We start from the raw sequence: 57,671 nt of genomic DNA on the forward strand, positions 1-57,671 counted from the left end.
GGTGGAAGGCGATAAAGCCGTCATACGGTATTCCCGTATAGGCCGACGCATTCCACTGCACTGCAGCGCCGTAGGGAAAGCCCTTATTGCCTTTAAATCGCCGGAGCAGATCCGCTCCATTCTTAAAGGGTACGAATATCAAAAGCACACGGAGAAAACAATCCGGACCGAAGAGGCTTTTTTACAGGAACTGGAGCGTGTAAGAAAGCGGGGATATGCTACGGATGATCAGGAGAACGAGCCTGGGGTTTTCTGTATCGCCGCGGCGGTCAGGGACCATTCGGGGGAAGTGATTGCGGCGATCAGCGTATCGATGCTCAAAGCGAGAGTGACGGATGAGGATAAAGAGGAGTACGTCAAGCTCCTGCTGCAGACCGTCGAAGAGCTTTCCGAGCGGATGGGATACGGCGTCATGCTCAAGTGAACACGCGGGCGGCAAGCTTGTATAAGCTTGACCCGTTTCTTTTTAGTTATATTATAAAACCAAGTTTTATAATATAAAACAATAACCGGGTAAAAGTCCGGTGGCAAAAGGGAGAGAATGACATGAGTGAATTATTGACATCTATCATGGGAACTCAAGGCGAACAATTATACCGGCTTCATACACATGCTCAAGGCCCTCAAGGTACGCTTCCACTGACGCCGGACATGCTGCTCCATGAGCCGAGCGGGAATCTGTTCGGGCTGACGCAAAACGTAGGGATGGGCTGGAAGCCGTCCGAACTGAACGGCAAGCAGGTGCTGCTGCTCAGCACCCAGGGAGGGATTCGTGCGGAGGACGGCCGTCCGATTGCGCTCGGGTACCATACCGGCCATTGGGAAGTAGGGCTGCTGATGCAGGATGCGGCCAATGAAATCCGGAAGATCGGCGGAGTGCCGTTCGCAGGGTATGTCAGCGATCCGTGCGACGGAAGAAGTCAGGGCACCGAGGGGATGTTCGACTCGCTGCCTTATCGCAATGACGCCGCTATGGTCTTCCGCAGATTGATCCGTTCGCTTCCCACACGCAAAGCGGTCATCGGCATTGCTACCTGCGATAAGGGCCTGCCGGCGATGCTGACGGCTCTTGCAGCCATGCGCGAGCTGCCATGTATCATTGTCCCCGGGGGAGTGACACTGCCTCCTTCAAACGGGGAGGATGCCGGTAAAATCCAAACGATCGGGGCGCGATACTCGAATGGAGAACTATCACTGGAGGATGCGGCGGATCTCGGCTGCCGGGCATGTGCGACGCCCGGCGGGGGCTGTCAGTTTCTGGGTACGGCCGCTACGGCACAAGTCGTCGCCGAAGCGCTCGGACTGACAGTTCCGCACGCGGCGCTTGCTCCGTCCGGTCAGCCGATCTGGCATGAGCTCGCCCGCCAGTCGGCCCGCGCCGTCATGACGCTGGAGTCGAAGGGGCTGCGCACACGCGACATCGTCACGGATGCGGCCATTCGCAATGCGATGGTTGTCCACGCGGCCTTCGGCGGCTCCACGAACCTGCTGCTGCATATTCCGGCCATCGCTCATGCGGCCGGCTGCACTATCCCTGCCGTTCAGGATTGGGACCGTGTCAACCGCGATGTGCCGAGGTTGGTCAGCGTTCTGCCGAACGGTCCCGTGTACCATCCGACGGTCAGGGTGTTTCTGGCAGGAGGGGTGCCTGAGGTCATGCTGCATCTGCGCAAGCTCGGCTTGCTCGACGAATCGGTTCTTACCGTAACGGGCGAGACGCTGGGGACTGTGCTCGATTGGTGGGAGACCTCAGAGCGGAGGGCAAAGGTGCGCGAGGCGCTGCAGCAATTGGACGGGATCCGGCCCGATGAGGTCATCATGAGTCCGGAGCAGGCACGGGCCCACGGAATGACGTCCACCGTCACGTTCCCGACCGGAAATATCGCGCCGGAGGGCTCCGTCATTAAATCGACCTCCATCGATCCAACGGTTGTGGGACCCGGCGGCGTTTATCGCCATAAAGGGCGGGCGAAGGTGTTTACTGCTGAACGGGATGCCATCCGGGCCATCAAGACCGGAGGCATTGTGGCCGGCGATATTATGGTGCTGATCGGCCGCGGCCCGATCGGCTCGGGAATGGAAGAGACGTACCAGTTGACTTCCGCGTTGAAGCATCTGCCGTTCGGAAAGCATGTGACGCTGATTACGGATGCGCGATTCTCAGGTGTATCCACCGGCGCCTGTATCGGCCATGTAGGTCCGGAAGCGCTTGCGGGCGGGCCGATCGGCAAGCTGCGGGACGGCGACTGGATTGAAGTCGTGATTGACCGCGAACGGCTGCAGGGCAGCCTGCATTTTGTCGGCGAAGGGGACACCTTCTATACGCCCGAGGAAGGAGCCGAGGTGCTGGCCCGGCGATCGCCTCATCCCGGTCTCGCCCCTGACCCCGGTCTGCCGGACGATACCCGCTTGTGGGCGGCGCTCCAAGGGGCCAGCGGCGGAACGTGGCGCGGCAGCGTGTATGATGTGGACCGCATTATCACGCTGCTCGAAGCCGGCAAGAAAGCGCTTGGATGGTAAAACGTGCGGTGTGCTTGGCCGATGTACAGCGTTAAAGCAAACAGCCGAAGGGTGGCCTGACCCCTCGGCTGTTCAGCTTCAGGGCACAACTCGTGTCCGGTGCGCCTATCGGGAGCAAAGAGGTTTTACAAAAATAGGGTTGGCGTGATAGCATGAGGTCAAAGGTTCGCCTTAAAAGGTTTAAAGCATGGATGCTTTGAAGATGATTCTGATGAAAACAGGGGAGTTGTGATCATGGTTCAAGCCGGTCTTGTCGTTTGTGTAGGAGAGCTTTTAATCGATTTTTTTTGTACAGACATTGATGTCGATTTAAAGAAAGGCGCTAATTTTGTCAAGCAAGCCGGCGGAGCCCCTGCGAATGTGTCGGCGGCCGTCGCCAAGCTGGGGGGAAATGCGGCGTTTGTCGGCAAAGTAGGCAGCGATCCGTTCGGCGGGTTTCTGATCGAGGTGCTCGATCAGGCCGGCGTCGTTACGCGGATGATTTCCAAAGACGATACGGTGAAAACGACCATGGCTTTCGTTTCTTTGCAGGCGAACGGGGAGCGGGACTTTGTCTTTTACCGCGGCGCCGATGAGCGGCTGACCATAGCCGATGTGGATCTGGAGTACATATCCAAAGCGCGTGTGATGCATTTTGGTTCGGCAACAGCCCTGCTTGGCGGCGAATCCCTCGAAACCTATTTTGCACTGATCGATCAGGCCAAAACAGGCGGAATATTCGTCTCTTTCGACCCGAATTTCCGGACCAATCTGTGGCAGGGAAGAGAAGCCGAATTCATCGAGCGTTCGCGCAAAGGGATCGGACAAGCCGATTTCGTTAAGGTGAGCGACGAGGAGCTGCGTCTGATTACCGGGCAAGAAGATAGGCTGGAGGGCGTGCGGGACATGCATCAATGGGGGGCGCGCGTCATTGCCGTCACGCTGGGGAAGGAAGGGACGCTGCTTTCCGCCGCCGGGCAGCACGCCGTGATTCCGAGCGTCGCCATCAAGTCTGTCGATTCCACCGGTGCCGGAGACTCGTTTGTGGGCGCAACCTTGTTTCAACTGGCGTCCGCGAAGGACCCGCATGCTTTGTGCGACAACTTTGAAGCGTGGAAGAGCATCATTGCCTTCTCCAATAAAGTGGGAGCCATGGTTTGTACGAAAGTGGGGGCGATTGCCGCGCTGCCGTCTCTGGAAGAGGTGGAACGGTTCGGTTAAGAGACGGGAGGGCCCTGAGCTTACCGATGATGCGCGGGGATTTGCTTGCGGCAGAGCTTTTTCGATACTTCTTTCACAAATAAAAAACTACTTTTCACATATGAAAAAAAGATTTATAAAAAACATTTATATAAATATCGTTGACACACATTCATTATGTAATTAGACTGTGAAATAATGCATAAATTTAACTATTTTTGATTTCATAGTTTGCATTAGGATTTTCTATATCGAAAGGAGAAATGAAAAATGAGTGGTCAGACAAGCGGAAGTTATACAATTATTTTGCGAATGGAGCTGGAACCCAACGTAGCATTCATTCAAATCGCTAATGCAATTCATGAAAAAGGCGGCGAAATCGTTGCCGTAGATATTGTGAACCGAAGCAAACAAAAAACGATCAGAGATATCACGGTGTCCGTTTCAAACAGAGAAACCGAAGCTGAATTGATTGAAAACGTTCGCAACGTGCCGGGGATTAAAATCGTCAACATATCGGACCGTACCTTCCTGATGCATTTGGGAGGAAAGCTTGAAGTTCGTTCGAAGGTTCCGATTAAAAACAGGGATGATCTGTCCCATGTATATACACCGGGTGTAGCCCGTGTATGCATGGCGCTTCATGAAGATCCTTCCAAAGCTTATTCGTTAACCATCAAGCGGAATACGGTGGCGGTCGTCTCCGATGGTACCGCTGTACTCGGGTTGGGCGATATCGGTCCGATTGCCGCGATGCCGGTGATGGAAGGTAAAGCGATGCTGTTTAAAGAAATGGCGGATATCGATTCCTTTCCGATTTGTTTGGATACGAAGGATACGGAAGAAATCATCAGGATTGTGAAGTCGATCGCACCGGCGTTCGGAGGCATTAACCTGGAGGACATTTCCTCGCCGCGCTGCTTTGAAATTGAAGAAAGATTAAAAAAAGAACTGGATATTCCTGTTTTTCATGATGACCAGCACGGAACCGCCGTGGTGATGCTGGCGGGATTGATCAACGCATTGAAAATTGTGAACAAGCAAATCTCTGACATTAAAGTGGTGTTCAGCGGAGTCGGCGCGGCAGGCGTGGCTTGCACGAAAATGCTGATCGCGGCCGGAGTCAAGCATATCGTCGGTGCGACGAGATCCGTAGGTATTATCAACCGCAACGCTACATACGAAAACCCCATGCTGCAATGGTATGCGGAGAATACGAATCCCGACAATGTGACGGGAACGTTATCCGACGCGATGCAAGGAGCGGATGTATTTATCGGCTTGTCCGGTCCCGGCGTGATTACGGTAGACGATTTGAAAAAAATGGCCAAAGACCCGATTGTCTTTGCGATGGCCAATCCGACTCCGGAGATTTTACCGGAAATTGCGGAGCCATATGTACGCGTCATGGCTACGGGAAGATCCGATTACCCGAACCAGTTGAATAATGTGCTGTGCTTCCCGGGGATTTTCAGAGGTGCATTGGATTGCCAGGCTACCATCATTAACGAGGAAATGAAACTGGCGGCCGCCTATGCGATTGCGTCTATTGTAGAGGACGCCGAACTGAACGAGCAGTATATTATCCCAAGCGTGTTCAATAACCGTGTGGTTGAGGTTGTCAGAAGAAAAGTCATTCAGGCGGCAGTGGATACAGGGGTAGCACGCAAAGTTCCGCATGAATTTGCATAATCCATCGTCATTCCAAAGTTGTAAAACAAGCCGTCTTTGCGGTTGGCCGCAAAGACGGCTTGTTTTTTTGCTTGCCCATCGGTCGATTCGGAGAAAAAACGGTGCGTGCGAATAGCGGCAGGTTCGGATAAGGCATAATAAGACGAACCCCGTGCACTATATTTTAAACGTAAGGATGAGCAGCTTGAGAAAGATAGCGTGCGGCTTCAAACTCTGTTTCATGCTATTCCTGCTGACCTTGTCGGCCTCCCTCTTGGCACAGCCGCTGGCCGCGGCTCCGAAATCGGACAAGACCAAAATCGAAATAACGGATGGATTGGCAGAAGAAGGCGTCTATTTGATCATCAATAAGACCTCGAACCGGTTGACCGTAGTTCTGAACGGACGGGTTGCGTATTCCTTTCCTGTCGCTACCGGCCGGACAAAGCAGCTCACTCCTACAGGGCGCTTTCATATTGTCACCAAGATCGTCAAGCCATGGTACGTGCGCAAGCGAATCCCTGGCGGCGATCCGCGCAATCCGCTCGGCAGCCGGTGGATGGGGATTAATGTGCCGGGAACGGGCGGCTATACCTATGGTATTCATGGAACCAACCGGCCGTATTCGATCGGCAGCAGCGCATCTTCGGGTTGTATTCGGATGCATAACAGAGATGTCGAATGGCTGTTCAGACATATTCCGCTGGGCACCGTGGTGATTATTCGGGAGTAGCAGGCTTAACGGTAAAAGGTCAGGTAGGGCTGCGACGGGCAAATCAGCGGGTCATACCGGGCAACCATTGAAAAGGGACTCCGAAAGGGGTTCTTTTTTTACCTAAAAGGACGGGGTTAAATTTTCTTCAGCCAAAGCGATGGGCGAATGATGTCGCAATTGCTGCCGCAAGGCATACCATAGAGTAACCTCCAAAATTTTTCACGGACGGGGGGCGTCAACTATGGATCAGTCCATGCCCGTGCTGCTGATTATCTTGCTTTTTTTACTGCTGGTGATCACCCTTTTGCTGCTGTATTGACCGGAAAGAGAAGACGCTCTGACGAAGAAACAGCCCGATCCGCTTTAGGGTGGACCGGGCTGTATGATTTTAGAATCCTTTATATTGCGGCTCTTCATTTTCAAGCTGCTGCACGCGTGAGCTGACTTGATCCACAATCGCTTGTGTTTGCTGGGCGCAATTTTCAAACAGCGTCTTGGCTTCCTGATTTTGCGTCTCTAACGCAAAGCTTTCAAGGCTTGCTTGCGCGCTCTTGAGGGATGCCAGCGTCGTCTTTACTTGGGATGCAACGGTCATTGATATCACCTCCACAAAAAATAATATGGCTCAGTCTTGAGGATTTATGAATGTAAAAAAACTCCTATTAATAACAAAAGGGATTTCGGCAAATAATTGAAACGTTACGTTTTAACCACCGGAAAGGGAGAGAATCCATTGCATGATTGGGCGCATATCGCGATCCGTTCGGCAGGAGCCATTACGATTTTATTTTTAATCACCCGTATACTTGGCAAAAAGCAAATTTCTCAGTTAACCTACTTCGAATACATACTCGGTATTGCGCTTGGTGAACTGATCGGATTTATGTCCATTGATCTCGAATCGCCTTTTATGTACGGCGTGATGGGACTTTTAGTCTGGTTTTCCATTCCTTATATCCTCGAAATCCTTGCCTTAAAAAGTAACCTGCTGCGGAAATGGTTCGACGGCACCGGAACCGTGATGATCAAGGATGGAAAAATTATGGAAGACAATTTGAAAAAAGAACGTTATACCGCCGATGAGCTTTTGGAGCAGCTGCGGATCAAAGGTGTCTTTAACGTGGCTGATGCGGAGTTTGCCGTTCTTGAGCCAAGCGGGGATCTCAGCGTTTTGTTAAAGCAGGAACAACAGCCTTTGACTCCGCAGCATTTGGGCATTCGGGTTGCGCCGCAGCGGGAAAGCCAGACGGTCATTATTGACGGGAAAATCAGGGACGAGCCTTTGGCTACGGCAGGGCTCAGCCGGGAATGGCTTCAAACGGAATTGGAGAAAATAGGCGTTACCTTGGAAAATGTGTTTGTCGGACAAGTGGATTCGTATGGTCAGCTGTATGTTGATTTATACGACGATATGCTGAAGGTTCCGCCAATGAATCAAAAGCCGCTGCTGCTGGCTACTTTAAAAAAGTGCGAAGCGGATCTGGCGTTGTTCGGGCTGTCTACGACAAACGAAGAGGCAAAACGAATGTATGAACAAGGTATGGAGAAAATAAAAGACATTATCGGGCAGGTCGAACCGTTATTGAAACGCTGAACAGAAAAGGGGGATGCGAAAATGACCACCAAATCGAAAATGAAGAAATTGACCTGGACGCAGCAGGAATACCAAGAGCTTGCCAAAAAGCGGGAGCCGGCCCGGCCGGTGCTGAAAAATTGCCTGAGGGCCTTTGCGGTCGGAGGCTTTATATGCTTGATCGGCCAAGGAATAATGGAAGTGTTCATCCGGTGGTTCGGGTTCACAGAGAAAACAGCTGGCAACCCGACGGCCGCCGTGCTCATCTTCATTTCGGTTTTGCTGACATGCTTTGGGGTATACGATAAAATCGCCCAATGGGCGGGCGCCGGGTCCGCCGTTCCTGTGACGGGCTTTGCCAACTCGATATGTTCTGCGGCTTTGGAGCATAAAAGCGAAGGCTACGTGCTCGGTGTCGGCGGAAACATGTTCAAGCTGGCCGGCTCTGTTATCGTATTCGGAACCGTGTCGGCCTTCGTCATCGGCCTTATTCACTTGATTCTTGGAATGGAGGGCCGTTAAATGCTAAAGGGATATCAGAGCTGGGAGTTCAAGAAGCGTCCGGTCATCATGGGAACGGCGACCATCGTAGGGCCGGATGAAGGCAACGGACCGCTGGGAAACGAATTCGACATTGTGCATGCCGATACCAAGCTCGGACAAGACAGTTGGGAAAAAGCCGAGAAAAAAATGCTGGAAGAAGCTGCCCAGCTTGCATTGGAGAATGCGGGGGTGACCAAGGAGCATATTCAATTTTATGTCGGCGGCGACTTGTTGAACCAAATCATCAGCAACAGTTTTGCCGTGCGGACGATGCAAATTCCTTATCTCGGTATTTTCGGCGCTTGCTCTACTTCGATGGAGGGATTGGCTTTGGCTTCCATGATCGTGGATTCGGGCTATGGCTATCAAGTGTTAACGGGAACGTGCAGTCACAACAGTACCGCGGAAAAGCAATTTCGTTACCCTACGGAATACGGCTCGCAGAAGCCTCCCACCGCCCAATATACGGTTACGGGAGCGGCTTGTGCGGTTGTGGGGAACCGGGGCAAGGGACCGGTCGTAACAGGAGCTACGATCGGGCGCGTCATTGATATGGGGATCAAGGACCCTTTTAATATGGGTGCGGCGATGGCCCCGGCGGCCGTCGATACGCTGCAGTCACATTTCCGTGATTTCAAACGGGAGCCGGGCTATTATGACTTGATTTTAACAGGCGACCTGGCGAGTGTAGGCTATGAAATTGCATGCGAATTACTGGAAAAGCATAAGGTGCCGATCAAGCAGACCCGTTACTACGACTGCGGTCTGATGATGTACGATTTGGAAAAGCAAAGCGTCCAAGCGGGAGGGAGCGGCTGCGCCTGCTCGGCTACCGTAACCTACGGTCACGTCTTGAAACGGATCCAAAAGGGAGAACTGAAAAGGGTGCTGATCGTTGCGACGGGAGCGCTGCTCTCCCCGCTTTCGTTTCAGCAGGGGGAGAGCATTCCCTGCATTGCACACGCGGTAGCGATTGAAAGCGAGGTGAATTAGCATGAATTGGATGCAGTTTGTCTGGGCTTTTCTCATCGGCGGGGCGATCTGTGTGCTGGGGCAATTGATGATGGATATCATGAAGCTGACGCCGGCGCATACCATGACCACTTTGGTGGTAGCCGGAGCCATCGTGGACGGCATTCAGATCGGCGACAAAAGCTTGTATGAACGCTTTATCGAGTTTGCCGGCGCCGGGGCTACCGTGCCGATTACCAGCTTTGGCAATTCCCTTGTGCACGGAGCGCTGAGCGAATTGAAAACGCATGGCGCAGTCGGAATCATCACGGGCATCTTTGAAGTAACCAGCGCGGGGATTTCTGCGGCCATCATTTTTTCATTCCTGGCCGCCCTCGTATTCAAGCCGCAAGGATAACGGCGGCAGCGGAGACGGAAGCTCCGAGAACCTTGGAAGCGCGCGGCGCCAACGCCCGGCCCTGAGGTTTTCGGGGCTTTTTTGCCATCATTCAAAATCATTTTTATACGTGTACTCCGGTTCCTGATTCCTGTACAATAGGAAGTAAGTCTCTTGTATTTTGTGCACATGTTACAATTGTTACAATAGCATTACAATTTGATTTCATTTGTTAAATCGACACGATTTTGTAGAACCTTAGGCTCTTTATTTGCGTAATAAATTTAATTCATGCTTAGTTAAGACTTATTAAGGAGGCCGGACGATGGAGACGATGATCAGAGAAGATATACTGGCGATTAGGCGGATACAGGCAAATTTGGAATCCTGCATTTTCGGAAAAAGAGAAGAAATTCAGCTGCTTTTAACCGCGATGCTGGCAGGGGGCCACGTGCTGCTTGAGGATGTGCCGGGCACAGGCAAGACCGTGCTGATCAAAGCGCTCGCCAAATCGATCCGCGGCCAATATCGCCGCATCCAATGCAACCCCGACCTCCTTCCTACCGATATTACAGGCGTTTCCATTTATCATCCCAAGGAGGAAGTGTTTTTGTTCCGTCCGGGTCCGATCATGACCAACATCCTGCTTGTCGATGAAATCAACCGGGCAACGACCAAGACGCAGTCCGCCTTGCTGGAAGCGATGGAGGAGAGGCATATTACGGTGGATGGAGAGTCCCATGATCTGCCAAAACCCTTCCTGATGCTGGCAACCCAGAATCCGATCGATTTCGAGGGTACTTATGTTTTGCCGGAGGCCCAGTTGGACCGTTTCATGATGAAATTCAGTCTCGGCTATCCCGATGCGGAAACGGAAACGAAAATGATCGTATCCCAAAGCATATCCCACCCGTTGGATGCTCTGGAGCCTGTTGCGGAAGTGGAGCAGATTTTGGCCATTCAAGAGCAAGTGAAGCAGGTTCATCTGGATGAAGCGGTGGCAAGGTACCTGGTATCCGTTATCCGGCTGACCCGCGAACATCCGTCCATCTATCTGGGAGCGAGCCCGCGTGCGACGCTGGCGCTGGTGCAGGCGGTCAAAGCCTTCGCTTTGCTTCAGCAAAGAGATTACGTCCTTCCGGACGATATTAAATTTTTGGGGCCTTATGTGCTTGGACACCGGATGATCCTGCAGGCGGAAGCACGGATGGAAGGGGTCACCGTATCGTCGGTGCTGCAATCGGTGTTTCAACAGGTGAAAGTGCCGGTACGTTTGGAGAAGTGAATATGCTGAGACCTTCTTTCGCTTTTAAGCTGGCGGGACGCTTGGGGTCCAGCCGCAAGCTCTGGGCCGTGCTCTCGGTTTTGTTGGGCAGCCTGGGATTTTTGCTGTTTCAGGGCGGAAAGCTGGCCTTGATGCTGTTTGTTATCATATTTATACTCAGCGTTTATTTGCTGCTCGGCCAGTGGAGCGGGATCAAGCGCACGAAAGGAATCCGGACGCTGAAGCACAACGAATTCGGAACGACGATCGAAGCCGGCAGCACCCTTGAAGTGACAATCCAGCTGCAAATCCCGGGATTTTGGCCGATGCCTTACTTGTTCGTCAAGGATCGATTAGTTCATAAAAGCGGCCGGGAGCTGACGTTTGAGGCGACGGTTGTGCCCGATTGGAAAAGACGCGCGCAATGGGAGTACAAAACGCCGGCGATGCGCCGCGGGCACTATGTGTTCGGGACCACGGAATGCGTAACCGAGGACGTGTTTGGGTTGTTCAAGCATAAGGGAGAGCTTGAGCTGCCTCAAAGCATCTCTGTTCTTCCGCAAACCGTGCCCATACGGGAATGGCAGCAGTTTCATCAGATGGTTAAAGGAACCAATCACCAATCCTCGACGACACGTGCCGCGCGGGAAACCACACAAATTAATGGTGTCCGCGAATACATTTACGGAGACCGGCTCTCGCGGATTCACTGGAATGCGACCGCCAAGACCGGAACCTGGAAATCGAAGGAGTTTGAGCGGGAATCGCTTCCCAAGACCTATTTGTTTCTGGACCGCAGTCTGCGGTCTTATCAGGATCCCGATCCGTTCGAGCTGGCGGTTTCGGCGGCCGCCTCGATGTTCCAGTACGGCGCTCATCGCGGCCTGGCTCTTGGGCTTATTTCCTGCGGGGCGGACGATAAGTATTTTGAACCGAGACCGGGGCAGGCGCAGTACCATGCCGTAATGCAGCATCTCATTGATGTGGAGGCGGACGGAGTATACGGCGCGCGGCAGGTGCTGATGGAGAAAATCCATATGCTTGCGCCGGGCAGCTTCATTAAGCTGATCAGTCCGGTTTCGGGGGATGGCATGCTTGAGCTGCTTGTCTGGCTCAAGCAGCAGCAAATGAAACCCTGCCATCTGTGGGTCAACCCGGATGCCGCCCGCAGGGAAGCTTGGGTCAAGCAGCTCAAGTCCCGCGGCATCGTTTGTTATGCGGTGCAGCATTTGTCGGAGCTGCCTTTCCAGTTGGGAGGTGGGAGATGATGAACGAAAAACCGCTTGCCTGGTGGAAGCGCTTGTTGTTTCACGATTGGCCGCATCGGGTTACGGTGCTGTTGTGCGGCTTGTTTTTGCTTCAGTTTACGATCTGGTTCTCCAAAGAAGACGGCCTGTGGCTGCAGGAGACGGTTGTTATCGTTCAGCTGACGCTGCTCGTCATTTTTATAATGGAGCATGTTCCGCTTATCCATTGGCTTCTTCGCGGCGCGTTGGAGCTCGGTGCCATTATTGTTATCAATATCCAGGTGCTCGAACGGTACGAGGTGATCGAGCCCATGCCGTTCTCCAGCTTTTTATCTTCCCAGCTGTTTTTGAACCTGTACGATCTTACGCCTTACTTATGGTTCGCCCTTGGCGCCTGGGTCGCTTATTTGACTACGATCTGGTGGGTGGAAGCAAAGTGGCGGATTTATATTCTGCTGGTTCTGACGGTTCTGGCGATGTGCATCCGCGATTCGTTTTCGGCCATTTATTTATGGCCGCAGGTGGCTGTCGTTGTCGCTTGCGGGCTGTTCCTGCTGATTTTATGCCACTTTATGCAGCTTCGGCGCAAGGATTCGTCGGCTTGGCGGAAGCTGGCCGACTACCCGGCATCGATTGCGATTCCGGTCGTTTCACTCGTATCCCTGACCATATTTATCGGGGCGCTGATGCCGGAGGTAGGTCCGACGCTAACGGATCCTTATACGGCATGGCGCAATTTCAAAGGGGAGCCGATGAATTTTACAACCGGCAAGGGAATCCAGGTATCTGCTGTTGTGGACGCGACGGATTCTTCTTCCGGTTACAGCCGCAACGACTCTAATCTCGGCGCAGGGTTCCAATTTGACTACACGCCGGTCATGACCGTAGAAACGACGCACAGGGCCTATTGGCGCGGTGAAACCCGTTCGCTTTATACCGGGAGAGGCTGGGAGGAAAGCGACGGCGAACGCCGGGGAGCCTGGAATAACGTGCGCCCGGACGCTCCCGTTCCTGCCGATCCGAGGTATCCGGCGGGAAATCGGAAAACCGTTGAGGTGACGCAAACGGTGACCATGCTCACAGATGAGCGGTATCCCGTTTTCTTTGGCGCCTATGCCGTGCAAAAAGTAACCGGCATTAACGGAGCGAAGAGCGGATTTGAAGCGCTGCAATGGTCCGCCCGGCAGTCGGAGCTGAGATACGGCGAGCATCAGCCTTATCCGAAGACGTATACGGTGGTGTCCCACATGCCGGTTGTCGACGAGGCGGCTTTGCGCGCACTGCCGATGGAACCGGTACGGCAGGGGATGAATGAGTTTTTGCAGCTGCCGGACCATTTGCCCGAACGTGTGCGCACGCTGGCAGCCGAGATTACCAGAGAGGCTGCGAATCCGTACGATAAAGCCAAGAGAATCGAGCAGTATCTCCAGTTGAATTTTCCTTATACGAACAGACCCGACTTGTCCAAGGGCCGCAGCCGCGACTTCGTCGACCGCTTCTTGTTTGAAATCCGGGAGGGGTATTGCGACTATTATTCCACTGCCATGGTGGTGATGGCCCGTTCTGTGGGCCTGCCGGCCCGTTGGGTGAAGGGCTATGCTTCCGGTGCGGCGGAAATGAACGGGGAATTGTTCGGCATGTTCCCCGACGAGGTTTCGGCCAATACCGATGCCGGCGGAGTGTATACCGTACGGAACTCGGATGCCCACTCCTGGGTGGAGGTCTACTTCAACGGCTATGGCTGGATTCCGTTTGAGCCGACCGCCGGATTCGCTCTGCCAACGGCGACGGCAGAGGCCAATCCTGCAGTCGACGTTTCCGAAGCTCCGGGTCCCATCGTAACCGAGACGGAAGAAAATACGCCCGTCGTCGGGCCGCATCATGTCGCCACAGGAGGCATCCTTGCTGTGGCTGCACTGCTTGCCGCTTTTCTGGTTTGGAAATTTCAGCTCATCGAGCTGTGGAGAGAGCGGGAGCGCAGGCGCAGAGCTTCGCTGATGAAGCAGAAAGTCATTGTGGAGTGTGAGCGGCTGCTCCGTATTTTCCGACGCAACGGCTACGTGCGCGAGGAATACGAAACGCTCCGGGAAGCGATGCAGCGCTGGACGAAGCAAAGCGGATGGATGAAATCGGAGCTGGATGCCGTGCTTTCTGTTTTTGAAAAAGCGAAATACGGGAATGCGGAAATTACCGAAGAGGATTGGCGTCAAACGACGCAAATCGTAGAAAAGCTTCGTTCTCAGATGTAGCTTGAATCAAAGGCTGGACGGCTTCGGGCTGCCGGCCTTTGAGGGTATTCCTTTTTGCAACAAAAAGGAGTATTATGGTATAGTTTGACGTATACAGCCTAATGTCTTTCGAGGTGAACGCTTTGCTGAAAAAGCTGATTCCACGCAAACAAGTGAATTCGATTTATGAAATAAAACTCGACGAATTATGGGAGCAGGGGTATCGGGGCATCATTACGGATTTGGACAATACGCTGGTAGGGGCCAAGGCGCCGCTGGCTACGCCGGAGCTGATCGATTGGCTCAAGGTAGTGGCGCACGTGGGCTTTCAGGTGGTCGTCGTCTCCAACAACCAGCGGACGAGGGTGACCAAGTTCGCGGAGCCGTTATCTCTGCCTTTTATTTACCGGGCCAAAAAGCCCTCGAGCGCATCCTTTCGAAAAGCGCTGCAGATGATGAATTTAAGGGCGGAAGAGGTCGTTGTGATCGGCGATCAAATGCTGACGGATGTGCTGGGGGGCAACCGGATGGGCTTGTATACCATTCTGGTGGTTCCGATTTCGCTGGGCGACGAAGGGTTTTTTACGAAGGTAAACCGCCGAATCGAGAAAGCGGCTTTAACGATCATGAAAAGGTAGGGAATCCATGACGGATCAAAAACAAATGAGAGAAGATGCGTTACACTGTACAGGCTGCGGCGTGGCGCTCCAAACCCAAGACGCCGAGAAGCTCGGCTATGTGCCGGAGCAGGCGCTGACGCGAACGCCGGTCATTTGCCAACGGTGCTTCCGCATAAAGCATTACAACGAAGCTTCCAGTATTACTTTAAATCAGGATGATTTTCTTCGCCTGCTTACGCATGTAGGCTCGACGCAGTCGCTTGTTATCAATATTGTCGATTTGTTCGATTTCGAGGGGAGCATGATTTCGGGACTTCCGCGCTTCGTCGGAAATAACCCGATTGTGCTTGTAGTCAACAAAATCGATTTGTTGCCCAAGGCGACGAACTATAACCGGATCTTAAACTGGGTGCAGCGCCAGGCGAAAGAAGCGGGACTGAAGGTTGCCGAGGTCGTGCTGTGCTCCGCAAAGAAAAACATGGGCTTCGAACGGGTCATTGAAGCGTTGGACAAACACCGCCGCGGCCGTGATATTTATGTGGTCGGCGCAACGAATGTAGGCAAGTCGACGCTGATTAACCGGCTGATCCGGGATTACAGCGACCTGGACGCGGAGCTGACGACTTCGCAATACCCGGGCACGACGCTGGATCTTGTCCGGATTCCGCTTGAGGACGGCGCATCCATCATCGACACGCCCGGCATTGTCTATCAACACCGGCTGACGGAGCTTGTGAGCAAGAAAGATCTGGCGAAGCTGATGCCGGACAAGCCGGTCAAGCCTTTGGTGTTTCAGCTAAACGAGCGGCAGACGATTTTCCTGGGCGGGTTTGCGCGGTTTGATTTTGTACAGGGAGCCCGGCAGTCCTTTACTTTCTATATATCCAATGCGCTTCAGGCTCACCGGACCAAGCTGGAGCGTGCGGATGAGCTGTACGAGGAGCACAAGGGCGGGCTTCTGTCACCGCCTGCCAGGGAGGAGCTGGACAAGCTGCCGAAGTGGGTAAAGCATCCGGTACGCATTCCGAAGGGTTCGAATCTGGATGTATCCATTTCCGGAATCGGTTGGGTAAAAGTGAACGGCGAGGCCGGAGCGGATCTGGTTATTCACGTGCCTAAGGGCGTAAAGGTTGCCGTCAGGGAGCCGCTCATTTAAACTTTTGCTTCAGATTGTTTGCAATGGCAGCCAATGGGAGGAACGGGAAACGATGAGCAAGCACAAGCTGGATAGTCATACGATGTTGTACGGCGTTTTTGGGGATCCGATCCGGCATTCGAAATCTCCGATCATGTTGAACAGGGCATTTGAAGAAACAGGGCTCAATGCGGCTTACGGGGCGTTTCACATTTTGCCGGGAACCTTGAAGGACGCGGTCGCAGGGATTCGGGCGCTTCAGTTCCGGGGGGTCAACGTCACGATTCCGCACAAAGTGGAGGTGATGTCGTATTTGGACGAGATCGATGAAGCAGCCCGCGTCATCGGCGCCGTCAATACGATTGTAAACGAAGGCGGCAAGCTGATCGGATATAATACCGACGGCATCGGTTACATCCGTTCGCTCAAAGAAGAAACGGGCATCGATTTGAAAGGCCGCAAGGTGCTGATGATCGGAGCGGGGGGCGCCGCACGCGGCGTCGGTTACGCATTGGTCAAGGAAGGCGTGGAGCATATCTGGATTGCCAACCGGACGAAGGAGAAAGCGTTGGAGCTTGCGGCTTCCATGAGCGGGTTCGGAAGCGTATCCGGTCACGGACTGGACGAGGCAGGCAAGCTGGCTGGCGAGGCGGCGCTGATTGTGAACAATACGCTGCTCGGCATGCATCCGAATGTGGACGGGGTGCCTATGGACGTAGAGCTGATCAAGCCGGGAACGGTGGTCAGCGATTTGGTGTATAATCCCCTGGTTACCCGTTTTTTAAGAGAAGCCCGGGATCTTCGCGGAGCGACCGTTCACAGCGGCTTGGGCATGTTTATTTATCAAGGCGCCTATGCGTTTGAATACTGGACCGGTCTCCCGGCTCCGGTTGCAGCCATGCGGGAAGCGGTGCTGCAGTCTTTTGAAGAGCGGCAAACTTAAGTCAATCATGGAATTCATCCATAGAATAGAGGTAGAAGGACTGGCATGTTAACAGGTAAACAAAAGAGGTATCTGCGCTCGCTGGCGCACCATTTGAACCCGATATTTCAGGTCGGCAAAGGAGGAGTGAACGATCATTTGATCCGCCATATCAGCGAGGCACTGGAGGTGCGGGAATTGATCAAGGTCTCGGTACTCAACAACTGCCTGGAGGATCCTAAAGAGGTGGGGGCGGAGCTCTCGGACGGCGCGGGTGCAGAGCTTGTGCAGGTCATTGGAAAAACCATTGTGCTGTATAAAGAATCCAAAGAACAAAAAACGATCGAGCTTCCGGTATAAGCTTTAAGCTTCAAACGAAGCCGGGATGGATAATGCAAAGAGGGGGAGCCGGATGAAAATCGGCCTGATGGGAGGAACCTTCGATCCCGTTCATATCGGCCATTTGATCGCAGCCCAGAGCGTTTACGAGGAGCTGGAGCTGGATGAGGTTTGGTTTATGCCAACGTCCATGCCGCCGCATAAGGAACAGGCTCCCGGAGCTTCTCCGGAGCAGCGATGGCAGATGGTGTGCCTTGCCGTAGAAGACCACCCGGCTTTCAAGCCATCGGATGTCGAACTGCGCAAAGGCGGCATATCCTACAGCATCGAGACCGTACTCATGCTCCGTTCCCGGTACCCTGAACATGAGTTCTATTACATCATTGGAGCGGATATGGTGCAGTATTTGCCCAAATGGTACAGAATCGACGAGCTGATCAAGCATGTGACCTTTGTCGGATTGCGCCGCCCGGGGTATGAAACCGGCTGCGATGCACTGCCTGCCCCGATCAGGAAGGCTGTTCGTTTAGCCTCTATGCCGCAAATTGAGCTATCCTCTACGGGGATCAGACAGCGGCGCGCGGAGGGCCGGTCGGTGCGTTATATGGTGCCCGACCGGGTAAATGACTATATCGAGGTGAATCGTCTTTATGAAGCGTGAAGACCTGATGGAATCGGTCCGTTCGCAAATGCCGGAGAAGCGCTGGGTGCATACGCTGGGCGTGATGGAAACGGCTGTCAGGCTGGCGGAGCGGTTCGGAGCGGATCCTGTCAAAGCGGATCTGGCGGCTATTCTCCACGATGTGTGCAAATATTGGCGGGTGGACGAGCAAGCGCGGATTATTCGGGAAAACGGTTTGCCTCTTGATCTTCTGGAATATGACAAGGAGCTTTGGCATGCGCATGCGGGCGCCTGGCTGGCTCGTGAACGGTACGGTGTGGAGGATGAAGAGGTGCTGGATGCGATTCGCTACCATACCTCGGGGCGGGGTCAGATGACCCTGCTGGACAAGGTGGTTTGCCTTGCCGATTACATGGAGCCCGGGCGGGACTTTCCAGGCGTGCATAATATTCGCGAAATCGCCGAATATAGTTTAGAGAAGGCGCTGCTTGCCGGATTTGACGGAACGATAAGGTTTTTGCTGGATAAAGGAAAACGGATATATCCGCTGACGCTGGCCGCTCGCAATGGTTTGATTGAAGAGCTGGAGCAGCAGGACGGCGGAATGGTACAGAAGAGCTGAAACATTTGTATAGTTAAGGGAGGAAACTAGATGACGGTACAACCGGAGGAGCTTATGACGCTTGCGGTCGAGGCGGCCGAAGACAAAAAGGCAATAAACATCGTTACCCTGAATCTGTCCGGAATATCGCTGATTGCGGATTATTTTATCATTTGCCACGGGAATTCCGAGACACAAGTACAGGCGATTGCTGCGGAAATCCGCAAGAAAGCGGAGGAAAAAGGGGTGCGGATTCGCGGATTGGAAGGGATGGATACGGCGCGCTGGGTGCTCATCGATCTTGGCGATGTGGTCGTTCATGTTTTCCATCGCGATGACAGAGAATATTATAACATCGAGCGTCTTTGGTCCGACGCGAAAGTGGTCGAGCGGGTATGAGACTTGAAGCCGGTACGATCCGGCGGTTGGAAGTGGCAAGGGAAGTGCCGCCCAACGGCTATTTTTTGACCGACGGGACGCAGGACGTGCTTCTGCATTACAGCGAAACGGCCGGGGAAGTGAAGCCCGGGGATCAAGTAGACGTGTTCCTGTTTCACGATACGCAGGACCGGCTGGCGGCAACGATGCGAAAGCCTCTGATTCGGCTTGGCGAGGTGGCGCTGCTAGAGGTCGCAGATATTCATCCGCGCTTTGGATGCTTTCTTGAGATGGGGCTGGGGCGGCACTTGCTGCTGCCGTTTAAGGAGCTTCCTGAGCTTAAGGAGCTTCGTCCAAAGGTGGGTGACAAGGTCTTTGTCGTGCTGACGCACGACCGTCAGGGCCGGCTCGTGGCTAAAACAGCGGGGGAAGAGCATTTGAAAAAGCTGTGTTTCGATGCTCCGGCCACTTGGCGAGGCCAATGGGTGGAAGCAAGGGTGTACAAGCCCCTGCAGATGGGTACGTTCGTCGTCTGTGACGGAGGCGTGGTCGGCTTCGGAGTCATCGGCTTCATCCATTCCTCCGAACGGACAAGACTGCTGCGGTTAGGCGAGCAGGTCAAGGTTCGCGTGACATTCGTGCGCGAGGATGGGAACGTGAACTGTACGATGCGCGAACGCAAGGAAGTCGGGCGGGATGAGGACGCGGAAAAGCTGCTGGCGTTTCTTCATGAACGGCCGAACAAGGCCATGCCCTACTCGGACGAAACGCCTGCCGATCTGATCAGTCAGCGTTTTGGCATAAGCAAATCGGCATTCAAACGCGCCATCGGCAAGCTGATGAAAGAAGGCTTGGTTTATCAGGAAGGCAGCTGGACTTACCTGAAGCAGGATCCGACAGAGCCGGTTACCCAGTGAAGAAGCGCTGAGGTGCCGGTTTTTTCTTGCGCCGGGAGGATACTGATGATGCATTAAGACAAGGAGGTTTGCCGTGTGGCTTATGAGCGGTTCTCGTATATTTACGACCGTCTGATGGAGGATATGCCCTATGAGGAATGGATGCGGTTTGCCGGACAATGCTGGGACAAGTATGGTGTTCCCCGGACCGTCGTCGACCTTGGCTGCGGCACGGGAGCCTTGGCGATACCGCTTGCGCAGCAGGGCTTCGAAGTGATCGGCATCGACCTCTCGGAAGATATGCTCGCGGTCGCTCAGCAAAAGGCGGACAGCGTGCATCGGCATTCACCGTTCCCTGCCGGAGGCGGGCTGATGCTGCTGCAGCAGGATTTGCGCGATTGGGAGCTGGACCGTCCTGTGGATGCGGTCATCTCGTTTTGCGACTGCTTCAACTATTTGCTGGAGGAAGAGGATGTCGTGCTGGCGATCCGGCAAGCCTATGCGGGGTTGAAGCCGGGCGGTGTATTTCTGTTTGACATGCACACCCCTTATCAGCTGCAATCGTATGCCGAATCGCAGCCCTTTACTCTGAACGAAGAGGACATTGCGTATATATGGACATGCGATTTTGACCCGGGACGCTGTGAGATCGAGCATGCGCTAACGATTTTCGTCAGAGAAGGAGAAATGCTCGAAACGGGATCCGACGATGCGGTGACAGAACGCTTTCATCGGGTGGAGGAGCTGCATTTGCAGCGTGCTTATTCTCTGGATTGGCTTGGGGAGAAGCTGCGTGAAGCCGGTTTCCGGGAAACGGCCTGCTACGGGGATTTTACGTGGGAGCCACCTACGGAAAATACGCAGAGGGTGTTTTTTGTGGCGGTAAAATAGGCTGACCCTGTTCGAGGCCGGAAACAGGCGGGGGATGACGAGCCGGACTATTTTTCGATCAACCGCAAAATCAGCTGCACAGCGCTCAAAATCATGCCCCAGAGCGGCAGCGACAAGATCAAACCGTTCAGTAATCCTCGCATCGGCGGCAACCTCCAGCACACACTTTTTATACAGTATGTACAAAAAGTCTTTCTGGAATCCCCGGCAAAGAGGACTATCGTGCCGGAAGGGCGATTTCTTTCGATGGCGTCCTGCTTGACACACAGGAACGGTTTTACATATAATGAAATTTAATTGGATCGTTTGCAAGGCTATGACAGAAAGCAGTAGCTGTACGCCGTATTTCAGAGAGCCGATGGTTGGTGGGAATCGGTTGTGGTCGCAGCGAACTCGTTCTGGAGCCAGAAGGTGAAGGGAAGGATCGTCGGAAGAAGGGTCCGAGACCTAGCCGGATCGTATTCCCCGCGTTAAGGGGCTGGAGTGGACAGGGGCAAAGCATGCCGGCTGTCAACTAGGGTGGTACCACGGGAAGCAAAGCTCTCGTCCCTAGCTAAGGCTAGAGGCGAGGGCTTTTTTGTTTTTATTCGAAGGAGGCATAAAGCAACATGGCACAGGAAGTCAAAGAACAGCAAGGATATAACCCGCAGGCGATTGAACCGAAGTGGCAGCGCTATTGGGAAGAGAACAAAACGTTCAAGGTGCTGGACGACGATAGCAAGCCCAAATTTTACGCCCTGGATATGTTTCCGTATCCTTCCGGCGCGGGACTGCACGTAGGCCACCCGGAAGGGTACACGGCCACCGATATTGTGTCCCGGTACAAAAGAATGCGCGGCTACAACGTACTGCATCCGATGGGGTGGGATGCGTTCGGTCTTCCGGCGGAGCAGCATGCACTCGATACAGGGGAGCATCCGCGCGACATTACGATCAAGAATATCAATAATTTCCGCAGACAAATCAAATCGCTCGGCTTCTCGTACGACTGGGACCGCGAATTCAGCACAACCGATCCCGATTACTACAAGTGGACGCAGTGGATTTTTATCCAGCTTTATAAAAAAGGTCTCGCCTATGTCGACGAGGTCCCGGTCAACTGGTGTCCCGCGCTGGGAACGGTCCTCGCCAACGAAGAGGTGATCGACGGCAAAAGCGAACGCGGAGGCCATCCCGTCATTCGCAAGCCGATGCGTCAGTGGGTGCTGAAGATTACCGAGTACGCAGAACGCCTGCTGGAGGATCTGGAGGAACTCGATTGGTCTGAAAGCATCAAGGACATGCAGCGCAACTGGATCGGTAAATCCAAAGGAGCGGAAGTGACGTTCGCTATCGACGGGCATGAGGGTGACAGCCTGAAGGTGTTCACGACTCGTCCGGATACGCTGTTCGGAGCGACATACTGCGTTTTGGCGCCGGAGCACGAGCTGGTGAATCGGATCGTGACGGAGGGACAAGCCTCGGCGGTGAAGGAATATCAAGAGCGTGCCGCCCGCAAGAGCGACCTGGAGCGTACGGATTTGGCCAAGGAGAAAACCGGAGTCTTTACCGGAGCCTATGCCGTCAATCCGGTGAACGGCAGCAAGGTGCCGATCTGGATCGCCGATTATGTACTGGCGGGCTACGGAACGGGAGCCATTATGGCGGTGCCGGGACATGACCAACGGGACTGGGAGTTCGCCAAACAGTATGATCTTCCGATAATTGAAGTGGTGCAGGGCGGGGATCTGTCCAAAGAGGCTTATTCCGGCGACGGTCCGCATGTGAACTCCGGCTTCCTGGACGGGCTCAACAACGAACAGGCCATCGGAGCCATGATTCAGTGGCTTGAGGATAACGGCAAAGGCCAGGGCAAAGTGACCTATCGTCTGCGCGACTGGCTGTTCAGCCGCCAGCGTTATTGGGGCGAGCCTATTCCGATCCTTCATCTGGAAGACGGGACGATGAAAACCGTGCCGGAGGATCAGCTGCCGCTGCTGCTGCCGGAGGTCGACGAAATCAAGCCGTCCGGCACAGGAGAATCGCCGCTGGCGAACGTAACCGAGTGGGTCAATACCATCGATCCGGAGACCGGCATGAAGGCCCGCCGCGAGACGAACACGATGCCGCAATGGGCGGGCAGCTGCTGGTATTACCTGCGTTTTATCGATCCTAAGAACGATAAGGAAATTTGCTCTCCGGAGCTGCAGCGCAAGTGGCTGCCGGTCGATCTGTACATCGGGGGCGCGGAGCATGCTGTGCTCCATCTGCTGTACGCGCGCTTCTGGCACAAGGTGCTGTACGATCTCGGCGTAGTGAATACGAAGGAACCGTTCCACAAGCTGGTCAATCAAGGGATGATCCTCGGCGAGAACAATGAGAAAATGAGCAAGTCCCGCGGGAACGTCATCAATCCCGATGTCATTGTCAATGAATTCGGAGCCGATACCCTGCGCTTGTACGAAATGTTCATGGGTCCGCTTGAGGCGACAAAGCCGTGGAGCGCCAACGGCGTAGAGGGGGCTTACCGCTTCTTAAGCCGGATCTGGAGATTGTTCATCCAAGAGGACGGGCAATTAAGCGCGAAAATTAGCAGTGAGGAAGAGGGCAGCGAGGCGTTCAAACGGGTTTGGCATCGTACCATCAAGAAGGTGACCGAGGATTTTGAGGCGCTGCGCTTTAACACGGCGATCAGCCAGCTGATGATCTTCGTGAATGAGGCCTACAAGACGGATCGTCTTCCGAAAGCGGCTATGGAGCACTTTGTGCAGTTGCTTTCTCCGCTTGCGCCGCATCTGGCCGAAGAATTATGGGAGAAGCTGGGCCATAACGATACCGTAACTTATGAACCATGGCCGACCTATGATGAGGCCTGGACCGTAGATAACGAGGTGGAAATCGTCGTTCAGGTGAACGGTAAAATCATTGAGCGCGCGACGGTTGCGGCCGATGCCGATGAAGCTTCTATGCGGGAGCTGGCTGTGAATCTGGATAAAGTGAAGGATGCCACGGCGGGTAAAACGGTCCGTAAAGTCATCGTGGTCAAAGGCAAGCTGGTCAATATTGTAGCAGGATAAAAAGGATAAAACGGGCAAGCATCAAAAAAACAACCGCCCCCCGGATGGCTACGGGCACGGCGGTTCATAAGGAAAAGACGTGAAAGCATCGCGTTCTTCATCGGCTTTGGTCCCGAAAAAGCGGGCTTCCACCTTTTCCAAATCTTCTTCGTATTTGGCATGAGTTGTGCGGATCAAGTCGTAAAAGACGCTGCACAGCTCTTTTTCCATTATACGGAGTCCTTCCTCTGTAATTCCGCCGGGTACGGCTACACGCTGCTGCAGCGCGGCGGGAGTAAATCCTCCATCTGTCAGCAGCTTGCCCGTCCCCAGCGTCATTTCGCTGGCGAGCCGCGTCGCCTCTTCCTCGGAAATTCCGGTGGCCGAGACGGCTGCCTGGATATACTTTTGAATGAAGAAGGCGAGGAAGGCAGGTCCGCAGCTGGACAGGTCGGAGGAGATTCGGGTGTGTTCCTCGGATATGCGAATCGGAGCGCTTACGCGGGATAACAAGTTTTCGAGCCGTTTCTGATCTTCGGCCTTCATCCGGTCCCCATAAATACAAAGTGTCGCTCCGCTGAGTACATGATTTGTGATGCTCGGAATCACTTTGGCGATTTTGCAGGGCAACAGCGCTTCGAGATGCCGGATCAGCACCGGGCTGGTGATCGAAACGATGATCTGTTCGGGTGTCAACAAAGCCTGAATCTCCTCAATGACATCTTTGAACTCGAGAGGCTTGACACAGATAAACAGCAAATCGGCTTGAGAAGCCGCTTCTTTATTGGAACGGGCAACTTGCAAGCCCGGATAGTTCGCTGCCAAAAGCTCCGCTTTGGCGATGGTCCGGTTGGTCGCCACCACGTTCTCCGGGTTTACAGCGCCGGAGCGGATGAACGTTTCAATAAGCATACTGCCCATGCTGCCTGTTCCGATGAAACCTACTCGCATGACGATCCCTCCTGTTTCTTCATGTATATCAGGGAGGATATGAATTTATGCATCAATTTACCAATAAAAAGAGGTGATGAAGATGGGATCAACGAAAGGGGGAGCGGGATGATGCGAATCGCTTTGATCGCGCTTGCTGTCGGTCTTTCCGCGGCACTGCTGATGATTTATCCTAAATGGGCGGAGCCGCCCGCGTCAAGCTTCATTAGCGCCGATGCGGAAATGCGCAGGCTGCTGCTGGAACAAGCGGAGCAAAAGCCCCCATCGCAGACGGTTCCGGGCGGTCAGCAGGAGGGAAAGCCGCCGGAAACAAAGCCTGTGGAAGATCAAGGGCCTGCGCCGGAGCTCCCCAAATCCACTTTGGAAGGGAAAGGTTCATCCGCCGCAGAGGAGGCGGATCAGGCCGTTGCGAAGTCGGGCAAGCTGAATCTGAACACGGCGACGGCGGAGCAGCTGGATGATCTGCCCGGTGTCGGTCCAAGCAGAGCGCAGGCCATTTTGGAGCTTCGTCAGCGGTTAGGCGGCAAATTCCGCTCCCCCGACCAGCTGCTTGAGGTCAAAGGAATCGGTGCGAAAACCTTGGAGAAGATCAAGCCTCATGTCACCGTAGAGCCATAGCGGAGTATTTTATAGACAACGCTTTCATTTTGGGGGGAAATATGCGAAAATAGGTACGATTATTCATTTTATGCTATGATTAAGGGGGACGTATTTGATGTCTGAAGAACGCAAGCTCGCGCTGGAAACATTAGCTGTCCATGCTGGACAAGAGATTGATCCTGCCACGATGGCTCGTGCAGTGCCTTTGTACCAGACGACTTCCTACGGGTTCCGGGATACGGATCATGCGGCAAATCTGTTTGGATTGAAGGAATTCGGCAATATTTATACCCGCTTGATGAATCCGACGACGGATGTGTTCGAGAAGCGCGTCGCGGCATTGGAGGGCGGACTTGCCGCTCTGGCAACGGCATCCGGACAAGCCGCCATTACGTACTCGATCCTGAATATTGCCGGAGCGGGAGATGAGATTGTGTCGTCGGCCAGCTTATACGGCGGTACATATAATCTGTTCGCGATCACTCTGCCCAAGATCGGCATCAAGGTACATTTCGTCGATCCGAGCGATCCGGAGAACTTCCGTAAAGCGATTACGCCGAACACGAAGGCGGTATTTGCGGAGACGATCGGCAATCCGAGAGGCGATGTGCTGGATATCGAAGCGGTGGCTTCCATCGCCCACGAGAACGGCATTCCGCTCATCCTGGACAATACCTTCCCAAGTCCATACCTGTGCCGCCCGATAGAGCACGGTGCGGATATCGTCGTTCACTCCGCCACTAAATTCATCGGCGGCCACGGTACATCGATCGGCGGCATCATTGTAGACGGCGGGCGCTTCGACTGGAAGGCGAGCGGCAAATTTCCCGGGCTGACCGAACCGGATCCCAGCTACCATGGACTTGTTTATACGGATGCGCTAGGTCCGGTCGCATACATAATTAAAGCACGCGTGCAGCTTCTTCGCGACATGGGGGCGGCCATTTCTCCCTTCAATTCTTTTTTGATGCTGCAGGGTCTGGAGACTCTGCATCTGAGAATGGAACGCCACAGCTCAAACGCACTGAAGGTAGCTGAATTTTTAGAGCGGCACGACGCGGTCGAATGGGTAAGCTATGCCGGATTGCCAAGCCATCCTTCCTATGATCTGGCCCGCAAATATATGCCTAAAGGCCAGGGAGCCATTTTGACGTTCGGCATCAAGGGCGGCGTGGAAGCCGGACGCAAGGTGATCAACGCCGTGAAGCTGTTCTCTCACCTTGCCAATGTGGGCGATTCGAAATCGCTGATCATTCATCCGGCCAGCACAACGCATCAGCAGCTCAATGAAGAGGAGCAATCGGCCGCAGGCGTCAGCCCCGGCATGATTCGGCTGTCGATCGGCACGGAAGCGATTGAAGACATCATCTACGACTTGAATCAAGCGATTCAAACCAGCCAGAAATAAGGGAGCGAGCATGACATGACAGCCCGCAAAGATTGGGACACGTACTTTATGGATATCGCCTATATGGCATCCACCCGTTCAAGGTGCAACCGCAGACATGTGGGCGCGGTGCTGGTTCAAGGGAAAAAGCTCTTGGGCACGGCTTACAATGGGGCCCCCTCGGGCGTCCCCGATTGCTCGGAGGCCGGCTGCATGCTGGTGGAAGAAATTGAACTGGTGCCTGCTGAAGGGAAAGAACAGGTGGTCAAAAAGCAGCGGTGCATCCGGACCATTCATGCGGAACAAAATCTGCTCCTGTTCACCGATCGCGAGGACCGGGAAGGCTCGGTTGTGTATGTAACCGATCAGCCGTGCTGGACCTGCGCCAATATGCTGGCGAACAGCGGCATCTCAGAGATCGTGTATCACCGGGCTTATCCGAAGGATCATGACAAGGTAAGCGCCTTGATGGAGCAAAAAAAACTTACGTTCCGTCAGTTGGAGAAGTACGAGCCGCCGGCAAGCACGATCTCGGAAGTCACAAATTAAATCACTTGGAGGAAGAACCTCTTTTCGGACATGGTTAGCCATGTGTTCGGAAGGAGGTTTTTTTGTTGGCAAACAGAAGGGAGCTGACAGGTATCGGGAGAAGACCTATCGTCATGCTTGCCCTGTGCTGGACGCTGGGGTATGCCGTAGCCTTGGTATACCCGATGGCCTGGATGAATCTGTTTCTTGCTTTCGGCGCCGGGATTTTTTGCTGCCTGGTGCTCATGCTTAAACCGAGGGGCTCGGCCTGGTTCGCAGGTATGCTGATCGCTTTGGCAGCGGCCGGATGGTACGGAGAGTATGATGCCGGCAACAGAAGTCTGATCCGGCTTGAGGCTGAGGAGACGAACGGAGCGGGATTTCGAGGCAGAATCATGACTCCTGTGGAGGTAGACGGTGACCGGGTTTCTTTTCAGGCGAAGGCGGATCGCGTATCGCTCGCGGAGGGTTTTCCGCCGGAGAATGGGGGTCGAGGGGAGCTTGTTCAGTTTTCGATCCGTCTAGTAAAGCAGGAAGAACAGGAAATGGCGAAGCATTGGCAAAGAGGGGATAAGATTGAGCTTGAAGGGACGTTATTGCGGCTGGGGGAGGCCCGTAACTTCGGGGGCTTTGATTACCGGGACTATTTAAGGTTTCAGCACATCCACTGGCAAATGACGGCCAAAGGACTGGATGGAATCAGCGTGACCCCACCCGCCTTCGGGGAGTGGGGAGGCTGGCTGGTTCTTCGCGCAAACGACCGGTTTCGCGAGCAGCTGGCTGCCAAAGTGGAGCAGCTGTTTCCTGAGGAACAGAGCGGCTTTATGAAAGGCATGCTGATCGGTCTGGAGGATGACATCGACCCGGAGCTCTTCGATCAATTCTCGCGGCTCGGACTTACGCACATTATCGCCATTTCCGGCCTTAATGTCGCGATTTTTCTCGCCTGCTTGATTTGGCTCATGCGCCGGTGCGGTTTCACGCGTGAAACGTATTTGCTCACGGCCATTGCGTTGATGCCCGTCTATATCGCCGTGACGGGCGCGGCGCCTTCCATCGTGAGAGCGGGGATCATGGCCATGATCGGCTTATATGCGGCCTATCGGCACCGGTTGAAGGACGGGCTGCATATTGCGCTGATCGCCGGTGTCGGGATGCTGATATGGGAACCGTATTATTTGGTGAACGTCAGCTTCCAGCTGTCGTTTCTGGTGACGCTGGGGATCATCCTGGGCGTCCCGGCGATGAATAAGCTGCTTCCCTTGAAGCGGCCCAGGCTGCGCGATGCCGTTTCCATTACCGTCGTAGCGCAATTCGTTTCGTTTCCGCTTACGATTTATTATTTCAGCCAATTTTCGCTGCTTTCTTTTGCGGCTAATTTTTTGCTTGTTCCGGTATTCAGTATGATCGTTATGCCGGCGGGGACGGCGGCGATGCTGCTGTCTTTCCTTTCTCTTTATATCGCCAAACCGTTTGCTTGGTTCGTCAGTCAGGTCAATACCCTTCTGTTCTGGATTGTGGACGGGTCCAGCCGATCGGAGTGGTTTCAAACCATTTGGCCGAGCCCGGAACCGGTATGGATCCTGATGTACTACGGTTTGCTGGCGCTGCTTGTGGTGCTGATGCTGGGCGAGCGGGATTCGCAGGAAGCAGGGGAAAAGACTGAGCCTATGCTGTATACCATGGCGGAGCATAGAGGCCGGGAGCGCGCGCGGCGGTGGATCCGATATGTACTGCTGCCGGCCGTAATCGTTAGCTTCGCCGCGGTGTTGTGGACCGGTTACGATCCCCGGCGGGAGAAGGCGGAGGGCAGAGTGCATTTTATCGACGTCGGTCAAGGGGACAGCATCTTGATCCAGCCGCCGGGAAACGGCGGCAGCCTGCTGATCGACGGCGGGGGTACCTTATCCTTTCGCAAGCCGGGCGAGGAATGGAAGCAGCGGCGGGATCCGTATGAAGTCGGCCGGAAGCTGCTCGTGCCGCTGCTCAAAAAACGCGGTGTCCAGACCATCGACGAGCTGATTCTAACCCATCAGGATGTCGACCATTTTGGCGGTTTACAGGCGGTTATCGAACAAATCCCGGTGAAACGGCTGATTTTTAACGGGACGCTGAAGCCGGCTGCCGGGGTGGAGAAGCTGTTCCAAACCGCGCTGGACCGCGGTATTCAGCTTGTCGATGCGCGTGCCGGAGACCGGTTGGAGAAGGGACAGGGTACGGTGCTCCATTTTCTGTATCCGTTCCGGGAAGCGGACGGTTCGGGGCTGCGTTTGGAGCAGGACCAGAATCCGAGCTCCATCGTGTTTCTTATGGAGATGTCCGGGACGCGGTGGCTGTTTGCAGGGGACATCGGCGAAGGGGCTGAACGGAAGCTGCTGGAACGGTGGTCGGCATTGGAGCCGGGGACGTCGAAGCTTCTGGAACCCCCTGTTGATGTGCTGAAAGTAGCGCATCATGGAAGCAAATCTTCTACCTCCGAGCTGTGGCTGAGGGCGTGGCGGCCCAGGCATGCCGTGATTTCCGCAGGAGTGAAGAATGTGTACGGGCATCCCCATCCTTCGGTACTGGAGCGGCTGGCCGCGCATCGGGTGAGCGTCCACCGCACCGACCGTCACGGCGAGGTGCAGATGACCGTTCGCGAGGGCAAAATATATATGCGCACAAAAATGAAGGAATGAGACGCGAACTTTCTGGGGCTGACGGCACTTTCCGTACCCGCCGGATTTTCTTCCGAAGGGCTGCCGGTCGGCTTGCAATTCATGGGCAGACCTTTTGGGGAAGGTGAAATTTTATCCGTTGGTCATTGCTACGAACAGTACACCTCTTGGTATAAAGAACTGCCTAAAGAAGAAATATGGGTTGCCTAGCATGGGGAAGCTTCGGCTTCCTTATCTTTTATGCAGGAAAGGGAGATCGGCATGCAGGAAAATACTGTACAGAAATCGGCAAACAAAGGTACGGTCATCGCTTCGGTGACGACGGCCAGCATGTTTGCAGGCATTCTGCTCATTCCGCTGCTGCTGCAGGAGGTGCTGCATTACAGCGCTCTGGCTATGGGACTTATCCTTCTGCCTCAGGCGCTGGCAATGGGGCTGGCAATGGGGCTGGCTATGACAGTCGGCGGACGTATTGTGGATCGGCACGGCGCAGGGTGGATTTTGCCGTTAGGCCTGCTTACGGTCTCATGTATGTCCATCGCTCTTGGATTTACCGCAGGACAAAGCAGCCTTTGGGCTTTGGTTGTGCAGCTTAGTTTTCGCGGTTTAGGGCTGGGGCCCATCCATACCCCGGCCATGACGGTGGGATTGAACGCGTTACCCTTCCGGCAGGTATCCCGGGCGATGTCTATGAACCACGTCGCAGCGCAAATTACCGCCTCTGTGGCGGTTGTCTTATTTTCTTTGTTTTTTGAAGCCAAAAGAAGCGTATATGCGCTGCTTATGCCCGTACAGGAAGCGGGGGTATTGGCGGTGCAGCAATTATTTCTGGCCATGGGCGTCATGGTGTTGTTCGCGGTGCCTGTCTCATTAAGATGGATGCGCAAAAAGCACCGCGGGCAGTTGGATGCCGCTTGCGCCTGTAAACGATAAATATTCCCGTTGGTTGAAAAAAGCGGAATGATGAATGCCGCTTGAATAAACGGCCTGTTTTTGTTATGATCTTCACCTGTGCGGCATGACCGCGGGTGGGTGAGGGATAATACGAAACAGGGGAAATCGGAATGCTTTCGTCCAAGCGATTCAAGGCCAGTATGCTGGTGCTGCTGGGAGCTGCATCATTTGGCATTTTGTCGACCTTCGTCAAGCTGGCTTACAGCTATGGATTTACGCCGGGCGAGGTGACGGGCAGCCAGGTGCTGATCGGGTGGGCCGCGATGTGGCTGATCAGTTTGCCGTACTGGCGCACATTAAAACGGGTGGCGAGGCGGTCGGTATTCAAGCTGATCGGCAGCGGGCTTTTTACCGGGCTTACAGGCGTCTTCTATTATTACTCGCTGCAGTCTTTGGACGCCTCGTTCGCCGTGCTGCTGTTGTTTCAATTTACGTGGATGGGACTTCTGATGGATTGGTTTCTGCACGGCAAATCGCCCGGGCGCTTTCAGGTTGCGGGTGTGGCCGTTATTCTTGCCGGGACGGTGCTCGCCTCCGGCTTATGGATGGGAACGACAAAGCCCGTTAATCTATCCGGAGCGGGACTCGGATTGCTTGCGGCGGCGAGCTACACGCTGTTCATCTATTTCAGCGGCAAGGTAGCCGTCGAGGTGCCTGCATTGCTGAGAAGCTCGTGGATGGTTACCGGGGCGGCTATCGTGGTTTTACTGATTTATCCGCCACAGTTTTTGTGGAACGGCTCGCTTGCCGAGGGGCTGTGGCTGTGGGGAGGCATTCTGGCCTTGTTCGGCATGATCCTGCCCCCGTATGTATTCGCCAAAGGAGCGCCGCACCTGGATACGGGGATGGCAGCCATTCTCGGAGCGGTAGAGCTTCCCGTCGTGATCATCGTCTCCGGGCTGCTGCTTGGAGAGCGGACGGGATGGGTGCAGTGGCTCGGCATCGGTCTGATCCTTGCAGGCATCATCTTGTCTGAACGGAAAAGCGCCATGAAGCGGACAGACCCGCCGGCAGGCAAGCTTTAATGAAGAAAGACCGCTCTTCCTGGTGGAGGGGCGGTCTTGCCGTATGTGCGTTTCGTTTAGCCGGCGCTGCCATTGTAACTGCCACGGGGTCCTGAGGTCCTTTTGCCGTTATCGGACGACGCCGGCATGGATCTGTTCTGTAAATGCTTTGTAGGCCTGCGATACATATGCGTCCCTGCGCCGAATCAGCACGGTCCATACACGGCTGTGCTTATGCGCAATGGGATGGCAGCGGATGGAGCCTTCCTCTGCTTTGCGCTGAACGATAGAGCGGGGAAGCAGGGAAATGCCCAATCCGGCGGCCACGCAGCCGAGAATCGTTTCGAGCGTGCCGAATTCCAGAATTTTTACAGGCATGACGCCTTCCTCATGAAGCCACTGCTCCATTCTGGCACGGTAGGAGCAGCCGGCGCGAAACGCCAGCAGCGTACGTGAGCCCAGCTCTTTGGCGGAGGCCAGCGGAGGGTGTGCGGCATCGGTAACGATCATCAGTTCTTCTTCAATGAACGAATCCTGCAGAAGGTCCGGGTGCTCCACGGGTCCGGCGACAAAAGCGCCGTCGAGCTCATAATCCAGCACGGCCTGAACAAGCTGTTCCGTCGGGCCGGTGACTAACGTCAGGTTCACTTCCGGGTAGGAACGATGATAGGAGGCCAGCAGCTCGGGCAGACGCACCGCAGCCGTCGTTTCCATAGAACCGATGGCCAAGGAGCCTTTTGGAGCAGTTCCGTCGGTCACGGCCCTGCGTGCTTCCTCCATCAGGCGCAGCACTTGGTCCGCGTAGCCCTTAAGCGTTTTCCCCGCAGGGGTCAAGGTAATGCCGCGGTTATGGCGGTAAAAGAGCGGCGTTCCCAAATCGTTTTCCAACTGACGGATTTTGGTCGTGATATTGGATTGTGCGTAGCCGAGCTGCAGGGCAGCTTTGGAAACGGTTCCGGCTGCCGCCGCCGCTTGGAAAGCTCTGAGCATGTCGATATCCAATTTGCGCTCCTCCTTTTTCTGATATCTCAATTTCAGATAGGTCATATCAATATTACGTATTTTACATGATATCAAGAAAGCGTTATGCTAACAATAGCAGGCTGCTAAAAAAAACTACGGCGGCATGAATAACATACATGTTATTTGAGCCATTGGTTTTCTAAATTTTTAAGATAATTTTGTGGATCGCGTTTAAACCGTTTGCGCATAACACTATCGCTCAACCGGTTATTCCATTTTTCTTTCTGTTTCTTGTAGCTTGTGTAGTCGACCATCCTTAAACGGGCGATTAGGTTTTCCTGTTTAAGTCCATCATCAACGAGCACAACCATCTCACCATTCCGTAAGATGTATTCGTTCCAGTTGCGTAGCCCGGTCATCCGACGGTGTCGTGTCTTCGTAGCTCGGAAGAAGCGTTCCAGATCGTTGTTCGTTCTTGGCACATGATAATGATCGTAGCAAGTGAAGAGTCCCTTCCAGAATCCCTTGCTGTAACTAAGGAGATTGTTAACCATTTCCAGATCATTCTCTTCGGTATAGGAAAGCCGAACCCAATCCAACAGCTTTGTCATTTCCCATTCAACTGTCTTGCTTGTCTTATCCATGCTGGGTTCAAGGATTTCTGCAATGTGACGGATTGGCTTCATCCAGCGAGCGACTTTCTCGTATTGTTGCTGAAGGGAATCGACTTTACTAAATATTCTGAAAACGTTTTGAAGTAGGGTGGCCCCCTTTTTTATCCAAGCATTTTTGAAGGGACGCTTGAATGGCTTGGGCCTGTTCATAGATACGCATACCGGGTAAATCTAATGGAGGATTTCCGTCTTCCAAGAGCAATGCACGTACGGCAGCAACGTAACCCTTCGCGATGCTTGCTTCTTGTGAATCCGACTGTTCGATTTTCCGCTCGACTTCACGAATGCCGCGCATGCTTTTCTTGAGCTCGGTCTTTAACTTTCGATCGACATCAACAACCGGTTTCGCGATGTCTTTTAAATAATGGTACTGGCAATATTGATAAGGCACATCGGGCAAAAGCGTCTCCATCGCTAGACGAATGGATTGCTGTCCATCACTAACAATACCGACGATCGGATAGCCTTGCTCGATGATCGGTTGGATGAGCGTTTGTAACTCGGCAGATGAACCACTTTTCATGTTTTTTGCTATTAAGACAGTACCGCTGAATACTTCACGAATTACATAAAGTGTCTCATTGCCTTTCTCTGGCTGGACGCCATCCATAGACAAGATAATACCGCCGTTTTGTTCTGTGACTTCAGCCAGCACTTTCTTCGTATGTTCAGTAAGACTAGCAGCAAGCAATGTTTGATACCGTTCATACAGATTTTGTGCGCTCCGTTCGGATGTCTGAACACCTCTCGCGTTCAATTCATCCGCAATCTCCTTGCGGGTCATATGCCGTTTGAAGCGAAGTTCACCAACTAGGCAAACAACGTCGAAGCCGTAAGGAGAATGCTTCATGCTTATTGCTTCTGCTTCCGCCGATTTGTAGTATACACCTGGCTTCGGGCAATCTGGATTTTCGCAATGGTAGGCCATGCTCCAAACGTGAACGACTTCTTTCAATGTGGCGATTTTCTTATTCCATGCTGTATGTGAACGACGTAATTTCTGTTGGCAGTGAGGACAATTCTTATGTTCAGGTCTAAAGTATATTCTCCGTTGTGGACGCAGACGGTTTTTGGAAAGCAATGCGGGTCAACTCCTTTGGAAATTTTGACCGTAATTACTTCGACAAACCGTTAGGAAGATCCTGTTAGTTATTCATGCCGCCGTAGAAAAAAAATGGGGACCGGAGGAGGAGCGGGCATGACGGTATGGGCAGGACGGCCGCTTGGTCTTTTAATCAGCGGTGTGCTGGCGCTTTTTATAGCCATGGGCGTCGGCCGTTTCGCGTATACGCCGATTCTGCCGTTTATGATGGAACAGCAGTTTTTCGGAGAAGCCGGAGCGGGAGCCCTTGCATCGGCGAATTATGCGGGGTATTTGGCCGGCGCCGTGATGGCGGCGTGGTTCTCGGGCAGCGAGCGGAGGCTTGGACGGCTCAAGCTCTCCCTCGTTATCAGCGTGCTGACAACTGCTCTCATGGGATTGACGACGCTTTTCCCGCTATGGCTGGCTCTGCGGTTTATTTCCGGCTTTGCTGGAGCGGCCGTATTCGTGTATGCTTCCGGCGTCGTGATGGACGGCCTTGCGGGTCTGCGGGGTTTTGCCGGCGCTTCGGGTGTATTCTACGGCGGAGTCGGGGCGGGAATCGCCGCTTCCGGACTTGCGGTTCCGCTTCTTGAGGAATCCTTTGGCTGGCAGGGCACATGGCTGGGGCTCGCGCTGCTCTGCGCCATGCTGTTAAGCACGGGCTGGCGGGGGCTGCAGGAGGTTGGAGACCGCAGGCCTGCGCCGCCCGCATCCGGCTCTTCCGGAAAAGGCTTTCGCCGCGTGGACCCGCGAATGCTTCGCCTGCAGCTGGTATACGGCCTGGAAGGCCTGGGATACATCGTGACCGGAACCTTTTTGGTCGCTTATGCCCAAAGTGTGCCCGCTATGAAGGAGCTTTCCTACTGGAGCTGGGTGCTGGTAGGGGCGGCAGCTATGCCTTCCTGCTGGATGTGGTCCAAGCTTCAGGGGTACTGGGGGCAAGAGCGGACGCTCTTCTTTTCCATGCTGCTGCAGGCTGTCGGCATTCTGCTGCCTGTGGTTTTCCCGACAGCATCCGGTTTGGCCGTCGGGGCGATTCTTTTTGGAGCCACGTTCATGGGCATTACGACGTTGGCGGTTTCATTGGCAAGGCGTCTGGCGGTTTATGATGCGGGAAGAAGTGTAGGATTGCTCACCGCCATCTACGGCGCAGGCCAAATGGCCGGTCCGGCGGCTGCAGGCCTGTTCGCCGCTCTGTCCGGGAGCTATCGATGGTCGCTTGCCGGAGCGGCCGTCATCGTTTTGATCGGCGCTTGCATTATCATCATTCCTATTCACGCGAAAGGACGATCGACATGCCCTATGTAAACATTAAGATTACGAAAGAAAATGTGACGACGGAGAAGAAAGCCGAGCTGATTCAAGGAGTAACCCGGCTGTTGGCAGATGTACTTAACAAAAATCCGCAAACGACCGTTGTCGTCATTGACGAAGTGGATACGGATAACTGGGGGATCGGCGGCGAGTCGGTCACGGTACGCAGAAAGCAAGGGAAATAAAGCCAAAAAGATTTCAGTCCGCAAGCGCGGCGCTGAAATCTTTTTTTGTTTTCGCGAACGAAACAAATAAGCTTTCCGGACGTATATTAAACTGCAAAATATGGCAGCTTAACGGCGTTTTCCTTCTATATACCTGAAAGGAAATATTTGATATTCTTAATAGAGTTAAAGACGCTGCAACATTTTTGCAGTCCGGAACGTTTATAAGGTTGCATGAGAGGGGGATCCCAGTGGTAGCGCCAGAATTAATAAAGGCTGCCCAATCGGGCGATCGCGACGCTCTTATTACCCTACTGCGAGAAATCGAGAATCACGTTTACCGCACCGCTTATTACATTCTGGGCAATGAGCAGGATGCGTTAGACGCCGCACAGGAAGCGTTAATCCGAATCTATACAAAAATCAACTCCTACGAAGAAAAGGCTCAGTTTAAAACGTGGGTTCAGCGCATCGTGACGAATCTTTGCATCGATAAATTCCGTCGGGCAAAGCCGACAGTCTCGATTGAACAGCACGATCTGAGCTTTACCGACCATAAAACGGTGGAAGACGAAGTGATGTCGTCGTATATCGCCCAAGACATCAGAGAGGCGATCGACAAGCTGCCCGAGCACCATCGATCGGTGGTCGTACTGAGGTATTTGGAGGATTTCTCCTATAATGAAATAGCAGAATCGTTGGATTTGCCCATAAACACGGTAAAGTCTTATTTGTTCAGGGCGAGGCAGCAGCTGCAAACGATTCTTGGAGAGTATAAAAAAGCGGGCAGCGATGCGATTCGGGGATGAGCGACGAATGATAAAAGATATACGAACACCAAAGAAAGGTAGTGTACGGGGATGATGTGTCAAGAGGTGATCGAGCTGATGCAGAGATACCTTGATCGGGATCTCGATGAAACGGAGTACAGCCGGATGCTTGGGCATCTCCGGCAGTGTCCGGATTGCACCGAGCTGTTCGAGCGTCTTGTGAATTTGTCGCATGAGCTCGAGAGCTTGCCGAAGGTAACCCCCCCTTTCAGCCTGGTGGACGCCATCATGCCGAAGCTGGAGCAGCTTGGCGAAGCAGGCGGACAGGTTCCGGGCGAGGCATGGTCGGCACCAATTGGGGAAGAGAAAGCGGAGGTTGAGACGGAGAAGCAGACGGCGCCGCCTCCACGAGAACAGTCAAAGCGGGGCATGCGTAAAAACGTCAGGGAATGGTTTTCGTTTCCGGTGTTTGGAGGCGTTGTTGCGGCCGGTCTTGCGTTCGGGTTCTTTCTGTTCCAGCAGCAAGCCGGACCGGATGCGGGCGGCATATGGCTCGGACTGGACCAGAAAAAAGCAAGCGAAAGCGCTGTACGGGATTCAAGAAGCCAGGCCGCTGACAATCAGGGTAGCACGATGTCGGCTCAAGACCAATTACCTGCACAGGACGCCCCAAATCAGGGCGGAACGGACGGAATAGATCAACATGGCGCGACGGGCGGCAGCGGAGCTCCAAACGAATCTGCAGCGGGAGCGGACGATTGGGAAGAAAAGCAGAGCCTTACGCCAATGGCGATAGCGCCCAAAGCGGCGGTCCCCCCTGCGGCGCATAAACCGACGTCGAAGCCCGAGGAGCCGGCGGTATCGAATACCGCACCTGAGCCTGAACCGGCGAAGAAACCGGCCGGCGGATCGGAGCCTTCCGCGCCGGAAGCCTCGGGGTCTGACGATAAGCCTTCCCACGGTGTGTCCTCCACCATGGACCCGACTGCAGGCGGAGGTGGCGGAGAGCCGGAGAATCCGTCAGAGCCTGCCGTACCTGAAGTTAACCGCAGCAAGATCGGCGGTCCGATGGGACTATTGGGCATGCCGGAGGCAGAGGCGCCGCCGGTGCATCAGTTGGCTTCCGCTGACGGGAAATATACCGCTTATTTCGAGAATGCCCGTGTGATCGTGCGAACCAAGAACGGCCAAGAGGCTTATGTCTCCAAATATTCGTGGGAAGATGCAGACCGGATAGACCTGGTCGAATGGTCTGCAGATTATAAGCTGACATATGCGGTGAAAATGCACGAGCAATCGAGAACGTTCATTGTTTCGCTTGCGGAACAGACGGAGACGGAAACGAAGGCAAACAAAAACTGAACTAGCGGCGTCTCTCTGCAAGCTGCGGGGTTCACGATTTTAAACTTGTTTTGCACACTTCTCAACGATTCGGCGTATACTAGGATATCCAAGCAACACGATACTATCGATTCACGTCGTATGACCACCGGCCGCTAAGGGGTTTCTAGAGCCAACCTGTCGGCGGTGTTTATATAGATGGGTTTCGGACAAAGGGATTAGGTCAGACCGCACCGGTTTTGACGTAATCCCTTTGTTGTTGATATCATATAATGTACCGGCACAGACGGGGATAAGAAAGGGAAGACTTGGGACGGGGATGGTGGCTGACGGCGATGGATTACAAGACAGCGGTCAAACAAATAGACAAGGGGCAATTCGCGCCGGTTTATGTATGTTACGGCTCAGAGAGCTACTTGATTCGGGAACTGATTAACCGCTTGACGGACAAGCTGGCGCTGCCGGAGCATAAAGCGTTTGCCGTATCCCGTTACGATTTGACGGAGACACCGGTGGAAGCGGTAATCGAGGAGGCCGAGACCCTTCCTTTTATGGTGCCGAACAAGGTGGTTGTGGCCAATAATGCTCTCTTTTTGACAGGCGCCAAAGAGAACGGCAAGGTCGAACACAAGCTGGACCGGTTAACGGATTATTTGAAGACGCCTGTTGACTTCAGCATCATCGTCTTTACGGTGGATGCGGATAAGCTGGATGAACGCAAAAAAATCGTCAAAGCGTTAAAGGAAGCGAACGCGCTGATTCCTTGTACGGCGCTCTCGGCGGACGAATTGGCGCATTGGGTGAATCAGGAAGCGGACAAGGCGGACATCAGCCTGGCTCCCGGCGTGGCGGAGCAGCTGATTTTATATACGGGAACAAACCTGCAGGCTTTGGCCCAAGAGTTGGAAAAATGCGCCCTCTATATCGGGCGGGGCGGCACGATCACATCCGCCGATCTGGAGCAGCTTGTGACCAGAAGCATCGAACAAAATATTTTTCAGCTTATCGAGCATATTGTGCAAGTGGAACTGGATCAAGCGTTTACCTTGCTGAATGAGCTTCTGCGGCGCAAGGAAGAGCCGATCAAGATCGTCATGCTGATCGCACGGCAGTTCAGGATCATGTTTCAGGTGAAGGATCTGATGCAGCAGGGCTATTCCCAACAGCAGATTGCCGGCCAGATCGGCCTGCATCCGTATGGAGTCAAAATTGCGGCGGGGCAGGCGGTTAAGTTCGAGCTGAAGCGTCTGGCCCATATTTTGCAGCAGCTGGGGGATTTGGATTACCAAATGAAAAGCGGTAAAATCGATAAGGTGCTGGGGCTGGAGATGTTTTTGCTGAAGCTGGCTTCCTGATCGCCGGAAAGGCAAGGCACCCGTTGGATTGGAGAAACAAAAAGACCATGTATCCGTATAGGAGGCATGGTCTTTCTTTCGTCGCTCGAACTTAAGCCTGCGCGGAAAGAGCGTTAAACTTTTTCGCTAAGCGGGACTTTTTGCGGGCAGCGGCATTTTTATGGATCAATCCTTTGGTCACTGCTTTGTCCAGCTTCTTGCTGGCAGCGATCAGGGCAGCTTTAGCTGTTTCCACGTTGTTGCTTGCTGCAGCTGTTTCAAAAGATTTCACAGCAGTGCGAAGTGCGGATTTATGAGAGGCATTGCGCAGACGGCGCTTTTCGCTCACTTTCACACGTTTAATCGCGGATTTAATGTTTGGCATGACGTTCACCTCCTACTACAACTTGCAAAAAACTAAATGTCCATTTCATCATTCGCAGACAACTCTTGATATTCTAACATGAGGCATATCAAAATGCAATAGAAACGCAGGAGGGCGTCTGTAAAACTTTTGCATAACGTTAACAGCTTTTTCACATTATAAACCATGAGCACAATGAGAAAAGGGGACGAGTTCATGGATCTGGACCTAAGCGCATATTCAGTCCGGACAGACCTGGCGCTGGAGGCGAACGAAATGGCTTCTTCCGCAGGTTCGTCCATCCCGGGCGTACATACGTCGAATGTTGAGCACGACGGCATCCGTGTCAGTCTGATCGACATTACCTCCCAGGAAGGATCCCGGGCGCTCGGAAAGCTGCCGGGTCATTATATTACGATTGAAGTACCGGCGCTCCGGCAAAAAGACAGCGATCTTCAAAACAGGGTTGCCACCGTACTAGCTCAAGAATTCGAGAAGTTTTTGCAAAAGCTGAACATTTCCCGGGACGCCAAAGTTCTCATTATCGGACTTGGCAATTGGAATGTGACGCCCGATGCTTTAGGTCCGATCGTTGTCGAGAACGTGATGGTGACAAGGCATTATTTTGAACTGATGCCGGATCAGGTGAGTCCCGGATACCGCGCTGTCAGCGCAGTAGCCCCGGGTGTACTCGGCACGACGGGAATTGAAACCGGCGAAATCGTGCAGGGAATCGTCGACCGCTCGAAGCCGGATCTGGTCATTGCTATCGATGCGCTTGCCTCACGCTCGCTCGAAAGGGTGAATACGACGATTCAAATTGCCGATACAGGCATTCATCCCGGCTCGGGCATCGGAAGCAAACGCAAGGGTCTTACGCTCGAAACGTTAGGAGTTCCTTGTATAGCGATCGGCGTGCCGACCGTCGTTTACGCTTCTACCATTGTAAACAATGCGTTTGATATGATGCAGAATCATTTCCGGCAGCGAACCGCCAATACCGAACACATTCTCGGTCTGCTCGATAACCTTAAGGAGCAGGAGCGGCTGCAGCTTGTCAAGGAAGTGCTTAATCCTTTGGGGCACGATCTGCTGGTCACGCCCAAAGAGATCGATCAGTTTATTGAAGACATTGCGAACATCATCGCAAGCGGCTTGAACGCCGCATTACACGAAGCGGTGGATGCGGACAATGTGTCGGCATATACCCATTAATCCTGATGCGAAAACGCCCGAAAGGCTCATTATTGAGCCGATCGGGCGTTTTTTATTGTTGAACGGAGGGCCGCAAAGCTCCTTCTTCCGATAAGGTCTATTATTTTTAGGTTCTATCGATTTACGCCTCTTCATAGAGTTGTTAGTAGACGATCGAGGAGACGAACAAGCGGGCGGAACCCGAGTGACCGCCGCCGCGCCTGCAGAACCGGAAGCAGAAGAAGGAGGAATGGCAATGAAATGGCCGGCAATTACGGTGAGCTTGAACAAGCTTCGGAAAGCGAAATATTCCGTTGGAGTGTATATGCGGACCTTGACGATTTTGATGACGGGATGCCTGTTATTTTTTATAGCGCTGGGGTTGTTTGGATATGTGCATTCCAAGATCAGGAATACGGAGCCGTCTTCTTCCATGAAGGGGCTGGCGGCCTCGGTATCGAGCCAATTTTTCATGGATATGATGGGCATGGAGATTCCCCATCTTCCGTCGGACGGGAAAACGTTCACGTTCTCGCAATCCAACGTATCCGCCTTTTTGTTTTCTCTGGTGACCGACCTGAACCCGCATGATCCGAAGTCGTTGATCGCCAGGGAGGTGCCGGGGATGGGGCAGGATCGCGCCGTTCTGCTGAGCAAAGGCGGCGGGACGGCAGATTCCCCGATGGATTTCGGACCGAAGTCCGGCGTGTTTGAACGGGAAGATTTGGGCGAGGCCGGCTCCATTACGGCGAACCCGGGTGCCGCTGCGGAGGGGCCGGTTCAAGGTCCTGAGCATCCGCTTCCGACTGCGCAGCCTCCGAGAACAGCGGGCAAAAATGTGGTATTCATTTATCAGTCCCACAATCAGGAGTCCTATTTGCCGGAACTTCCGGGAGTGAAGGATCCGGACAAGGCCTACGATCCAAAGAAAAATGTGACGCTTGTAGGCCGCAGGCTTGCGGAAAAGCTGGAAAGGGAAGGGATCGGGGCCGTGCATTCCGACAAAAACTATCCGGCGATCGAGCCCAATTTCAATTACTATTATTCTTACAGGTATTCTCTCAAAACGCTGCAGGAAGCCTCGGCCGGACATCCTGATTTGAAATTTTATTTTGATCTTCATCGCGATTCCCAGCGGCGCGACAAAACAACGGCTACCATTAACGGCAAGACGTATGCACAGGTTTATTTTATCATCGGCGGGAAAAATCCGAACTGGAAGCAAAATTATGAGTTTGCCGAGCAGATCGACCAAGCGTTGGAAGAAAAATTCCCGGGTATTTCCAAGGGGATTCATGCCAAATCCGGTGAAGGCAACGGGGTATATAATCAGAATTTTTCACCGCACAACGTGCTGATCGAAATCGGCGGCGTGGACAACACGCTGGAGGAGTGCTACCGTACTGCGGATGCGCTTGCGGCAGCGATCTCCCAAGTCATCCTGAATGCGGAGAAGGTGGATGCCCCTCCTGCTCCTGCCCCGGCGGAGGAAAAAAAGCAAAGCTGAGCCGGCCAAACGTAAACGTCCGCCGCCTGCAATGAAAGGAGAGGAAAGTGTGTGAGAGGCAATGCATTCGTAAAGTACGGCACCTTTGGGCTGGCCATGGCGTTTTGCATTTTTTTCGGCGTATCGCTCGCCACGCAGGGGACAGAACGGATTCACGGACCGCTTACCAAAGCGCAGGCGGACGCCGCGCCCGCGCAGCGTGCTTACAGCTCGGCGCCGGCTGCCGGAAAGACGGCGGCGGCAGGCAGCCATACGGCCAAATCAAAGCCGCCGGTCAAATCGAAGGCGGCGACCGACGCCGAGCCGACCGCCGATACGGGAATCAACCGCGTGGGCAACAAGGCGGGGGAGCTGCTGCAGATTGCGGCGTATCACGCGATTCGCGCTTTCGTCTCCTTGATTGAAGCCCTGCTGAAGTAATCGGGACTCCATTGAAGCATTCCCTCACAACTGCTATAATGAATAGTATTGTAAATTTGCAGGTTAGTGAGGTTTAGCTGCCGATGGATATCCGAGCCAGACAGAAAAAAATCAGAAATTTTAGCATTATCGCTCATATCGATCATGGAAAATCAACGCTGGCTGACCGGATTCTCGAATTCACCGGCGCGCTATCGTCGCGTGAAATGCAGGATCAGGTGCTCGACCAGATGGATTTGGAACGGGAGCGGGGGATCACGATCAAACTGCAGGCCGTCAGGCTGAACTACCGTGCCGATGACGGCGAAGAATATATATTGAACCTGATCGACACCCCGGGCCACGTCGACTTTACGTACGAGGTATCCCGCAGCCTTGCGGCCTGTGAAGGCGCGCTGCTCGTCGTAGACGCGGCTCAGGGCATCGAAGCGCAGACGCTGGCCAATGTGTATCTGGCATTGGACAATAATTTGGAGATACTGCCGGTCATTAACAAAATCGATTTGCCAAGCGCAGATCCGGAGCGGGTGAAGCAGGAGATCGAGGACGTCATCGGGCTCGATGCAAGCGAAGCGGTGCTCGCATCGGCGAAGGCGGGCATCGGGATTAAAGAAATCCTTGAGCAGGTGGTCCAGAAGGTGCCGGCTCCGACGGGCGATCCCGACCAACCGCTGAAGGCGCTCATTTTCGACTCGCACTACGATCCGTACAAAGGCGTTATCGTTTACGTCCGGGTGATAGACGGCTCTATCCGTTCAGGCTCCAAAATCAAGTTTATGGCGACGGACAAAACGTTTGAAGTCATCGAGGTCGGGGCGTTCAAGCCGCGGATGGGAACCGTCGAGTCGCTGGAAGTCGGCGATGTAGGCTTTATCGTGGCGGGGATCAAGAATGTCGGCGATACCCGCGTCGGGGATACCGTCACCGATGCCAAGAACCCGACACCGGAACCGCTCCCGGGCTACCGCAAAATCAATCCTATGGTGTTCTGCGGTTTGTACCCGATTGAAACAAGCGATTACAACGACCTGCGCGAAGCGCTCGAGAAGCTGCAGTTGAACGACGCTTCGCTCAGCTTTGAGCCGGAGACATCGACCGCCCTCGGATTCGGTTTCCGCTGCGGCTTTCTGGGGCTTCTCCACATGGAGATCATTCAGGAGCGGATTGAACGGGAATTTAACATTCCGCTCATTACCACGGCGCCGAGCGTGGTATTCCGCGTGACGCAGACCAACGGTACGGTGCTGAACATTGAAAATCCGTCGCTGTTTCCTGAAGTTGGCAAAATCGATTTTGTCGAGGAGCCGTTCGTGAAGGCGTCGATCATTGTCCCTAACGACTACGTCGGGGCGATCATGGAGCTTTGCCAATCCAAGCGCGGCGAATATATCAATATGGAATATCTCGATACGACGCGGGTTACGTTGACCTACGAGATCCCGTTATCGGAGATTGTATACGACTTCTTCGATCAGCTAAAATCGAGCACCAAGGGGTATGCATCCTTTGATTATGAGTTTTCAGGCTACAAACGTTCCAACCTGGTCAAAATGGATATTCTGCTGAACGGAGAGCAGGTAGACGCCTTCTCCTTCATCGTTCACCGCGACCGCGCTTACAACCGCGGACGCATCATTTGCGAGAAGCTCAAGGAGATCATTCCCCGGCAAATGTTCGAGGTGCCTATCCAGGCGGCGATCGGACAGAAGGTCATTGCCCGTGAAACGGTCAAAGCGATGCGCAAAAACGTGCTTGCCAAATGCTACGGAGGCGATATTTCCCGGAAACGGAAGCTCCTGGAGAAGCAGAAGGAAGGGAAAAAGCGCATGAAGCAGGTCGGCAGCGTAGAGGTACCGCAGGAAGCGTTTATGGCGGTGCTGAAGATCGACGATAAATAAACTGAACATAGGCGGGCAGGTGCTGATCGGGGCTATCGCGGCTTCAGGCAGGCACCTGCTTTTGCCATTCGAGGGATGGTGACCCAAATGCTGCAGCAAAACCAAACGCCTAAAGCGGTGTACCTTCATATCCCGTTTTGCACGAACAAATGCCATTACTGCGACTTTAATTCGTATATTCTCAAGGGCCAGCCGGTCATGGAATATTTGGACGCATTGGAGCGGGAGATGGAGCAAACCGTAAAGGCAGTGCCGCCGGGAGAGATCGAGACGATTTTCGTGGGTGGAGGAACGCCGACGGTGCTGACGCCCGAACAGATGAAAAGCTTTTTGCACCGGGTACGCACCTACTTTCCGCTTTGGTCGCCTCAGCTCGAGTTTACAATGGAAGCGAACCCCGGCACAACGGATCCGGATAAGCTTCAGGCCATGAAAGAGGGCGGCGTCAACCGGGTCAGCTTCGGCGTACAATCGTTCGACAACGGACTGCTGGAACGGATCGGAAGAATTCACAACACGGATGACGTATACCGGAGTCTTGAGAACGCACGCGCGGCCGGCTTTACCAATCTGTCTATCGATCTGATGTTCGGACTGCCGAAGCAGACGCGGGATATGATGGAAGATACGCTCCGCAAAGCTTTAGCGCTGGATCTGACTCATTATTCGATTTACAGCTTAAAGGTAGAAGAAAACACACTGTTCCATGCCCTGTATGAACGGGGCGAGCTTCCGTTGCCTGAGGAAGAAGAGGAAGCTGCCATGTTCGCCCTGATCATGGAGCGGTTAAAGTCCGCGGGGTACGGTCAATATGAGATCAGCAATTTTGCGAAGCCAGGGTATGAGAGCCGCCATAATTCGATGTATTGGCGCAATCAAAGCTATTACGGCCTTGGCGCGGGAGCGCACGGGTATGTCCGGGGGCTGCGCCATGTCAACATAAAAGGGATTCAGCCGTATATCGACGCGACCCGGAAAGGACGCCCGCTTTTGGAAACCAGTGAGGTCAGCGAAGAGGAGGCCATGGAAGATTTCATGATGGTCGGGCTGCGGCTGCTTCGCGGCGTAAGGAAAGCGGATTTTACCGAGCAATTCGGCAGAAAACTCGAGGATGTGTTCGGCGATGTGCTGGATAAGCTTTGCGGACAAGGGCTGCTTGAGGCTCAGCCGGAGGGCTATAAGTTATCCGCACGCGGGTTATGGCTTGGCAATGAGGTGTTCGGCGAGTTTTTGGGAGCGGTCGGGTTAAAAAAGGGTTGAATATTTTATACGTTCTGTTGTATATTTATTCATATTATTTCATTGCACTTTTTACTAGACGAATGGTGGGATCCCGATGAAAATGACCGTGACCTGCAGAAAAGCGACGGAAGACGATATAGGTACGCTTTACGATATTATTCAAGGCTATGCTGAACAAGGGATTATGCTTCCGCGCTCCAGGGAGACGCTCGCCGCGCAGATCGATACGTTCATCGTGGCGGAGATCGACGGTGCCTTGGTTGGCTGCGGTTCGCTGACAAGGCTTGGACATGATCTTGTGGAGATCCGTTCGCTCGGCGTAACGAGCGGTTATAAGGGACAGGGGATCGGCAAGGCGCTTGTCGATTTTTTGGTCAAAGAAGCAAAAGAACAGGGAATTCCCAAAGTCATGGCGCTGACATACGAGGTGGCGTTTTTTCAGAAAAACGGGTTCACTGTTGTGGATAAAGAAATCTTTCCTGAGAAGGTTTGGCGGGACTGCATTCATTGTAAAAAGCAGCATTGCTGCGACGAAATCGCCGTTCTGAAACGGTTGTGAGACGACTTGACACAGACCCTTGGGGTCTGTTATTTTTGTATTAGATTAGCACTCGATCGAATGGAGTGCTAACGAAAGGTGGGATGAATGTGCTAACCGAACGTCAACGTCATATTTTAAGCGCCATCGTAGATGATTATATTCGTTCAGCAGAGCCGATTGGCTCCCGCAGCATATCCAAACGCGGAAATGTGGGATTCAGCCCTGCCACCATCCGCAACGAAATGTCAGACTTGGAGGATATGGGCTATCTGGAGCAGCCGCATACATCGGCCGGCCGGATTCCTTCTCATAAGGGTTACCGATATTATGTCGATCATTTGATGACTTACGGCAAACTGGCACACCATGAAGTGAATGTGCTCAAACGTTTTTTTACCGATAAAATGCAGGAGATGGAAGGGGTTATCCAGCAGACGGCAATGATTTTGTCTCAGCTTACCAATTATACTTCCATCGTACTCGGGCCGGAAATGACGGGCACGACGATGAAGCATCTGCAAATCGTCCCTTTGAATGAGCGGACAGCCGTTGCTATCATTGTTACCAATACAGGCCAGGTAGAGAACAAAACGGTGACGATTCCCGAAGGCATCCCGATGGGCGAGATCGAGAAGTTCGTCAACCTTCTGAATGCACGGCTGAAAAACGTACCGCTGCTTCATTTTAAATCGAAGCTGTATACGGAGATCGCGGCGGAGATGAGCAGCTATGTTTCCGGCTATGAGGAGCTATTGGCCATGCTGGATTCCGTGATAAGCCGCGGAGAAGAAGAACGCGTATATTTGGGCGGCACGACCAACATGCTCAATCAGCCGGAATTCAAAGATGTCGATAAAGTGAAGAATATTCTTGACCTGCTTGCCGAAACGCCGAAGCTGGTACAGCTTTTTGACGGGACGGCGGATGCGAGGGGCGGAATTCAAGTGCGGATCGGCAGTGAGAACAAGCTCGAAGCGGTGAATGATTGCAGCCTGATTACCGCATCGTATTCTATAGACGGTCAATTGCTGGGCACCATCGGCATTCTCGGTCCGACACGGATGGATTACGCCAGAGTAATGAAGCTTCTGGATCATCTGTCCAAAGATTTGACGAAGCTCATGGAGCGTTGGTATAAATGAGCCAGGTGAATAACGGGAGTCAGGATGGCGAGGAAACTTATGCAACGCTGAGAAACAACGCCAATGCGATTCGCGCGATTTGCGCGGCGGTGGAAGGAACGCTGGGCCCTAAGGGGCTTGATACCATGTTGGTAGGCTCACGGGGAGAAGTTATTATTACCAACGACGGCGTCACCATCCTGGAGAAGATGGATGTGACCCATCCGGCGGCAAGACTGCTCATCCAGGTGGCCCGATCCCAGCAGGATCGGGTGGGAGACGGTACGACAACCGCCACGGTGCTTGCGGGAGCGCTTGTAGCTGAAGGCGTGGCTCAGGTCACACGCGGCGTTCCGGTAGCTAAGGTCGTACGCGGGGTGCAGGAAGGCATTGCATTCGCTTTGCGTTCCCTGGCTCGTCGTTCGCGCCCGATCAGCGGGCTCGACGATCCTTTGTTGTATCGGATCGCTTATATTGCGGGGCGTGAGTACGCCGATTTGGCCGGACTCGTCATTGAAGGCGCCAAACGGCTCGGGCTGCAAAAGTTGAGGGAGGAGCATTTCCGCTTTTCTGACGTCATTTTATCCCGCGGCAAGGCAGAGGGAGAGGTTTGGCCCGGCCTGCTTATTCAGAAAAAGCCAGCCAATGCGCAGCTTGAATTTCCTCCCGATACGGCTCATATCCTGCTGTTTCAGGATGCATTCGAACCGGAAACCGTCGATGAGGAGGCTTTGACGACGGATGCCGGCTTTCACAAGCAGCTGCAGCTTCGCGAACAGTTCCGCGAGATGCTCGGGAAGCTGATCGAGCTGCGCGTGGGCTTTATCGCTTCGGAACGGGGGATTGATCCGGAAGCGGAGCAGTTCTGCACCGATCACGGGATTATGGTGCTGCAGCGCTTGCCGCGGGCGGAGCTGCGCCGCATTGCGGAATACACCGGTGCCCGGCCGCTCCGCCGCAGCGGGCTGCGCAAGCCGGCCCATGAATTGGCAGGCTATCTCGGTTATGCCGGGCATGTTGCCTACGACGAACGGCTGGAGTTGGTGCGTATGGCTGAGGGCAAAGGCCGTGCGCAAGTATCGATCGTCGTCGGCGCCAGCACAAGCGAAGTCGTCGGAGAACGGCTTCGCATTGCCCGTGACGCGGCTTCCAGCGTGCAGGCCGCGCTGCGGGGAGGATGCTTGCCCGGCGGCGGGGCTGCCGAGATGGCCGTTGCGCATGAGCTCGAACGGTACCGAGAGACGGTGCAGGGGATGGAAGGCTTCGGCATCGCGGCCGTTGTGCAGGCGCTGCGTAAGCCGCTGGCGCAAATTGTTGTGAATGCGGGCTACAATCCGCTTGAGAAGGTAGAAGAAGCCAAAGCCGCGCAGATTGCCGCGGGGAGCGACAGCCTCGGTATCGACTGCGATACGGGAGCGGTGAAGGATATGCTGGAGCAGGGTGTGATCGATCCGGCGGAAGTGAAGCTGCATGCGCTGCAGGCGGCAGGAGAAGTGGCGTCCGCTGTGCTGCGCATACACACCGTGATTAAAATGCGGGATCCGCGTACCGAAGAGTGAGTGCTGCCGTATGGTTGTGTTCACCGATGCAGAATGGTTACAATATATAAATAAAGATAAAGGTCGGCGTACCCTGAACTGCTCAAGCCACAGTTATAGTGGATGGCCGGGCTGATTCGGTCAAGGAGGTGACAGACATTGAACACGGAACAACAAGCGGACGGACGCCAAAAGGCAGGCGAACAGCCGGAGCAAGAGGCGAACGTTACATATGAAGCCGCAACTGATAATGAAACGAATGCTGCCGAGGCCGGAGACGAAAACCAACAGGCGCAGGCAGCAGATGCTTCCGAAGCCCAAGATGCTGTCAATCAGGAGCTTGAGGAGCTTAGGAAGCAGGTGGAAGACCATCAGCAGAGATTGTTAAGAGCTCAAGCCGATTTTGATAATTACAGACGGCGTACGATGAAAGAAAAGGAAGAATTTGCGAAGTACGCCTCTTTAAAGCTTATCGAGCAGCTGCTCCCGGTTGTCGACAATTTCGAACGGGCCCTCGCCGCAAGCAAAGATAACAAGGATTACGACGCTCTGGCCAAGGGCATCGAAATGATTTTCCGTCAATTGGACGGAGTGCTTGCAAACGAAGGCTTAAAGCCAATGGAAGCGGTGGGCACACCGTTTAATCCGGAATACCATCAGGCGATCATGCAGGTGGAATCGGAAGAACATGAGGAAGGCATTGTAGTGGAAGAGGTACAAAAGGGCTACATGCTTAAGGATAAAGTTCTGCGTCCGGCCATGGTCAAGGTGAGCTCATAAGTGCAGCATCATTGCAAACGAAACAAACGAAATTAAGGGAGGCAAATCCTTATGGGTAAAGTAATTGGTATCGACCTTGGGACAACAAACTCTTGCGTAGCCGTTATGGAAGGCGGCGAGGCGGTAGTTATCCCTAATGCGGAAGGAAACCGTACGACTCCTTCCGTAGTGGGCTTCAAAAAGGATGGAGAGCGCATCGTCGGCGAGACGGCAAAGCGTCAAGCGATCACGAATCCTGACCGTACGGTCATCTCCATCAAGCGTCACATGGGTACGAATCATAAAGTGAAAATCGACGATAAAGAATATTCGCCGCAAGAAATTTCGGCCATGATTCTTCAGAAGCTGAAAGCCGATGCGGAAGCGTACCTGGGCCAACCGGTAACGCAAGCCGTCATTACGGTTCCCGCTTATTTCAACGACAGCCAGCGTCAAGCGACGAAGGATGCCGGTAAAATCGCAGGTCTTGAAGTGCTCCGGATCGTTAACGAACCGACGGCGGCCGCTTTGGCCTACGGTCTTGAAAAGTCCGAGGACCAAACGATTCTGGTTTATGACCTTGGCGGCGGTACATTCGACGTCTCCATTCTGGAGCTTGGCGACGGCTTCTTCGAAGTGAAAGCAACCAGCGGTGACAACCGTTTGGGCGGAGACGATTTTGACCAAGTCATCATCGATTATCTCGTTTCCGAGTTCAAAAAAGAGCACGGCATCGATCTGAGCAAAGATAAAGCAGCGGTTCAACGTCTGAAGGATGCGGCAGAAAAAGCCAAGAAAGAGCTGTCCGGCGTCTTGACGACAACCATTTCCCTGCCGTTTATTACGGTCGTGGACGGCGTGCCGCAGCACTTGGAGGTTAACCTGACCCGTGCCAAGTTCGAAGAGCTTTCCGCTCCTTTGGTGGAAAGAACGATGGGTCCTACCCGCCAGGCCTTAAGCGATGCCGGACTTACTCCGGATCAAATCGATAAAGTGGTGCTGGTCGGCGGTTCTTCCCGGATTCCGGCTGTCCAGGAAGCTGTAAAACGCCTGATCGGCAAAGAGCCTCACAAAGGCGTAAACCCTGATGAAGTGGTGGCTCTCGGTGCTGCCGTTCAAGCGGGTGTTCTGACAGGGGACGTGAAAGACGTCGTATTGCTCGACGTAACGCCTCTTTCCCTGGGTATTGAAACCGCAGGCGGCGTGTTCACTAAGATGATCGAACGCAACACGACGATTCCGACAACGAAATCGCAAGTGTTCACGACTTATGCAGACAACCAGCCAAGCGTTGAAATTCACGTGCTTCAAGGTGAGCGTGCGATGGCTGCGGACAACAAAACGCTGGGCCGCTTCATTTTGGGAGACATTCCACCGGCGCCGCGCGGCGTTCCGCAAATCGAAGTTACCTTTGACATCGACGCCAACGGTATTGTTAACGTGTCTGCACTCGATAAAGGCACAGGAAAAAGCCAAAAAATCACGATTACTTCCTCCAGCGGTTTGTCTGACGAAGAAGTCGAGCGCATGATGAAGGAAGCTGAAGCTCACGCTGAAGAGGACCGCAAACGTAAAGAGCTCGTAGAAGCCCGCAACCAAGCGGATCAGCTCGTTTACTCCGTCGACAAGACGATCAAGGATATGGGCGACAAGGTTGACCAAGCCGAAATCGATAAAGCTAATGAAGCGAAAGAAAAATTGAAAAAAGCTCTCGAAGGCAACAGCTTGGATGAGATCAAAGCAGCCAGCGAAGAGCTTACCCAAGTCGTTCAGCAGCTGTCCGTGAAGCTGTATGAGCAAGCTGCCCAGCAGGGCCAGGCAGGAGGAGCGGAGGATGCGCCGGGTGCCTCCAAGGGTAAAGACAACGTAGTGGATGCCGACTATGAAGTAGTCGACGACAAGAAGTAATAACCCGTTAGACACGCAGGGAGTCAAAGCCGGCATGACCGGCTTTGACTTTCCGTTTGTCGCCCGGGAGTAGGAGTGGAACGATGAGCAAACGCGATTACTATGAAGTGCTCGGGGTCGGTAAGGACGCTTCTCCGGAAGACATAAAAAAAGCTTACCGCAAGCTGGCGCGCCAATATCACCCGGATGTCAATAAGGCGCCAGACGCAGAAGCAAAGTTTAAAGAAGCGAAGGAAGCGTACGATGTTCTGAGCGACGAGCAAAAGAGAGCGCAGTACGACCGCTTTGGCCACGTCGATCCGAACCAGGGCATGGGCGGGGGCGGCTTCGGTCAGGATTTCGGCGGTTTCGGCGATATTTTCGATATGTTCTTCGGAGGCGGTCAGCGCCGAAATCCGAACGCTCCTCAACGGGGGAACGATCTGCAGTACACGCTAACCATCGAGTTTAAAGAAGCGGTATTCGGCAAAAAAACCGATATTCGTATTCCTCGGACCGAGACCTGCGACACTTGTGAAGGCAGCGGCGCAAAACCGGGAACCAAGCCGCAAACATGCGGTGTCTGCCATGGCTCCGGCCAGCAGGAAGTGGTGCAGAATACGGCGTTCGGCCGCATCGTTAACCGCCGCGTCTGCTCGGCCTGCCAAGGACAGGGTAAAATCATCAAGGACAAGTGCGGCACCTGTCATGGTTCGGGTAAGGTCAAGAAGCAGCGTACGATTAATCTGAACATTCCCGCCGGAGTGGACGACGGAGCGCAGCTTCGTGTCACCGGCGAAGGAGAAGCCGGAACGCGCGGGGGTCCTCCAGGGGATCTGTATGTCGTTATTCGGGTGAAGCCTCATGAATTTTTTGAGCGCGAGGGAGACGATATCTACTGCGAAGTGCCGCTGACATTCGCACAGGCGGCACTCGGGGATGAAATCGAAATTCCAACCTTAACCGAGAAGGTGAAGCTCAAAATTCCTGCCGGTACCCAAACGGATACGTATTTCCGTCTCAAAGGCAAAGGCGTTCCGCGACTTCGGGGCTATGGACAAGGCGATCAGCATGTCAAAGTCGTCGTGGTTACGCCGACGAATTTGACTGATGAACAAAAGGAACTGCTGCGCGAATTCTCCAAGCTTTCCGGTGAGAATACGAATGGACAGCAGCAGTCGTTATTCGAACGAATGAAAAAGGCTTTTTTAGGCGATTGATGAACACGGCAGGCTTTCCGCTGGAGCGGATTGCCTGCCGTGTTTTTTGTATATTTGAGCAGATTGGGGCTGAAACTAATTGCATTGTGAAAGCATAATCGACTATTGGACAGGAGGTTTATGGATATGAATGCAAAGAATAAGGCACAAAATGAACTGTCTACAGCCAAAAACGAGGACGTTGAATTTTCGGGCGAGCTGGCCGATGGCGATGACCGGAAAGCCGCTCAGCGTGCCGAAGCCGCCGACGCCCGCCAGGAAAAGAACCAAGGGTAGCGCGATGGCGGAGAAAAGCATACTTGCCTATTTTCACTCGCTGGAGGAAGCGGAAGGAGTCGCTTCCAAACTGAGAGCGCTGAGGGCCATCGACGTGTCCGTTGACCGTTTCGGCAAATATCCCGGAGACGGCGTTGATCACGTGATGAATCCGATCACAAGCGACTTTCCGGGGCTTGGCTACTTGACGCAAAGCGCCGATTTCGACAGCCGGGATGCGGCGGTGTTGGCTGCGGCGGACGTAGACGCCAGCGGCTTGGCAGGCGGGGCGGAATCGGACCTGACCGGCAGAGACGTTGTGTTGGCGGTTGTTGTGGACGAAAGCATATATGAACAGGCTCTCCGCGTCGTACATGAAGGTGGAGGCATTCCATAAATTTGAATGAATAGCTGGCACCCGTTCAGGATGCCGGCTATTCATTTTGGAATTCATAGGCCTTCTGAGGTAAATATGATTCTAGACCAGCCGGTTTGTTAACGATAAAGATAAAAATGATAAATTTGTAGACGTGTGATTACCGCATCTTCAAAACAATGAAAACAAATGATTTCAAGAGCGGCTGCCCCCCCCCATAACCATAACCTCTCTGTGCACGAAGTATAGGTTTTGATAAGGACCTGACCGGCAGACAGCATTTCTATTCTATGAAAAGTTTTACCCGTATGACGAATTGTTGTACAATAGGCGTAATGTGCTTTTTACCGAATGGAGGCTGGATAAGTTAATGCGATGGCATGAAGTAACGGTTCACACAACCGAAGAAGCGATCGAAATGATCTCGAATTTTATACATGAGCTGGGAGCCGGCGGGGTATCGATTGAAGAGTCGGGCACGCTTAACAAGCAGAGGGATACCTCGCTCGGACAATGGTACGAGCTTCCGCTGAACGATATACCCGAAGGGCGGGCTGTCATCAAGGGATATTTCTCCGAAGGTACCGATATGGAGGCTATTCTGCTTGAGCTGAAGCGTTCTGTGGAAACGCTGAGAGAGTACGATATAGATACGGGCGAACCTACATACGAGTTGAAGGAAGTCGACGATGAAGACTGGGCGAACGCATGGAAGCAGTATTTTAAGCCGCTTCGCATCACCGACCGTCTCACGATCAAGCCGACTTGGGAGGAGTATACTCCAGGACCTGACGAGCTGATTCTGGAGCTTGACCCTGGCATGGCGTTCGGTACGGGAACACATGCCACGACGGCGCTTTGCCTGAAGACGCTGGAGAGAGTCATTCAAGGCGGAGAAGATGTGATTGACGTAGGGACGGGCTCCGGCGTTCTGGCGATTGCCGCGGCGAAGCTGGGAGCAGGCCGCGTGCTTGCGCTTGATCTGGATCCCGTCTCCGTGTCCAGCGCAACGGAGAACGCCAAGCTGAACGGCTTGGAACGGCAAATTACGGTGAAGCTGAGCGATCTGCTGCAGGTGATCAATGAGCACCGCGCCGCCGGAGCTTCCGAAGGTACGCTTGGAGTGAAGCTGCCCGTACAGGTCGTGGTGGCGAACATTTTGGCGGAAATTATTCTGATGTTTGTTGACGATGTGTATGAAGTGCTGGAATCGGGCGGAACCTACATCGTATCCGGGATTATCAAAGCAAAAAAGGCGTCCGTGGAAGAGGCGTTGACAGCTGCCGGATTCATCATAACGGAACGTCACGAGGAGCAGGATTGGGTCGTGCTCGTCGCCAGAAAGCCGTAGGTGAAAGAAGATGGACTGGAGTTCGTTTCTGGCATTCCCGGTCGAGCAGATGCCTTTCGTTTTTGTGATGCTGCTGATCGCTTTCACCGTGCATGAGTTTGCTCATGCTTATGTTGCCGACAAATTCGGAGACCCGACTCCCCGGACAATGGGGCGGTTAACGCTCAATCCGCGCGTGCATCTGGACTGGCTCGGCATGATCTTTTTTCTCATTATAGGGATTGGATGGGCCAAGCCCGTGCTCGTGAACCGGAGTCATTTTAAATATCCTAGAAGGATGGGCATTATCGTATCTTTCGCGGGGCCCTTCAGCAATCTGGCGCTTGGATTTATCAGCTTGATCATCCTGTACGCTTTGCACTATTTCAACCTGATGTCCGGGATGTCATCCGGCATCCATATGGCGGTCAATCTCTTTTTGACGCTGATGGTGACGCAGAACATCTTTTTGTTCATCCTGAATCTCATTCCTTTTCCGCCGCTGGACGGCTACCGCATTCTGGAAGACCTGCTGCCGCGCCGAATTTTGATGAAAGTGAAGCCGTATGAGCAGTGGCTGTTTTTTGCGATTCTGCTGATGTTTTTCATTGAACCGATTCGTGCGGTAACACTGGGACCCGTCTTTGCGCTGCGGGAACCCATTCTGGCATGGTTTCAAGCGATAGTCAGCCTGTTGTTCGGAGGCTAAATTTGTTGTCAGGTCCCTGCCTGAAATGGTAAAATACTGTGTTCTTGTTCGGAATACTGGTTTTTACGGTAAAAAAGGTGTATGATGAAGGTTGACCGTTTTTACTTTATGTATAAGCGGTCAGACTTATTTTCGCGGAAGAGACGGTTTACCATGCAAAGATATTTCATTCAGCCGGAGCAGTTTACAGACGAAACCGCAACGATAGCCGGAGACGACGCACACCACTTAACCCGGGTGATGCGGGCGAAGCCGGGCGATACATGTATAGTGAGCGACGGCATAAGCCGGGAGGCCTTGGTCAGACTGCAAACGGTAGATCCTCGGCAGGTTGTTGCCGACGTGATCGAATGGCTGCCGATGGACAATGAGCCTGCCGTGGATGTTTGGGTGGCGCAAAGCCTGCCTAAAGGCGACAAGATGGAACTGGTTATTCAAAAGGGAACGGAAATCGGGGCGTCGCGTTTTATCCCTTTCGTGTCTGAGCGTACCGTAGTTCAATTGGACGGCAAAAAAGAAGGAAAGCGGCTGGAGCGGTGGCAGAAGATCGCCAAAGAAGCGGCGGAGCAGGCTCATCGCAATCGCGTGCCGCAAGTGGACCCGGTTGTATCCTGGAAGGATCTGCTGCGTCTGGCTCAAGAAGCCGATGCGGCTTGGATTTGCTATGAGAAGCAGAGCGTTCAGGAGCTTCGGGGACAGATCCGCAAGGCGATCTTGTCTCGCAAGAATGAAGGCCGCCGACAGAGGCTGCTGCTCATGATCGGGCCGGAAGGCGGGTTTACTGAACGGGAAGCGGCAGAGGCGGAAGCGGCTGGCTGCCGCGCCGTCAGTCTGGGCAAACGCATACTTAGAACGGAGACGGCCGCCATGGTCGGGCTCACGTGTATTTTATACGAATCCGGAGAGATGGGAGGAGAACAGTAACATGGCGACAGTCGCTTTTCACACGCTGGGCTGTAAAGTCAACTTTTATGATACGGAAGCGATCTGGCAGCTGTTTAAGCAGGAAGGATACGAACAGGTCGATTTTGAATCGACGGCGGACGTATATGTCATTAACAGTTGTACAGTGACAAATACAGGGGATAAAAAAAGCCGGCAAATGATCCGGCGCGCGATCCGCAGAAATCCGGAGGCGATTATAGCGGTAACGGGCTGCTACGCCCAAACGTCGCCCGCCGAAATCATGGCGATTCCGGGAGTCGATCTGGTGATCGGGACGCAGGACCGCGACAAAATTATGCCTTATATAAAACAATTGGAGCAAGAACGCAAACCGATTAACGCCGTGCGCAACATTATGAAAACCCGCACCTTCGAGGAACTCGACGTGCCGGATTTTGCCGACCGCACACGCGCTTTTCTTAAAATTCAAGAGGGCTGCAACAACTTTTGCACCTTCTGTATTATTCCGTGGTCGCGCGGTCTGATGCGCAGCCGCGATCCTCAAAGCGTGCTGAAGCAGGCCCGCATGCTGGTGGATGCCGGGTACCAGGAAATCGTGCTGACGGGCATTCATACCGGTGGCTACGGAGAGGATATGGAGGACTACAGCTTGGCCAAGCTGCTATGGGATTTGGATAAGGTGGAGGGTTTGAAGCGGATCCGCATCAGCTCCATCGAGGCGAGCCAAATTACCGATGAAGTGCTGGAGGTCCTGCAAAAATCGGACAAAATGTGCCGTCACCTGCACATTCCGCTGCAGGCCGGAGATAATGACGTGCTGGCGCGGATGCGCAGAAAATATACGACGGAGCAGTTCGCACAAAAAATCGAGCACATTCACCGCATCATGCCGGGTGTAGCGATTACGACGGACGTGATTGTAGGCTTTCCGGGAGAAACGGAAGAGATGTTC

At 53.7% G+C, this 57,671-nt stretch carries 57 protein-coding genes and 1 other annotated feature (2 of these 58 running past the window's edge); of the genes, 51 read left to right on the forward strand and 6 right to left on the reverse strand.

The genetic code is table 11. The annotated features are described in order from the left end of the window. The 5 genes from IJ22_RS04155 to IJ22_RS04175 all read left to right on the forward strand — a co-directional run. On the forward strand, positions 1 to 424 hold the 3' portion of the coding sequence (locus IJ22_RS04155) for an IclR family transcriptional regulator (RefSeq protein WP_062407459.1). 344 nt of this gene lie to the left of the window's left edge; only the last 424 of its 768 coding nucleotides appear in the window; its start codon lies off the left edge, out of view; it ends in the stop codon at positions 422 to 424. 122 nt (positions 425 to 546) lie between these two features. Beyond that, on the forward strand, positions 547 to 2,520 hold the full coding sequence (locus IJ22_RS04160) for a YjhG/YagF family D-xylonate dehydratase (protein WP_062407461.1): 1,974 nt from the start codon (positions 547 to 549) through the stop codon (positions 2,518 to 2,520). Positions 2,521 to 2,754: 234 nt separating this feature from the next. Further along, complete coding sequence (locus tag IJ22_RS04165) at positions 2,755 to 3,720, forward strand: carbohydrate kinase family protein (RefSeq protein ID WP_062407463.1); 966 nt, start codon at positions 2,755 to 2,757, stop codon at positions 3,718 to 3,720. A 249-nt stretch (positions 3,721 to 3,969) separates the two neighbouring features. Then, complete coding sequence (locus tag IJ22_RS04170) at positions 3,970 to 5,391, forward strand: NAD-dependent malic enzyme (RefSeq protein WP_062407465.1); 1,422 nt, start codon at positions 3,970 to 3,972, stop codon at positions 5,389 to 5,391. 184 nt (positions 5,392 to 5,575) lie between these two features. After that, the gene (locus IJ22_RS04175; RefSeq protein ID WP_235594251.1) at positions 5,576 to 6,103 is read left to right on the forward strand and encodes a L,D-transpeptidase; all 528 of its coding nucleotides are present in this window, start codon (positions 5,576 to 5,578) and stop codon (positions 6,101 to 6,103) included. Between the two features lie 370 nt (positions 6,104 to 6,473). Here IJ22_RS04175 and IJ22_RS04180 read toward each other — a convergent pair whose 3' ends face one another. Continuing rightward, on the reverse strand, positions 6,474 to 6,680 hold the full coding sequence (locus tag IJ22_RS04180) for a DUF1657 domain-containing protein (RefSeq protein ID WP_054818526.1): 207 nt from the start codon (positions 6,678 to 6,680) through the stop codon (positions 6,474 to 6,476). A 138-nt stretch (positions 6,681 to 6,818) separates the two neighbouring features. On the opposite strand from IJ22_RS04180, the gene IJ22_RS04185 reads away from it, so the two are divergent. From IJ22_RS04185 to leuS, 17 genes are all read left to right on the forward strand, one after another. Further along, the gene (locus IJ22_RS04185) at positions 6,819 to 7,679 is read left to right on the forward strand and encodes a DUF421 domain-containing protein (protein WP_062407467.1); all 861 of its coding nucleotides are present in this window, start codon (positions 6,819 to 6,821) and stop codon (positions 7,677 to 7,679) included. Positions 7,680 to 7,700: 21 nt separating this feature from the next. Beyond that, on the forward strand, positions 7,701 to 8,180 hold the full coding sequence (gene spoVAC, locus IJ22_RS04190; protein ID WP_062407469.1) for a stage V sporulation protein AC: 480 nt from the start codon (positions 7,701 to 7,703) through the stop codon (positions 8,178 to 8,180). Beyond that, complete coding sequence (gene spoVAD / locus IJ22_RS04195) at positions 8,181 to 9,194, forward strand: stage V sporulation protein AD (protein WP_062407471.1); 1,014 nt, start codon at positions 8,181 to 8,183, stop codon at positions 9,192 to 9,194. Between the two features lie 10 nt (positions 9,195 to 9,204). Beyond that, the gene (gene spoVAE / locus IJ22_RS04200; RefSeq protein ID WP_062410852.1) at positions 9,205 to 9,570 is read left to right on the forward strand and encodes a stage V sporulation protein AE; all 366 of its coding nucleotides are present in this window, start codon (positions 9,205 to 9,207) and stop codon (positions 9,568 to 9,570) included. 304 nt (positions 9,571 to 9,874) lie between these two features. Beyond that, positions 9,875 to 10,834, forward strand: a complete 960-nt coding sequence (locus tag IJ22_RS04205) for an AAA family ATPase (RefSeq protein WP_062407473.1) — start codon at positions 9,875 to 9,877, stop codon at positions 10,832 to 10,834. Between the two features lie 2 nt (positions 10,835 to 10,836). After that, complete coding sequence (locus tag IJ22_RS04210) at positions 10,837 to 12,081, forward strand: DUF58 domain-containing protein (RefSeq protein WP_201023590.1); 1,245 nt, start codon at positions 10,837 to 10,839, stop codon at positions 12,079 to 12,081. Further along, positions 12,078 to 14,309: a transglutaminase TgpA family protein gene (locus IJ22_RS04215; protein WP_235594252.1), complete on the forward strand. Its 2,232-nt coding sequence runs from the start codon at positions 12,078 to 12,080 to the stop codon at positions 14,307 to 14,309. Before IJ22_RS04210 ends, IJ22_RS04215 begins: the two co-directional genes overlap by 4 nt. Before the next feature lie 122 nt (positions 14,310 to 14,431). Then, the gene (locus IJ22_RS04220; protein WP_062410855.1) at positions 14,432 to 14,926 is read left to right on the forward strand and encodes a YqeG family HAD IIIA-type phosphatase; all 495 of its coding nucleotides are present in this window, start codon (positions 14,432 to 14,434) and stop codon (positions 14,924 to 14,926) included. Positions 14,927 to 14,933: 7 nt separating this feature from the next. Then, a complete protein-coding gene (gene yqeH, locus IJ22_RS04225; RefSeq protein ID WP_062407474.1) occupies positions 14,934 to 16,064 on the forward strand; it encodes a ribosome biogenesis GTPase YqeH in 1,131 nt (376 codons plus the stop codon). A 52-nt stretch (positions 16,065 to 16,116) separates the two neighbouring features. Beyond that, the gene (locus tag IJ22_RS04230) at positions 16,117 to 16,986 is read left to right on the forward strand and encodes a shikimate dehydrogenase (protein WP_062407476.1); all 870 of its coding nucleotides are present in this window, start codon (positions 16,117 to 16,119) and stop codon (positions 16,984 to 16,986) included. Positions 16,987 to 17,031: 45 nt separating this feature from the next. After that, complete coding sequence (gene yhbY / locus IJ22_RS04235; RefSeq protein ID WP_062407479.1) at positions 17,032 to 17,325, forward strand: ribosome assembly RNA-binding protein YhbY; 294 nt, start codon at positions 17,032 to 17,034, stop codon at positions 17,323 to 17,325. Between the two features lie 52 nt (positions 17,326 to 17,377). Then, entirely contained in the window at positions 17,378 to 17,965 is a 588-nt protein-coding gene (locus tag IJ22_RS04240; protein WP_062407481.1) for a nicotinate-nucleotide adenylyltransferase, read from the forward strand. Then, positions 17,955 to 18,548: a bis(5'-nucleosyl)-tetraphosphatase (symmetrical) YqeK gene (gene yqeK, locus IJ22_RS04245; RefSeq protein WP_062407483.1), complete on the forward strand. Its 594-nt coding sequence runs from the start codon at positions 17,955 to 17,957 to the stop codon at positions 18,546 to 18,548. The genes IJ22_RS04240 and yqeK overlap by 11 nt, the downstream gene beginning before the upstream one ends. Positions 18,549 to 18,578: 30 nt before the next feature. Then, the gene (rsfS, locus tag IJ22_RS04250) at positions 18,579 to 18,926 is read left to right on the forward strand and encodes a ribosome silencing factor (RefSeq protein ID WP_054818531.1); all 348 of its coding nucleotides are present in this window, start codon (positions 18,579 to 18,581) and stop codon (positions 18,924 to 18,926) included. After that, positions 18,923 to 19,822: a CvfB family protein gene (locus IJ22_RS04255; RefSeq protein WP_062407485.1), complete on the forward strand. Its 900-nt coding sequence runs from the start codon at positions 18,923 to 18,925 to the stop codon at positions 19,820 to 19,822. Before rsfS ends, IJ22_RS04255 begins: the two co-directional genes overlap by 4 nt. Positions 19,823 to 19,897: 75 nt before the next feature. Beyond that, positions 19,898 to 20,692 carry a class I SAM-dependent DNA methyltransferase gene (locus IJ22_RS04260; RefSeq protein ID WP_062407486.1) on the forward strand — a complete coding sequence of 265 codons (795 nt, stop codon included), beginning with the start codon at positions 19,898 to 19,900 and terminating at the stop codon, positions 20,690 to 20,692. A gap of 307 nt (positions 20,693 to 20,999) precedes the next feature. Further along, positions 21,000 to 21,246 (forward strand) — a binding site (T-box leader). A 54-nt stretch (positions 21,247 to 21,300) separates the two neighbouring features. Next, a complete protein-coding gene (leuS, locus tag IJ22_RS04265) occupies positions 21,301 to 23,748 on the forward strand; it encodes a leucine--tRNA ligase (RefSeq protein ID WP_062407488.1) in 2,448 nt (815 codons plus the stop codon). Positions 23,749 to 23,796: 48 nt separating this feature from the next. Here leuS and comER read toward each other — a convergent pair whose 3' ends face one another. Beyond that, positions 23,797 to 24,678, reverse strand: coding sequence for a late competence protein ComER (gene comER, locus IJ22_RS04270; protein ID WP_062407490.1), 882 nt, complete (start codon positions 24,676 to 24,678; stop codon positions 23,797 to 23,799). A 108-nt stretch (positions 24,679 to 24,786) separates the two neighbouring features. Here comER and IJ22_RS04275 point away from each other — a divergent pair, with 108 nt between their 5' ends. From IJ22_RS04275 to IJ22_RS04300, 7 genes are all read left to right on the forward strand, one after another. Further along, complete coding sequence (locus IJ22_RS04275) at positions 24,787 to 25,296, forward strand: ComEA family DNA-binding protein (RefSeq protein WP_235594253.1); 510 nt, start codon at positions 24,787 to 24,789, stop codon at positions 25,294 to 25,296. A 97-nt stretch (positions 25,297 to 25,393) separates the two neighbouring features. Then, a complete protein-coding gene (locus IJ22_RS04280; RefSeq protein WP_062407494.1) occupies positions 25,394 to 26,686 on the forward strand; it encodes a homocysteine synthase in 1,293 nt (430 codons plus the stop codon). 15 nt (positions 26,687 to 26,701) lie between these two features. Then, the gene (locus IJ22_RS04285) at positions 26,702 to 27,214 is read left to right on the forward strand and encodes a deoxycytidylate deaminase (protein ID WP_062407496.1); all 513 of its coding nucleotides are present in this window, start codon (positions 26,702 to 26,704) and stop codon (positions 27,212 to 27,214) included. 65 nt (positions 27,215 to 27,279) lie between these two features. Next, entirely contained in the window at positions 27,280 to 29,871 is a 2,592-nt protein-coding gene (locus tag IJ22_RS04290; RefSeq protein ID WP_335338479.1) for a ComEC/Rec2 family competence protein, read from the forward strand. A 12-nt stretch (positions 29,872 to 29,883) separates the two neighbouring features. Further along, complete coding sequence (locus IJ22_RS25960; protein WP_137670529.1) at positions 29,884 to 30,060, forward strand: amidase family protein; 177 nt, start codon at positions 29,884 to 29,886, stop codon at positions 30,058 to 30,060. Positions 30,061 to 30,111: 51 nt separating this feature from the next. Next, on the forward strand, positions 30,112 to 30,783 hold the full coding sequence (locus IJ22_RS04295) for an MFS transporter (RefSeq protein WP_160327344.1): 672 nt from the start codon (positions 30,112 to 30,114) through the stop codon (positions 30,781 to 30,783). Between the two features lie 131 nt (positions 30,784 to 30,914). After that, entirely contained in the window at positions 30,915 to 31,829 is a 915-nt protein-coding gene (locus IJ22_RS04300; protein ID WP_062407500.1) for an EamA family transporter, read from the forward strand. 108 nt (positions 31,830 to 31,937) lie between these two features. On the opposite strand, the gene IJ22_RS04305 is transcribed toward IJ22_RS04300, so the two are convergent. The 3 genes from IJ22_RS04305 to IJ22_RS04315 form a co-directional block, all read right to left on the reverse strand. Beyond that, positions 31,938 to 32,810 (reverse strand): LysR family transcriptional regulator, encoded by an 873-nt coding sequence (locus IJ22_RS04305; RefSeq protein ID WP_062407501.1) that lies wholly within the window; start codon positions 32,808 to 32,810, stop codon positions 31,938 to 31,940. Between the two features lie 140 nt (positions 32,811 to 32,950). Continuing rightward, positions 32,951 to 33,457, reverse strand: a complete 507-nt coding sequence (locus IJ22_RS04310; RefSeq protein WP_054820364.1) for a hypothetical protein — start codon at positions 33,455 to 33,457, stop codon at positions 32,951 to 32,953. Positions 33,458 to 33,503: 46 nt separating this feature from the next. Then, on the reverse strand, positions 33,504 to 34,526 hold the full coding sequence (locus IJ22_RS04315; RefSeq protein ID WP_139170768.1) for a transposase: 1,023 nt from the start codon (positions 34,524 to 34,526) through the stop codon (positions 33,504 to 33,506). 117 nt (positions 34,527 to 34,643) lie between these two features. On the opposite strand from IJ22_RS04315, the gene IJ22_RS04320 reads away from it, so the two are divergent. The 5 genes from IJ22_RS04320 (at position 34,644) to holA (ending at position 39,473) form a co-directional block, all read left to right on the forward strand. Continuing rightward, entirely contained in the window at positions 34,644 to 35,837 is a 1,194-nt protein-coding gene (locus IJ22_RS04320; protein ID WP_062407505.1) for a YbfB/YjiJ family MFS transporter, read from the forward strand. After that, positions 35,825 to 36,028 (forward strand): 2-hydroxymuconate tautomerase family protein, encoded by a 204-nt coding sequence (locus tag IJ22_RS04325; RefSeq protein WP_054818538.1) that lies wholly within the window; start codon positions 35,825 to 35,827, stop codon positions 36,026 to 36,028. The genes IJ22_RS04320 and IJ22_RS04325 overlap by 13 nt, the downstream gene beginning before the upstream one ends. A 230-nt stretch (positions 36,029 to 36,258) precedes the next feature. Beyond that, a complete protein-coding gene (locus IJ22_RS04330) occupies positions 36,259 to 36,816 on the forward strand; it encodes an RNA polymerase sigma factor (protein WP_062407507.1) in 558 nt (185 codons plus the stop codon). A gap of 51 nt (positions 36,817 to 36,867) precedes the next feature. After that, complete coding sequence (locus IJ22_RS04335; RefSeq protein WP_054818540.1) at positions 36,868 to 38,139, forward strand: anti-sigma factor family protein; 1,272 nt, start codon at positions 36,868 to 36,870, stop codon at positions 38,137 to 38,139. Between the two features lie 314 nt (positions 38,140 to 38,453). Further along, positions 38,454 to 39,473 carry a DNA polymerase III subunit delta gene (gene holA, locus IJ22_RS04340; RefSeq protein ID WP_062407509.1) on the forward strand — a complete coding sequence of 340 codons (1,020 nt, stop codon included), beginning with the start codon at positions 38,454 to 38,456 and terminating at the stop codon, positions 39,471 to 39,473. A gap of 91 nt (positions 39,474 to 39,564) precedes the next feature. On the opposite strand, the gene rpsT is transcribed toward holA, so the two are convergent. After that, positions 39,565 to 39,837, reverse strand: a complete 273-nt coding sequence (gene rpsT / locus IJ22_RS04345) for a 30S ribosomal protein S20 (protein ID WP_054818541.1) — start codon at positions 39,835 to 39,837, stop codon at positions 39,565 to 39,567. Positions 39,838 to 40,032: 195 nt separating this feature from the next. Between rpsT and gpr the strand changes: the two genes are divergently transcribed. From gpr to mtaB, 17 genes are all read left to right on the forward strand, one after another. Next, positions 40,033 to 41,031, forward strand: a complete 999-nt coding sequence (gene gpr / locus IJ22_RS04350; RefSeq protein WP_062407511.1) for a GPR endopeptidase — start codon at positions 40,033 to 40,035, stop codon at positions 41,029 to 41,031. Positions 41,032 to 41,266: 235 nt separating this feature from the next. Then, on the forward strand, positions 41,267 to 42,517 hold the full coding sequence (spoIIP, locus tag IJ22_RS04355; RefSeq protein WP_062407513.1) for a stage II sporulation protein P: 1,251 nt from the start codon (positions 41,267 to 41,269) through the stop codon (positions 42,515 to 42,517). 51 nt (positions 42,518 to 42,568) lie between these two features. After that, on the forward strand, positions 42,569 to 42,937 hold the full coding sequence (locus IJ22_RS04360) for a hypothetical protein (protein ID WP_062407515.1): 369 nt from the start codon (positions 42,569 to 42,571) through the stop codon (positions 42,935 to 42,937). Between the two features lie 83 nt (positions 42,938 to 43,020). Continuing rightward, positions 43,021 to 44,835, forward strand: coding sequence for a translation elongation factor 4 (gene lepA / locus IJ22_RS04365; RefSeq protein WP_062407517.1), 1,815 nt, complete (start codon positions 43,021 to 43,023; stop codon positions 44,833 to 44,835). An 87-nt stretch (positions 44,836 to 44,922) separates the two neighbouring features. Then, positions 44,923 to 46,095 carry a radical SAM family heme chaperone HemW gene (gene hemW / locus IJ22_RS04370; protein ID WP_062407519.1) on the forward strand — a complete coding sequence of 391 codons (1,173 nt, stop codon included), beginning with the start codon at positions 44,923 to 44,925 and terminating at the stop codon, positions 46,093 to 46,095. A gap of 76 nt (positions 46,096 to 46,171) precedes the next feature. After that, complete coding sequence (locus tag IJ22_RS04375) at positions 46,172 to 46,636, forward strand: N-acetyltransferase (protein WP_062407521.1); 465 nt, start codon at positions 46,172 to 46,174, stop codon at positions 46,634 to 46,636. Positions 46,637 to 46,725: 89 nt separating this feature from the next. After that, positions 46,726 to 47,760 (forward strand): heat-inducible transcriptional repressor HrcA, encoded by a 1,035-nt coding sequence (hrcA, locus tag IJ22_RS04380; RefSeq protein WP_054818552.1) that lies wholly within the window; start codon positions 46,726 to 46,728, stop codon positions 47,758 to 47,760. Then, entirely contained in the window at positions 47,757 to 49,298 is a 1,542-nt protein-coding gene (locus IJ22_RS04385) for a TCP-1/cpn60 chaperonin family protein (RefSeq protein ID WP_062407523.1), read from the forward strand. The genes hrcA and IJ22_RS04385 overlap by 4 nt, the downstream gene beginning before the upstream one ends. Positions 49,299 to 49,436: 138 nt before the next feature. Continuing rightward, positions 49,437 to 50,057, forward strand: a complete 621-nt coding sequence (gene grpE / locus IJ22_RS04390; RefSeq protein ID WP_054818542.1) for a nucleotide exchange factor GrpE — start codon at positions 49,437 to 49,439, stop codon at positions 50,055 to 50,057. A 51-nt stretch (positions 50,058 to 50,108) separates the two neighbouring features. Next, on the forward strand, positions 50,109 to 51,944 hold the full coding sequence (gene dnaK, locus IJ22_RS04395; RefSeq protein ID WP_062407526.1) for a molecular chaperone DnaK: 1,836 nt from the start codon (positions 50,109 to 50,111) through the stop codon (positions 51,942 to 51,944). An 83-nt stretch (positions 51,945 to 52,027) separates the two neighbouring features. Beyond that, the gene (gene dnaJ / locus IJ22_RS04400; protein ID WP_062407529.1) at positions 52,028 to 53,143 is read left to right on the forward strand and encodes a molecular chaperone DnaJ; all 1,116 of its coding nucleotides are present in this window, start codon (positions 52,028 to 52,030) and stop codon (positions 53,141 to 53,143) included. A 126-nt stretch (positions 53,144 to 53,269) separates the two neighbouring features. Then, entirely contained in the window at positions 53,270 to 53,419 is a 150-nt protein-coding gene (locus IJ22_RS25605; RefSeq protein ID WP_137670481.1) for a YfhD family protein, read from the forward strand. A 4-nt stretch (positions 53,420 to 53,423) separates the two neighbouring features. Beyond that, positions 53,424 to 53,795, forward strand: coding sequence for a hypothetical protein (locus IJ22_RS04405; protein WP_054818543.1), 372 nt, complete (start codon positions 53,424 to 53,426; stop codon positions 53,793 to 53,795). Between the two features lie 349 nt (positions 53,796 to 54,144). Then, a complete protein-coding gene (prmA, locus tag IJ22_RS04410; RefSeq protein WP_062407531.1) occupies positions 54,145 to 55,125 on the forward strand; it encodes a 50S ribosomal protein L11 methyltransferase in 981 nt (326 codons plus the stop codon). 10 nt (positions 55,126 to 55,135) lie between these two features. Continuing rightward, complete coding sequence (locus tag IJ22_RS04415) at positions 55,136 to 55,813, forward strand: site-2 protease family protein (protein ID WP_062407533.1); 678 nt, start codon at positions 55,136 to 55,138, stop codon at positions 55,811 to 55,813. 153 nt (positions 55,814 to 55,966) lie between these two features. Beyond that, the gene (locus IJ22_RS04420; protein WP_062407535.1) at positions 55,967 to 56,737 is read left to right on the forward strand and encodes a 16S rRNA (uracil(1498)-N(3))-methyltransferase; all 771 of its coding nucleotides are present in this window, start codon (positions 55,967 to 55,969) and stop codon (positions 56,735 to 56,737) included. A gap of 1 nt (position 56,738) precedes the next feature. After that, positions 56,739 to 57,671 carry the 5' portion of a tRNA (N(6)-L-threonylcarbamoyladenosine(37)-C(2))-methylthiotransferase MtaB gene (gene mtaB, locus IJ22_RS04425; RefSeq protein WP_062407537.1) on the forward strand. 474 nt of this gene lie beyond the right edge of the window, so 933 of the gene's 1,407 nt are visible here — the first part of the coding sequence; it begins with the start codon at positions 56,739 to 56,741; the stop codon falls past the right edge of the window.

The sequence above is a fragment of the Paenibacillus naphthalenovorans genome (genome assembly GCF_001465255.1).
In the GTDB taxonomy this organism is placed as follows: domain Bacteria; phylum Bacillota; class Bacilli; order Paenibacillales; family NBRC-103111; genus Paenibacillus_G; species Paenibacillus_G naphthalenovorans.

What these genes read in the sequence shown, in the direction of transcription:
- IJ22_RS04160 (WP_062407461.1), top strand. Translation starts at nt 547, where the DNA reads ATGAGTGAATTATTGACATCTATCATGGGAACTCAAGGCGAACAATTA.
- IJ22_RS04165 (WP_062407463.1), top strand. Translation starts at nt 2,755, where the DNA reads ATGGTTCAAGCCGGTCTTGTCGTTTGTGTAGGAGAGCTTTTAATCGAT.
- IJ22_RS04170 (WP_062407465.1), top strand. Translation starts at nt 3,970, where the DNA reads ATGAGTGGTCAGACAAGCGGAAGTTATACAATTATTTTGCGAATGGAG.
- IJ22_RS04180 (WP_054818526.1), bottom strand. Translation starts at nt 6,680, where the DNA reads ATGACCGTTGCATCCCAAGTAAAGACGACGCTGGCATCCCTCAAGAGC.
- spoVAC (WP_062407469.1), top strand. Translation starts at nt 7,701, where the DNA reads ATGACCACCAAATCGAAAATGAAGAAATTGACCTGGACGCAGCAGGAA.
- spoVAD (WP_062407471.1), top strand. Translation starts at nt 8,181, where the DNA reads ATGCTAAAGGGATATCAGAGCTGGGAGTTCAAGAAGCGTCCGGTCATC.
- spoVAE (WP_062410852.1), top strand. Translation starts at nt 9,205, where the DNA reads ATGCAGTTTGTCTGGGCTTTTCTCATCGGCGGGGCGATCTGTGTGCTG.
- IJ22_RS04205 (WP_062407473.1), top strand. Translation starts at nt 9,875, where the DNA reads ATGGAGACGATGATCAGAGAAGATATACTGGCGATTAGGCGGATACAG.
- IJ22_RS04210 (WP_201023590.1), top strand. Translation starts at nt 10,837, where the DNA reads ATGCTGAGACCTTCTTTCGCTTTTAAGCTGGCGGGACGCTTGGGGTCC.
- IJ22_RS04215 (WP_235594252.1), top strand. Translation starts at nt 12,078, where the DNA reads ATGATGAACGAAAAACCGCTTGCCTGGTGGAAGCGCTTGTTGTTTCAC.
- yqeH (WP_062407474.1), top strand. Translation starts at nt 14,934, where the DNA reads ATGACGGATCAAAAACAAATGAGAGAAGATGCGTTACACTGTACAGGC.
- IJ22_RS04230 (WP_062407476.1), top strand. Translation starts at nt 16,117, where the DNA reads ATGAGCAAGCACAAGCTGGATAGTCATACGATGTTGTACGGCGTTTTT.
- yhbY (WP_062407479.1), top strand. Translation starts at nt 17,032, where the DNA reads ATGTTAACAGGTAAACAAAAGAGGTATCTGCGCTCGCTGGCGCACCAT.
- IJ22_RS04240 (WP_062407481.1), top strand. Translation starts at nt 17,378, where the DNA reads ATGAAAATCGGCCTGATGGGAGGAACCTTCGATCCCGTTCATATCGGC.
- yqeK (WP_062407483.1), top strand. Translation starts at nt 17,955, where the DNA reads ATGAAGCGTGAAGACCTGATGGAATCGGTCCGTTCGCAAATGCCGGAG.
- rsfS (WP_054818531.1), top strand. Translation starts at nt 18,579, where the DNA reads ATGACGGTACAACCGGAGGAGCTTATGACGCTTGCGGTCGAGGCGGCC.
- IJ22_RS04255 (WP_062407485.1), top strand. Translation starts at nt 18,923, where the DNA reads ATGAGACTTGAAGCCGGTACGATCCGGCGGTTGGAAGTGGCAAGGGAA.
- leuS (WP_062407488.1), top strand. Translation starts at nt 21,301, where the DNA reads ATGGCACAGGAAGTCAAAGAACAGCAAGGATATAACCCGCAGGCGATT.
- comER (WP_062407490.1), bottom strand. Translation starts at nt 24,678, where the DNA reads ATGCGAGTAGGTTTCATCGGAACAGGCAGCATGGGCAGTATGCTTATT.
- IJ22_RS04275 (WP_235594253.1), top strand. Translation starts at nt 24,787, where the DNA reads ATGATGCGAATCGCTTTGATCGCGCTTGCTGTCGGTCTTTCCGCGGCA.
- IJ22_RS04280 (WP_062407494.1), top strand. Translation starts at nt 25,394, where the DNA reads ATGTCTGAAGAACGCAAGCTCGCGCTGGAAACATTAGCTGTCCATGCT.
- IJ22_RS04285 (WP_062407496.1), top strand. Translation starts at nt 26,702, where the DNA reads ATGACAGCCCGCAAAGATTGGGACACGTACTTTATGGATATCGCCTAT.
- IJ22_RS04295 (WP_160327344.1), top strand. Translation starts at nt 30,112, where the DNA reads ATGCAGGAAAATACTGTACAGAAATCGGCAAACAAAGGTACGGTCATC.
- IJ22_RS04300 (WP_062407500.1), top strand. Translation starts at nt 30,915, where the DNA reads ATGCTTTCGTCCAAGCGATTCAAGGCCAGTATGCTGGTGCTGCTGGGA.
- IJ22_RS04310 (WP_054820364.1), bottom strand. Translation starts at nt 33,457, where the DNA reads ATGAAGCCAATCCGTCACATTGCAGAAATCCTTGAACCCAGCATGGAT.
- IJ22_RS04320 (WP_062407505.1), top strand. Translation starts at nt 34,644, where the DNA reads ATGACGGTATGGGCAGGACGGCCGCTTGGTCTTTTAATCAGCGGTGTG.
- IJ22_RS04325 (WP_054818538.1), top strand. Translation starts at nt 35,825, where the DNA reads ATGCCCTATGTAAACATTAAGATTACGAAAGAAAATGTGACGACGGAG.
- IJ22_RS04335 (WP_054818540.1), top strand. Translation starts at nt 36,868, where the DNA reads ATGATGTGTCAAGAGGTGATCGAGCTGATGCAGAGATACCTTGATCGG.
- holA (WP_062407509.1), top strand. Translation starts at nt 38,454, where the DNA reads ATGGATTACAAGACAGCGGTCAAACAAATAGACAAGGGGCAATTCGCG.
- rpsT (WP_054818541.1), bottom strand. Translation starts at nt 39,837, where the DNA reads ATGCCAAACATTAAATCCGCGATTAAACGTGTGAAAGTGAGCGAAAAG.
- gpr (WP_062407511.1), top strand. Translation starts at nt 40,033, where the DNA reads ATGGATCTGGACCTAAGCGCATATTCAGTCCGGACAGACCTGGCGCTG.
- spoIIP (WP_062407513.1), top strand. Translation starts at nt 41,267, where the DNA reads ATGAAATGGCCGGCAATTACGGTGAGCTTGAACAAGCTTCGGAAAGCG.
- lepA (WP_062407517.1), top strand. Translation starts at nt 43,021, where the DNA reads ATGGATATCCGAGCCAGACAGAAAAAAATCAGAAATTTTAGCATTATC.
- hemW (WP_062407519.1), top strand. Translation starts at nt 44,923, where the DNA reads ATGCTGCAGCAAAACCAAACGCCTAAAGCGGTGTACCTTCATATCCCG.
- IJ22_RS04375 (WP_062407521.1), top strand. Translation starts at nt 46,172, where the DNA reads ATGAAAATGACCGTGACCTGCAGAAAAGCGACGGAAGACGATATAGGT.
- IJ22_RS04385 (WP_062407523.1), top strand. Translation starts at nt 47,757, where the DNA reads ATGAGCCAGGTGAATAACGGGAGTCAGGATGGCGAGGAAACTTATGCA.
- dnaK (WP_062407526.1), top strand. Translation starts at nt 50,109, where the DNA reads ATGGGTAAAGTAATTGGTATCGACCTTGGGACAACAAACTCTTGCGTA.
- dnaJ (WP_062407529.1), top strand. Translation starts at nt 52,028, where the DNA reads ATGAGCAAACGCGATTACTATGAAGTGCTCGGGGTCGGTAAGGACGCT.
- IJ22_RS25605 (WP_137670481.1), top strand. Translation starts at nt 53,270, where the DNA reads ATGAATGCAAAGAATAAGGCACAAAATGAACTGTCTACAGCCAAAAAC.
- IJ22_RS04405 (WP_054818543.1), top strand. Translation starts at nt 53,424, where the DNA reads ATGGCGGAGAAAAGCATACTTGCCTATTTTCACTCGCTGGAGGAAGCG.
- prmA (WP_062407531.1), top strand. Translation starts at nt 54,145, where the DNA reads ATGCGATGGCATGAAGTAACGGTTCACACAACCGAAGAAGCGATCGAA.
- IJ22_RS04415 (WP_062407533.1), top strand. Translation starts at nt 55,136, where the DNA reads ATGGACTGGAGTTCGTTTCTGGCATTCCCGGTCGAGCAGATGCCTTTC.
- IJ22_RS04420 (WP_062407535.1), top strand. Translation starts at nt 55,967, where the DNA reads ATGCAAAGATATTTCATTCAGCCGGAGCAGTTTACAGACGAAACCGCA.